This is a genomic window from Acinetobacter puyangensis, assembly GCF_900096995.1.
GTDB lineage: Bacteria > Pseudomonadota > Gammaproteobacteria > Pseudomonadales > Moraxellaceae > Acinetobacter > Acinetobacter puyangensis.
On the sequence record NZ_OANT01000014.1, the window covers coordinates 1 to 57,671 of the forward strand.

Sequence of the window (57,671 nt, forward strand, 5' to 3'; positions counted from 1 at the left end):
ACCCAATCGCAATGGACCCAGGTCTGCGTTTTGCGATTCGTGAAGGTGGTCGTACTGTAGGTGCTGGTGTTGTTGCGAAAGTAACTGCATAATCACTTTTACAGTTGTAAAGAAAGCACTCCTTTTAGGGGTGCTTTTTTTGTTAGACAAAATAATAAGTTGTCCTTATCTGATATTAAACTGTCCTGTTCATCACCTATAGTATTTTCAATAAATCAGTAATATAAAACGATCAAAGCTTAAGTGTTCCCTATCATTGTGATTAATGATAAATTGGAGATGAAATAAAATGAATGCGAAAGTAAACATTTCCAGTCGTGCCGGTGCCAGCTTCCCTGTACGTCGAATGAATTTTGATTTTGAGCAAGTTCCGCAATATTGGGCCAGTGAATCTGCCGGCATTACTCACTTTTTGACTGCGTTATCGGCATTATTTCCTGCGGGTGAAAAGTTTTTTATTGACTCTGTCCGTGCGGTACGCAAACACCCACTGATTAAAGATGATGAAAGATTACAAAAAGAAATTAGCGCATTTATTGGTCAAGAAGCCATGCATACTCAAGAACATGTGGGCTTTAATGCCTCGGCACAAAAATATGGTCATGATGTGGCGACGCTAGAAAAGAATACCGATACAGTGATACAAACCGCACGCAAGGTTTTTGCCAAAGTGGTAAAACCGTTTGGTATGACGCAAGAAATGGTGGATCTTACCGCAACAACAGCATTGGAGCACTTTACCGCAACGATTGCTTCACAGTTATTAACCAATTCGCATATTCAGGATTTGATGACTGATCAAACCATGGCAAATATGTGGTATTGGCATGCGATTGAAGAGAATGAGCATAAAGCGGTGGCTTATGATGTGTATGAAGGTGTGTTTGGGCAAGGTATAAAAGCATATACACTGCGTACCAGTGCTTTGGTTTTCGCCATGACACTGATTTTTCTAACCCAATCTTATTTTGTGTTGCGTTTATTAAAACAGGATCAAAAATTAAATTTAAAAGAACTGCGCATGATTTATACTTATGCTTATAGTCCGTCGAAAGGCATTATTACAGGTATGACACGAGAAATGCTGGCTTATTTTAGGCCCAGCTTTCACCCAAATGATCTGGATACCAATGCCTTATTGGCTAAATGGAAAGCAAAATTAGGCCTATAAAGTTTTAAGCCAAAAAGAGCAAATTCATTGCTCTTTTTTTTGCTTGGATTAAAATGCTTAAAATTTTTAGAATTAAAGCTATCATGATTCGTTTGATGCAAACACAGGATATTGATTACGTTGTCCGTATTGAGCAACAAGTCCAATTCCATCCATGGACCAAAACACAATTTGCCGACAGTATGTTGCACCATCAGGCGACTGTGCTTGAAAAAGATAAACAAGTAATAGGTTTTTGTATTATGCAACCTGTACTGGATGAGGCCAATTTACTGCTAATGGCTGTTGATCCGCAGCATCAAGGGCAGGGATATGGTTTGGCCATATTAGAAGATGCCATTGCGCGATTAGGGGAAAAATGCATACAGATTTTTCTTGAAGTGCGTGAGAGTAATTTGGCAGCAATCGCCTTATATGAAAAAGCTGGTTTTCATCAGATTGATCTGCGGAAAAATTATTATCCAGCCCCACAGGGTAAAAAAGAACACGCCATTATTATGGCCAATCTTCTCAATACTGACACTTTTAATTTTAAACTAGATTAACGACTTAATTGTGATGGTAGGGTGGTGAGCAGTGAATCACCCAGACGCTGTACCTCTTCATCGGAAAGATGATGTGTTAATCGATGCCATTGTCCATCTAGTAATACCTCCAGTGGACTATATTGGATTTTATAGTTCATTTTTGTAGCGTGCGGTACCCAATAACCTAAGTAAAGGTAATCGAGTCCCAGCGTTTTGACATATTCAATCTGTTGCAAAATGGAGAATACGCCCAGACTGCGTTTGCTTTCTTCCGGTTCAAAAAACGTATAGACCGCAGATAGACCATCATCTAGTTGATCACATGTGGCAACACTTAATAATTGCTGATCTTGCCATAATTCCAGAAAGAAACTATCGGTACAGCTATGTACTAAAAACTTTTCAAATTGTTCATGATTGGGCGGGAACATATCACCATCAAAATGACGTAAACGGATATATTTTTCATATAGTTCATAATGATGATATTGCGCTTCATGGGTTGGTGTAATTTTAAGGTTTAAATCCTGATTACGTTTCCATGCTTTTTTTTGACTGCTGTTTGCCACAAAGTCATTGATGGGAATACGCGCAGACAAACATTGCCGACACAAATGACATTCTGGGCGATAAATAAAGTCACCACTACGACGGAACCCGGAACGTGACAATTCTGATAACGTGACGGTATCAATTCTTTGAACCGGATCTAAAAAAACCATACGGGCAGAACGACGTGACAGATAACTACAATCATGTGGTGGTGTGATGTAGTACTGCAAATCATCAAGTGACGTCAAGGGAGTGTATGATTTCATAGCTTAACTCAGTGTATTGCGTGTAGTTTTTTATGCAATGCGACCTCATAAGAAGAAAATACACTGTTTTGGTAGACTTTCCAATCAATTTGTGGCTGATTTACCACATTTTGTAATGTGCTTAAAAAATCAAAGCGTGTAATTGTTGTAGCGCCCAGACTTATCAGGTGATCATTGGGTAATTGACAGTCAACCCAAGGCGATTGTTGTTCATGGCAAAGTAGCATTAAACAGTAAAAAGCCATTTTTGAGGTATCAGTTCGGGTATTGAACATGGATTCGCCGAAAAAGCCTTTGCCTAGATTGAGTCCGTATAGACCACCAATTAATTCATCTTGATCCCAGATTTCGATGCTGTGGGCAAAGCCAAGTTGATGCAACTGAATATAGCTCTTGATGATGTCGGAGCTAATCCATGTTTCCTGACTATAACTGCGTGGTGCAGCACAGCTTTTAATGACTTGTTCAAAGGCACAATCAATCCGGATTTGATAATCTAGCTTTTTCATCGTGCGGATCAGGGTTTTACTGGGCACAAATATTTCTGGATAGATAATGCAGCGTGGTTCCGGACACCACCAGCAAATTGGTTCATCCTGATTAAACCATGGAAATAAACCGCGATGATAGGCAGCCAGTAAAGTCGATGGTTGTAGATCACCGCCTATACAGATCAGTCCTTGGCCATCGGGATCGGCAACTTCGGGATCTGGAAAATCATATATGCAATTAAAATTCATTGTGAACGATCAATTAATCCAATGCTAAGCATAAATCTTGTGGGTGTAGATAAAAGAAAAGAGCGCTATCGCTCTTTTCTTTAGAATGCTCTATTTGACATTGTTGTCCAGATAGAGATCGGCATCGAGTGCCGCCATACAACCCGAACCCGCAGAGGTAATTGCCTGACGATAAATATGATCAGCGACATCACCTGCGGCAAATACGCCAGCTATACTGGTTGCAGTCGCATTACCATGTGTGCCACTGTTTACCACAATATAACCGTCTTTTAGCTCAAGCTGACCTTGGAATATTTCAGTATTCGGTTTGTGACCAATGGCAACAAATAAGCCTTGAACCTCAATATCTTGAGTAGAATGATCCTGAGTTGATTTGATACGAACACCAGTAACACCAGTTTGATCACCCAATACTTCATCAACCTGATGATTCCAGATAATGGAAATCTTGCCTTCTTTTTCTTTGGCAAATAAATGATCTTGTAAAATCTTTTCAGAACGTAAGCTGTCACGACGATGTACCAGCGTGACATGCGCAGCGATATTGGAGAGATATAAAGCTTCTTCTACCGCAGTATTACCACCACCCACAACCATTACTTTCTGGTTCTTATAGAAGAAACCATCACAGGTCGCACATGCACTGACACCTTGTCCCATAAATTTCTGTTCAGATTCTAGACCAAGATATTGTGCTGTCGCACCTGTTGCAATAATTAAAGCATCACAGGTGTATTCTTCCATATCACCTTTGAGGACAAAGGGACGGGTTTTTAAATCTACTTCATTGATGTGATCATATAAAATTTCTGTACCAAAGCGTTCTGCATGGGCTTGCATACGTTCCATGATTGCAGGACCAGTCAAACCTTCTTCACCACCCGGCCAGTTATCAATTTCCGTAGTCGTGGTTAATTGGCCGCCAAGTTGTAAACCAGCGATAAGAACTGGTTTAAGATTTGCACGTGCAGCATAGACTGCTGCGCTGTAGCCGGCAGGGCCAGAGCCTAAAATAATGAGTTGAGAGTGACGTGTACTCATATCAATTTTCCTGAAACTTATTCATGTGATTTATGTGGTTGTGAGAATTATACGTGAAATATGCTTGAAATTGGCGGTAGTTTGGTAGAGTAATGTTGATTAAAGATATAGGTAATCTCGATTTTAGTTGAAAAAGCCAATCGAAGCGAAGCACAATCATACAAACGGACAAGATTTTCTAATTGAAGCAGTGCATAATATACGCTAAATAATGATTTCAAGATTTAGGCATTTATAAATGTGCCAAAGCTAGAATAGGAAAATAGATGAGTGTAGTGAACGGTAACTATGCACAACGTGTTTTAAGTACCATTTTTTTGGTGTCTTTTGGGATTTACTTGTTTTTGGCGACAGTAACCTACACCCCATTTGATCCAGGATGGATGCATGTTTCAAGTGATACGCAACAGGTGAGTAATGCCAGTGGTGTAGCAGGGGCGTGGGTCGCCGATATGCTCTATGGCTTATTTGGCTGGGCAGTATTATTGTTACCATTGTTTTTATTTATCGAAGCAATTCAGGTCTGGTGGCCACGTAGTTATTTAACACGTCCATTCCGATATGCTGCGCAGTTTTTTATTTTGCTGACCACGGCGGCACTGTTGTATTTCCTCTGGCAGGTACCCAGTGATGCTTTAGTCAATGCATCTGGTGGAATCATTGGTTATGAGGTTGCACAAAGTCTGGCGAGTATCTTTAGCCAAATTGGCGCAATTATTTTTTTGATTGTGTTTTGCGTCATTTTATGGACTTTGGCATTTAAAATTGAGTGGCTCAATGCAGGTCAACTGGTTCGTTCCATTCCCGGTTATTTGCAGGATATTTTTTATAAAAATGTACCTGCTGAAGCAGAAGATTACGATTTGAGTCTGGGCCGTGAAGAAGCAAAAAAACATGGTGCGGTGGCAGCAAATCGTCAACAAAAAGTTGCCGAACATTCGGCAGTAGCCACTCAGGAAGCGACGCAAGCTGATGACTATGATTTTGTTGAAGAGCAACTTCAGAGTGATGCAGAAATTCGTCAATTAGAAGAGAAAATTATCACTAAACCCAAGATTACTGAAGCAGATAACGTGCCTGTTGCAAATGTTTCGCCTAAGCAGACGGTACAAAGCGGTGAAGTATGGCGAGCAGTTGCCGGGCAAACAGATACAGTTGACAGCCATACGGATTCAGAGCACGCATCTTTGTCCCTAACAGATAGGGCAGGGCAGGCTGAAAACGAAACAATTAGTGAAACAGTTGCATTGCACACGCTACAGCAGACCGATTCTCATGATGAAATGGTTCAGTTAATTGAGCAGGCGGATCGTCATTTACAGGAACTGCCAGAACGTAAAGCGACATCTTTACCTTTACCAAACGATCTGAATGACACCATTCTGGACTGGAGTGATGATGAAGTATTTGATGAGCTATTGGCAGCTGTACCGCAGGATCAACAGAAAAAAATAGAAACACCAGCAGCTTCTATAACGACTCAAAAAGATCTTAGGGTGGATGCCCCTCAATTTGGTCATCGCGAAGTATTGAGTGCGGGAAATACCACAGACATAAATTCTTCGATTTCTCCTGTGGCAACACAAGAGGCAGAAGAAAACAAGCCGTTGAGTAAACAAGAATTTATAGAAGCATGGCATGAAACGGCAGGTAAACCACAAGAAGAAGAGTTTGACTGGGACGATCTGGATGCACCTTTAACAGATGCTTCGGGACGTCCTGTATCACATGCTTTTCAAGTGCTGGAAAAACGCAAACATTTGTCGCCTTTGCCGGGTCTGGATTTACTGGATCCTGTTGATCCAAATAAGAAGGTGAATTTTACTGCCGAACAACTGAGTCGGTTATCTGAATTACTGGAAATTAAATTACAGGATTTCAATGTCAAGGCAACTGTGATCGAAGCGCATCCCGGCCCTGTGGTCACACGTTTTGAACTTGATCTTGCGCCTGGGGTAAAAGCCTCGAAAGTGACCAATATTTCCCGAGATTTGGCACGCTCCATGTCTATGGCATCTGTTCGTGTGGTGGAGGTGATTCCGGGTAAACCTTATATCGGTATTGAAGTGCCCAATAGTGCCCGTGAGATGGTGCGTTTGATCGAGTTATTGGAAACTCCTGCCTATCGTGATCCTAGTGGTTTGATCAGTATGGCCATGGGTAAAGATATCTCGGGTAATCCGGTGCTTGCCGATTTGGCCAAAGCACCACATATGCTGGTGGCAGGGACCACAGGTTCGGGTAAATCGGTTGCAGTTAATGCCATGATTTTATCTATGTTGTTAAAATATCCACCTAAAGAATTACGTTTAATTTTAATCGATCCAAAACAGCTTGAGTTGGCAAACTATAACGATATTCCGCATTTGCTTACACCCGTAGTTACCGATATGAAAGATGCGGTAAGTGCCTTGAATTGGTGTGTAAATGAAATGGAACGCCGTTATAAACTGATGTCATTTTTGAAAATTCGTAAAATCACCGATTACAATCGCAAGGTTGAAGAGGCCATTGCCCGCGGTGAGGACTTAATTGATCCAACCTGGAAACCAAGCGATTCGGCAACACAGGATCGGGCACCTCGTTTACAGCCTTTACCGATGATTGTGATTGTTGCCGATGAATTTGCAGATATGATCATGCAGGTAGGTAAAAAAGCCGAGGAAATGATTACGCGTCTCGCACAAAAGTCGCGTGCTGCCGGGATTCATTTATTGCTTGCGACACAACGTCCATCGGTGGATGTGATTACCGGTTTGATTAAAGCCAATATTCCTACTCGAGTGGCGTTACGGGTTAACTCTAAAATCGACTCGCGTACTATCTTGGACGCAGGTGGAGCAGAAGACTTGCTTGGTCATGGTGATATGTTATTCCTCGGACCGGGTAAAATTGAACCGGAACGTGTACATGGTGCCTTTATTTCCGATGACGAGGTAAACCGGATCTGTGACGCATGGCGAGAACGTGGTTCGCCGGATTATGTCGATGAGATTCTAACGCCATTTGATGAAGAAAGTGGCTCAAATGGTGGTTTTGATTCCGGTGATGGTGATCCAAATCGTGATGCGCTCTATGATCAATGTGTTTCTTTTGTTTTGGAAACCCGCAAAGTTTCGGTTTCTTCATTACAGCGTAAATTTAGCCTAGGTTATAACCGTGCAGCGCGTATTGTCGATCAGATGGAAGAAAATGGTATCGTCAGTCCAATGGGCCCCAATGGTAAACGGGATATTCTGGTATAATATTTTTCATTGTGTATTCAGCCTCAACAATGTTGGGGCTTTTTAATTAATTGGTACGGCCAAAAAGGTTGTGATCAAGATAAATAAACTAAGGAACTTCATATGTTCATGGCGTTAATGACATTGGTATTTATCCATTTGTGTGCCCTGATTACGCCTGGACCGGATTTTTTTCTGGTGTCGCAAACTGCCATTAGTCATTCTCGCAAGGACAGTTTTTATGTCGTATTGGGTATTAGCTGTAGTGTCATGGTTTGGGCATTATTGGCATTGCTGGGACTAAATATTATTTTTGAAAAAATGGCTTGGTTAAGGCATGTTTTATTTATCTTGGGTGGCATTTACCTGTGTTATTTAGGTATACAAATGCTGCGTGCTGCATTTGCTAAAAAGTCTGATCAAGCGCCAACCATGCTGATTTTACCGCAATCAGGTGTACTATTTTTCTTAAAAGGTTTTTTAACCAATTTATCCAATCCCAAGGCAGTGATTTATTTTGGTAGTGTATTCTCATTGTTTTTGGTTAATCCCAAACTTGAGGGTTTGCATACCTTATTGTTATTCATCGTTACCATTGAAACGGTGATCTGGTTTAGTCTGGTCATGTTGGTATTTTCCATGCCACGTTTTAAAGCAGCCTATGAAAATGCTGCGCGATGGATTGATGGGATTTCAGGTGGGATTTTTACCCTATTTGGGCTGTATTTAATCGGACATAAATAATGAAAATAAAAGAAGCCTGAACATGCAGGCTTCTGGATTAAAAAGGTAAAGTTTATTTATTTAAGCAAACTTTGCCAATACCTCTAAAAATGCTGTGCTTTGACTCGGGTAGTGTGCAATCACATCAGTAATGGTTTGTCCCTGAGGATTTTTAGCATTGACATCACGACCATCTGCAACAAATTTTGTTAATAGACGTTCAAAATCAAAAGGACGCATGTGTTTAAAGGCATTATAGAGCACATGATAATCTGCATTTACGCCTTGTGGTGGTAACTGATTTAAATAGGCAAATACACGATCATCAGACCATTCTTCATTAAAGGTTGCTGGCTGTGATACTGCCATGAGGTTCTCCTAAAATTTTAATCCAATAAAAAGGCAAAAAACAGATATATACTGAATTTTGCCTTTATTCAATCTACACCGTCAACAAAAAACTTTGCGAGATAGATCTCTCATGTCGCAAACATAGACGAAGTGTCAACAGACCCTATTTATCTTCGGGTAAATTGATATTCATTTCAAGCATTTCAATATTTGCTTCGGAACGAACTTGCATGTTGATATTGGTTTCATCAACCCCACGCACATATCGATTGACCACCTGTAAAATTTCTTTTTTCATCTGGTCAATTTTATCTTGGCTTAAACGACGACCCAAACCTTGTTCAGAAGCGACAATCACTTTTAAACGGTCTTTTGCAGTTTGTGCACTACTTGGTTTTTCGTCTCCGCTAAATAATTTACTCCAAAATCCTGCCATGTCTATGCTCCAAATAATCGAGCTAACCAACCTTTCGGTTGTGCTTTAATATGACGATAAGGACGATCCTCGCCGAGGAAGCGGGCTACAAAATCATCATAGGCCTGGCCACCTTTAGACTCTGTAAACAGAATCACAGGTTTACCTTCGTTGGATGCCTGTAAAACGCTTGGACATTCCGGAATTACACCCAGTGTAGGTACACGTAAGATGTCTTCGGAAATGTCTTCAATGGTCAGCATTTCCTGCTTATCAGCACGTTCTGGATTGAAACGTGTGATACACAGATGTTTGCGGATACGTCCTTCTTTTTGTTCTACTTTTTTGGTTTTGCTATCGAGCATGCCGATAATTCGGTCAGAATCTCGTACAGAGGAAATTTCTGGATTGGTCACGATAATAGCTTCGTCGGCATGGTACATGGCAAGGATAGCACCACGTTCAATACCTGCGGGAGAGTCACAAATAATATAGTCAAATTCTTCTGACAACTCATCCATTACCCGTTGTACACCTTCATCAGTTAACGCATCTTTATCACGGGTTTGTGAGGCGGGAAGGATATACAAGTTATCAATATCTTTATCACGGATTAAGGCTTGCTGTAATCTTGCTTCATTGTTGATGACATTAACAAAGTCATAAACAACTCGGCGCTCACAGCCCATGATCAAGTCCAGATTACGTAGTCCAACATCAAAATCGATGACAACGGTCTTATGGCCTCTAAGCGCAAGGCCAGTCGCAAATGAAGCACTGGTAGTGGTTTTACCAACTCCGCCTTTGCCGGAAGTTACGACAACAATTTTAGCCACCGAATATACTCCTGTTAGGTATTCCTGCCCTGGAAAAGGGCTTTATCGATATTTTAGCCTACCTTAAATGGATAAAGGCTCAAATTCAAGTTCTTGATTGTGATTTAAGTAAATTTGTACCGCTTTTTTAAAATATTCGCTTGGAATATCTTCTGCCACATAATAAGTTCCTGCAATTGAGATCAGCTCAGCTTCAAGACTATTGCAAAAAATGCGGGCATTCATATCACCGCTGGCGCCAGCAATGACACGACCACGTGCAGTGCCATAAATATAAATGTTCCCCGAAGCAATAATTTCGGAACCGCTATTCATGCTGGCAGTCAATACAATATCGCCATTTTCCTCAACCAGACTTTGACCTGTACGTAAAATTTCGTCGTGGTAGACCGTAGGAAGAGCAACAGGTTTGATCACCGCGACTTTTTCGAGTACAGCTTCTTCTGTATGAACAGTTTGAGATGTGGCAGTGATGCGTTGTACTGGCTGGTCAGGCGAGATCACAGGAAACTGGATGGCACGTGCATCATCGCCCAGAACACCATCAACGGCAGCCATCGGCTGGAGTTTGTATTCAATCAGTAATTGAATCAATTCGATCAATTCTTGTGGAACAGTACTGTCAATAATGACCAGTGTACCGCTGTAATCATCATCGGCAAGAATTGCTGAAAGTTGCTGGCGGATATGATCGAGGTCATTGGTTTCAAAAGTCAATCTGGAAAAATTGACCATGCGTCCTGTGATACGAATATCAGCCATATGTGTTCCTTATGTGCAAATAGTCTAAAATGCTAATTGCGAGATAATGTATGTAAATGCTGTAATCCTAGTGGAAATTACCAAAATGTTCTACCCCAAATCGCCAATTTCATCAGACTGTTGATGAATTCAGCGACTTTTTATTTGAATGATTTTTCATTTAAATTATTTTCATCCAAAAGTTGTTGCCAGTGTTTAATTTTGACCTGCTCGCGAATACCGTTTAAGCTTTCACGGACAACCGATTCAACTAGTGCATCGATTTTTTCAGACCTTAAGGGCACTTGACTGATCTGAGTCGAAATTTCACTTAACAATGGATTGGCATTTTGCTGGCTAAACTGCGTTTGTTGGCTAAAAGGCGCAATAATACCCTGTGTGATATTTTCTCCCAGACGTTGTCCAATTGACTGGATTTGCTGTTCGATACGACCACCGACAATTGGAATCAGTCTTAACAATTGTGTCAGTTCCGGTGTATCTTCTATGGCCTGATTAACGATCTGGCCAATATTTTTACTGATATTATCCTGTTGTGCGGCCAATGCCTGAGCCAGTGATTGTTGTAGGGTTTCGGCTAAGGTATCAGCAAAAAGGGCACGGTGATGATCAATAATATTATGGATAATTTTATTGTGTATGTTGCTGGTATCAAGTTCTTTTTCGATTTGATTGAGTGCAGTCAGCACGATACGATCAGTCAGTTCTTCCATGACCACTTCATAATAAAATTTGACCCGAACCAGAATCCAACGCGGTACCACTTTATAACCCAGCTCATGTAAGCGATAAGCAATCACGCCGGCACGTAACAGTCTTAAAAAACGCAACATTGGGATAATGGCGAGTACTTCATACCAATGAATAAAAGGAAAAAACCACCAGCGACGATGATGTTTTCCAATGATGGCAAACACCCAACGAATCACCAGCTCGGAAATCAGAAAACAGATAAAATAAAAATCAATACTGCGAACAATCGGACTAAGTTGCTCGATATAGAATAGTCTTTCGCTATTTATACGTAGAGATTGAGCGATCCATGCACCAAAATCACTTAGAATAAATGCCTGTAAACCTAAAATGATGAGGTTAATCACGATGAGTGCCATCATCAACACATCGTAGGCAAGAAATTGTTTCCATTGCCAAGTAGTGTGGTCAATTGGACGAAAACTACTTTTCGCCTTATTTGGGGTGGCCATATTCAATCTCTTTAGCGAGTTGGATTATTGTAAATTTGCTTTCATTTGTTCGATACGTAGATCTTTTTCTTGCCAAATTTGATCGACCCATTGCTGGAATTTTTCCCGATAGGCTGGGTCATCTTCATAATTCCCGCTATTGATCCATTCCGGCAAGTCAATTTTTCTTAAGTCAACTGCAATCCGCGGTACGTCACCGAGCCAGAACTCGCCATAACCCGGTACACCATCCGGGTAAACAATGGTCATATCGACAAAAGCGTCAATTTCATCGTTTAAAATATTGAGTGCCAATGCCAGACCGCCTGCTTTGGGTTTCAGCAGGTTTTTATAAGGCGAATGTTGTGCAGCATGTTTTTCTACGGTAAATCGTGTACCTTCCAGATAATTTAATAAAGTAAAAGGCTGACTTAATAGTTGTTGGCAAGATTTACGTGCTTCTTCCATATCCCGAGTTTTTAATTGTGGATTTTTGGCAATTTCGGCTTTACTGTGCCGCTTCATCATGGGAAAGCCCAAAATCTTAAATGCCTGACCAACAAACGGAATAAAAATAAGTTCCCATTTGGTAAAAAAACGGGTGAGCGGCATCCGCGATACACCAAAATATTGATTAACCGTTGTATCCACCCAACTTTGATGATTACAGATCATCAAATATCGTCCTTGCATACTCAGGTCGAGTTTTTCATCAACCGTGATGGTCCATTTGGTATTAGGCAATACATGGTCAATCAGCCAGTTGTTGATACTCAGCCAGCTATTGGTAATTTTAATATTGGTTTCATCCACCTTTTTTGAATTGGCAATGAGTTTGGTTAAGCCCAATGCCAGAACCGGTGGACCATGCAGGAATGTACTTGCGGTAATGGTAGAGGCAACAGAGACACCACGACTGATTTTTTTTAACAAAGTATTGGATTTGGCCATTATCTACTCACGATCATAAGGGCTTATTGATAATTTTTTTCACCAGATATCAATAGAGCTTAAATAATGAAATTGTTAAGTTGCAACCTTAGCAAAGATTTTTAAAGCTGTCATTCCTATCATTATGAAGTAAGATGGAATAGTTTTATAACTGCTTTACTTATAAATATTACAAAATGTAAAAATAAACCGCTTTTTTTACAATATAGCCATGGAATAGGATTTTTATTGATTGATAATAGCCATATAGCAAACATAACAGATGGAGATATACAATGCGTGCATTCGCTATTTCAGCGTTGATCGGGGCAGTTGCATTAACTGGTTGTACAACTGATCCTACAACTGGTCAAAGAGACTACAACAAAACTGCAATTGGTAGTGTTATTGGTGCTGCTGCTGGTTATGGCCTTTCTAAATCGAATGCCAATTCCAGTTCGCAAAATAACCGTGGTGCCTTGATTGGTGCTGTGGTTGGTGGTGCAGGCGGTTATATTCTGGATCAACGTGAGAAAAAATTAAAAGAGCAACTGGCAGGATCAGGTGTAAGTGTAGATCGTAATGAAGATGGTTCAATTGGCTTGGTTATGCCAGGTAACATTACTTTTGCGACCAATGATGCAACCATTAATCCACAATTCTATGCAACACTGAACAAAGTTGCACAACAATTGAATGATGGTAAAGTTGCTGTTGTGGTATCTGGTTATACCGATAGCACAGGTAATGATTCGATCAATATTCCATTATCTCAACGTCGTGCCCAATCAGTACAAAACTATTTAATTCAACAAGGCGTACCCTCTAACCGCATCAATGCACAAGGTTATGGCGCAAGCAATCCGATCGCAAGTAATGCGACTGCTGATGGTAAACAGCAAAACCGTCGTGTTGAGCTGAGCATTTACGCAGTATCTTAATATTTAAATCAATGTTAAAAAAACCACGCTTCAATAGCGTGGTTTTTTATTAGAGTGATAACAGTATGGGGTGTATCACCAGTAACCCAAGACTTTCCACCACAGCCCGCCAATAAAGATAAAAATGATAATTTCGACCACACTCATGACAAATCCGGCTTTCCACCATTCGCCTAGCGTAATATAGTTTGAACCAAAAATAACCGGTGAAGTGCCTGTTGCATAATGCGTCAGCGTCATCATGATGCTGGAGGCGGCAGCCATAATCAGGGCAAAAAACATTGGTGGCGCACCTAATGCCAGACCAGCAGTATAAAATGCTGCAAACATTGCTGTGATATGTGCAGTCGTGCTGGCAAACATATAATGTGCATATAAATAGGCCAACATTAATAATAAACAAGCCGGTATCCAACTCCATCCGAGTTGTGCAATGTTTGACTCCAGAATCCCGGAAAACCAGCCGATTAGTCCAAGTTTGTTGAGGTATGTTGCCATCATCACCAATGCCGCAAACCAGGTAATGGTATCCCATGCACTTTTTTGTGTCAGAATGTCATCCCAAGTCAGTACACCCGTAATTAATAATAAACATAAGCCCAAAAAGGCTGTGGTGGTTGCATCAACAGTCCAAGCCTCACCAAAAATCATGGCAGGAATACCGGCCCATAACAATAATAAAATCCCAAATACACCGAGCATGATCAGTTCATGACGACTAATACCGCCCATCTCTTTGAGTTTTTCTTTGGCAAACTGGGTGGCGTTTGGTGTTTGTTTAACTTCAGGTGGATACATCCAGTACAATACCAAGGGCATGATGATCAGACAAATCAAGCCGGGTAATAACATGGCAATTGCCCATGTGGTCCAGCTCAGGGAAATCTGACTATTGGTGGCTTTTGCGACCAGATCAACCACGAGAGGATTGGGGGCAGTTGCAGTAATAAACATGGCAGAGGTAATCGGATTGGCATGATAATTTACCAAGGATAAATATTTACCCATGCGATTTTCTGTGCCTTTTTCCGGATCTGAATCGTAACTGTCGGCAATCGCCCGTACAATCGGATGAATGATCCCACCGCCACGTGCGGTGTTACTTGGCGTTACCGGTGCAAGTAATAGTTCCGACAAAACCATACTGTATCCGATGCCAATGGTGCGTTTACCCCAAACAGCAATAAACATATAACCGAGTCGTGCACCCAAACCAGTTTTTTGTAACCCCTTTGAAATCATGATAGAAATACCAATTAACCAGATGAGGGGATTGGCAAAACTACTTAAAGCATCTTTCATCGCATCACTTGGGTTGGGATTGGTGACACCGGTAATGGCGACCAGCATGATGGCAATGATGGCGATGGCACCGATGGGCATGGCCTTACCAATAATGGCCGCAATCACACCGACAAACATGGCCAGTAAATGCCATGCTTGAGGTTCTACGCCTTGCGGTACAGGAATGACAAACCAGATCATCAGGGCAATGACCAGCGCAATGGCAGTTGGAATAGGTTTAAAACCGAACATGATGTCCTCTATTGTATTTAGGTCATAGGACCGAGTGTGAGGGATATAGATGACACTATTATAATCACGAACACTTAAAACAGCTTTGTTTTTTAAATATTTTTAATTTTTGCATAGAAAATAGACGGTGGTGTTTCTTTAAATTGGCAAGATAAAATGTGACGAACTCAGCTGCATTGATCAATAGCGGTTTTGCTTTAGGCTATTTAAAATAGTTAGAGATAAAATTGACTGAGCATGATCATTTTCTGTTGTATTAAAATAACAATGATTGCATGTGCAAGGTGAACCATTATAATCACAGTTCGTTTTTGCATAGTGGAACGATCATCATGTCGGCAGGTTCACATCTGAATGATAAACAACAAGAGGCAATGCGCTATACCAAAGGGCCATTGCTGGTACTTGCTGGGGCAGGTTCAGGTAAAACCTCGGTCATCACCCAAAAAATTGCCTATCTGATTGAACAATGTAATATTCCGGCACATCGGATTACCGCAGTGACCTTTACCAATAAAGCGGCACGGGAAATGAAAGAGCGTGTGCTAAAACTGTTGAGTAAAGAACAATCTAAAGGCTTGAATGTCTCGACATTCCATACCTTTGGTTTAAACCTGTTACGTCTGGAACTCAAGCATACACCGCTGAAAAATAATTTTTCTATCCTCGATGCCGATGACTGCAAACGAATTTTGATGGATTTAATGCATCGCGATAATTTGGCAGGCGCAGAAAGTAAAGAACTGATTGCCAAGGCGATGAAAAAAATCTCCGACTGGAAAAATGATCTGATTCCACCGGAACAGGCACATGTCACTTGCGAAACACCGGAAGATGTTCAGCTTGCACACTTATACCAACTGTATGAGCGTAATCTACGTGCTTATAATGCGGTTGATTTTGATGATCTGATTGTGATGCCAACCCGACTGTTACAGGACAATGCCGAAGTGCGGGATAAATGGCAAAATCGTGTGCGCTATCTACTGGTGGATGAATATCAAGATACCAATACCGCTCAATATATGATGGTAAAACTGTTGGTGGGTGTCATGGGGCAGTTTACCGCAGTGGGTGATGACGACCAGTCAATTTATGCCTGGCGTGGTGCCAAGCCGGAAAATATGGCATTGCTGGCACAAGATTTTCCAAATTTAAAAGTGGTTAAACTGGAACAGAATTATCGGTCGACCAGTATTATTTTAAAAGCTGCCAATGCTGTCATTACAAACAACCCACATATTTTTGAAAAAGAGTTGTGGAGTGATAAAGGTCGTGGTGATGCGATTCGAGTCATTACCTGTCGTAATGATGATGATGAAGCAGAACGTGTGGTCAAGGATTTGATTACACATAAATTGATGAATGGTAAAAACTGGAAGGATTATGCGGTGTTGTACCGTGGTAATTTCCAGTCACGTGTGCTTGAAACACAATTACGCCAAATGCAGATTCCTTATAAACTATCAGGTGGACAATCGTTCTTTGCCCGGGCAGAAATCAAGGACGTCATGAGCTATTTGCGTTTGATCATTAATCCGGAAGATGACAGTGCCTTTTTGCGGATTATTAATACACCAAAACGTGCGATTGGTCCTGTAACACTGGAAAAGCTGGGGTTATTTGCGCAAGATAATCATTTGTCTTTATTGGGTGCAGCATCTGATCAGCGTTTAGCCATGGTTCTGCCCAAAAAAGCCATGACACAATTGCATGAATTTGGTGAGTTTATTGAGAACTTTACCCGTGAGCTGCATGATCATGATGATCCTGTACCTTTGGTTCGTCAAATGATGAATGAAGCAGGTTATATTGATTATGTACGTGAACAGGCAGCCACACCAGCACAGGAAAAAACCAAGCTGGATAATATCGAAAGTCTATACACCAGTATCCAAAGTCTGATTAATAAGGCTGATGATGTTGATGATCGCAATATTGAAAGTGCGATTCGTAAACTGGTGTTGATCGATATGCTGGAACAACAACAAGAAGCCGAAGATATTGATAAGGTCAATTTGTTGACGTTACATGCGGCCAAAGGTCTGGAATTTCCTTATGTGTATATGATGGGACTGGAAGAAGAGTTATTGCCACATCGTAACTCGATTGCAGCCGATACCATTGAAGAAGAACGACGTTTGATGTATGTGGGAATCACCCGAGCCAAGCAAGGTTTGACACTGACGCTTGCTGAGCAGCGTAAAAATGGTGGGCAAATGAAACAGATGAACCCAAGTCGTTTTCTTGATGAACTACCCGCAGATGAAATCGAATGGCTGGGTCGTAAAAAACCGGCAAATGCAACGCAGGTTGATCCGGTGGAACAAGCAAGACGAGCATTGGAAAATCTTAAAGCTTTGCGTAAAAGATAAGATGCATTTTTTGAAAGGATATTGAAGAGAGATTTATGAAAGTACAAGTCAAAGTTTTGGATGAGCGTTTAGGTAAACTATGGGATATGCCCAACTATGCCACCACGGGTTCGGCCGGACTGGATTTACGCGCCTGTCTAGATGAGGCAGTGAGTATCGAACCGGGACAAACAGTATTGGTCAAAACTGGTTTGGCGATTTATATTCAGGATCCGAATTTTGCCGGTCTGGTTTTACCTCGTTCTGGTTTGGGACATAAACATGGTATCGTTCTGGGTAATCTAGTCGGTTTAATTGATTCCGATTATCAGGGTGAGTTAATGGTATCGGTATGGAATCGTGGCCAAAATACCTTTGTATTGGAACCGGGTGAGCGTTTGGCACAATATGTGGTCGTGCCAGTGCAACAGGTTCAGTTTGACCTTGTTAGTGAATTTGCGGCTTCAGAACGTGGTGCTGGCGGCTTTGGCCATACTGGTAAGCATTGATTATTCTAAAAGCACAGCAGTTCTGAAATCAAATCAATACTAAAATCGGGTATTGATTTGATAAATTTTTCAGTATGATCACAAGGATAACGGTTTAGAATGATATTCAGACAAAGCACGAGATGGCTTGTCTGTCCTTATGATTGAAGATTTTATTGTGAATCAACTTGCTATTACAACAAACATATCGCCCCAGTGGGCTGTACCTCGAAAAATTTTCCGTGCTTATGATATTCGTGGGCATGTCGATCTTTTAACCGCAGAATTGGTTTATGCCATTGCGTTGGCTTTGGCGACCAATTATCGGGAACAACAACAAAAACAGGTGGTTTTGGGCTATGATGCACGTTTAAGCAGTCCCAAAAATGCCGAAATGATGGCACAAGCTTTGATCGCTTCTGGTCTTGATGTCATAGAAATTGGCTGTGTTAGCTCGCCATTATTGTATTTTACCGCATTACAACATGGTGGTAATGGTATCATGATTACCGCAAGCCATAATCCCGCACATGATAATGGCATTAAATGGCTAATCAAGGGCTTACCACCATCTCCGGCACAAATACAGCAGGTTGCAGACCGAATTGAACAACAGGATTTTATTCAGGGTAACGGTTGCCTGACATACGACTCAGCATTACCGTACTATATTGACTTTCTACAGCATGATATTTGCTTGCCAAAAAATTTAGCCATTAGTCTGGAAGGATTGAATGGTTCGGCAGGTGCTATTGCATTGGCTGTTTTACAACAGTTTGGATGTAAGGTTGATGCTTTACATTGCCATGCAGATGGTCATTTCCCTTTAGGTGCACCGGATCCGAGTCATCCTGAACGCTTACAGGCATTGGCTCAATCGGTGATTACTCATCAATCGCTTATTGGGATTGCACTGGATGGTGATGGCGATCGGCTGGTGGTGGTTGATGAACAGGGTGATTATGTCAGCCCTGATCGTTTACTTTGCCTATTTGCCAAAATTTGTTTATTACAACATGCCGATGCAGAAATCGTCTGTGATGTAAAATGTTCCAGTAAGATTGGGCAAATAGTTCGGCAATATGCAGGACAATTAACCATGATTCGTACCGGCAGTAGTTTTTTACGCAATTATTTATATCATCATCAGGCGATTTTTGGCGGCGAGTTTGCAGGGCATTATGTGTTTAATGATGGACGGGGCAAAGGCTTTGATGATGGTTTATATGCAGCTTTGCGGTTACTGGAATATTTAAGCGCAACTGGCCAATGCCTGAGTCAGATACTGGCTGAATTTCCTGAACGGGTGGCAAGTAAGGACATTTACATTGCCTGTGAAGGTGTCGATTGTCAGCAAATTCTGGCACAAATTGAACAATCTATTGATTTAAATACACTACATTTATGCAAAGTTGATGGAATAAGACTTGATTTTCCATTTGGTTTTGGCATTATCCGTCCATCGAATACGGGTGAATACTTTACTGTGCGATTTGATGCCGATAGTCCGGCGCATTTTGATGAAATTCGTCAAATTTTTGTGACCGCTTTACAATACGAATTTCCAGCCATTGCACAGGCAATCACCCAGATCACTTATTGAGGAGATGTTCATGTCAGCAAATCAACCTGCAATTGACAAAGCGACGGTTCTTACGGAAGCTTTACCTTATATTCAACGCTTTGCAGGTAAAACCATTGTAGTGAAATACGGTGGTAATGCCATGACAGATCCGGAGCTTGAGCGTTCTTTTGCCCGTGATATCGTGTTGTTGAAAACTGTCGGCTTAAACCCTGTGGTGGTACATGGTGGTGGTCCTCAGGTTGATCATTTTCTTAAACAACTTGGGCGTGAGTCTGATCGTATTGACGGCATGCGAGTAACCGATGAAGCCACTATGGAAGTGGTGGAAATGGTGCTGGGCGGTAGTGTCAATAAATCAATTGTCAATCTGATTAATCAGCATGGCGGCCGTGCGATTGGTCTAACTGGTAAAGATGGCAATCTGATTCGTGCCCGTAAACTGCTGATGGAAAAACAAAATGAAGATGGTTCTATACAGAAAATCGATCTGGGTATGGTCGGTGAAGTGGTTGGGGTAAAAATTGATGTGATCAATATGTTCGTCAATAGTGATTTTATTCCGGTTATTGCACCGTTAGGCGTTGATGAAGAGGGCAATAGCTATAATATCAATGCCGATCTGGTGGCGGGTAAAGTGGCTGAAGCACTGGGCGCAGAAAAGTTGATTTTACTCACCAATATTCGTGGTGTATTGGGTGCAAATAAGGAATTATTGACAGGATTGAACACCCATGATGTGGATGCCTTGATTGCAGATGGTACCATTCATGGCGGTATGATTCCCAAAGTGACCTGCGCACTTGATGCAGTAAAAGGTGGCGTTGGTAGCTCGGTCATTGTCGACGGTCGTGTGCCACATGCGACTTTATTGGAAATCTTCACTGATCATGGTGTTGGGACTTTGATTTCCAATCGCTTACACCATAAAGCATAAGGGTTATTTGATAGAGCAAATTGTATTGTTACGATTTGCTCTATATTTATCGTATCGCTTGCTAAAATAACTAAAAATATTGACTAGAAAAATCAATGATACAAGTAGTAATCATTATCGTTTGTTGTTAGACTTGTTTTGCTTCATATGTTGCGTTGCTGTCTTTTAAATATAATCTTTTAGATGCAGATGAAATGGTGAAATCGTTAACAACCAATAAAACTGATCATAACCTGAAAATTAGCCAATTTTATGCTGAAAATTATCAATGGCTATATGGCTGGCTATGCAAAAATTTGCGATCTCATAATCATGTAGAAGATATTTTACAGGATACTTTTTTAAAAATTTTTGTATCTCCCGAGCGTTTGGAGAAAATCAAGGAACCTCGCGCTTATTTATCCGTGACTGCCAAAAGTATTATGATCAGTCAGGCTCGGCGCAAGAAAATTGAAAATGACTATTTAAAATATCTTGCAGAACAGCAGCAACTAGAGGTTGATTATTCTCCCGAAGACTTGGTGATAGTGACAGAAACCTTGCACCGTATCGTTTGTGCATTAAGTGGTCTGGAGCAACGGCCGCGACAAGTGATGATGCTGCATTACTTGCATGGGATGTCACAAATGACGATTGCTGAAAAGTTGGGTATTTCCAGAACCACAGTACAAACCGACTTAATTAAAGCTGTGATGTCTTGTCATCGTTTGATGCAACAGGATTAATGTATAAACAAAAATGATAGAACCTGATCAGCCCCAACCAGATGTGACAGACAGCAAGGGAGAAGATGAGCTTTTACAGCAGGTTGCCGAGTGGCTGGTGAAAATGAGTGATGAGGATTGCTCAGAGGAAGATCGGCAGGCTTTTCTGGCATGGCAGAATCAGAATCCACATCGACGGCAACTGGTTGAGCAGGTACAGGCAACATTACAACAATTTACCCAGATACAACATAGTAATTCGCAACAGCTTTCAACACAAATTATTGAAGATACCCTGAATGATGACAGCCTGAACCATCGTGGTTATTCGTCGGGAATGTTGCGTTCAGTGATGATATTTTTATGTAGTGGTCTCATCATCGCCCTGATGGCATGGCAAATGCTGCCAATGCACGACTGGCTGGCCGATCGTCGTAATGCATATAATCAATGGACAGTGCAGTCCTTGTCAGATCGTAGTGAAATCAACATTAGTGGCAAAACTGCATACGATATTGATTTTGACCAAGCGCAACGTCTGATTAAATTGTTTAATGGCAATATTCTGGTTGATGTGGCAAAGGACGCACAGCGTCCCTTTGTAATTGAAACCAAATATGCCCGTATCACTGCTCTGGGCACGCGTTTTATTGTTCAACATTATGAGCATGCGACAATATTGATGATGTTGGAGTCGAAAACCAGTGTTGAATTATCGGGTTCAATCGCTGGATCAACCGAAAATATTGTGGTAGAGGCAGGGCAGCAAGTGATCATTGATGCACAGGGGATACATCCAAGCCACCAAATCTCACCTGAATTACTAGAAAGTGCATGGCAAAAACGCATGCTCGTCATTCATCAAATGCCACTGGATCAGGTGCTGGGCATATTGCAAAGTTACCAAAATAAGCGCTTAAGTTATGATGACAAACAATTGCAACACATCATCGTCAATGCGACCTTGCCACTCGATGGCGATGCTTTGCAATTGTTGCAACAGAGTTTACCGATTGAGGTACAGCCAGATTTTTTAGGGCGAGTGAAAATTACCGAAAAAAAATAAAAAGATGATGGCATCTAATACAAATCTTTTTAATATTGATCATAAAAGCAAGATATCGCTTTAATTATGAAAAATTTTTAAAAATAAAAAATTATAAAAAACAGTTAATTATAAAAAACATAAAAATATTTTAAGTTTTGACCAATCAATTTCGATTTTCATGCGTCCTATCCAATGAAAAAGATAAATGCTTATCGTTTTACTTTGCGTAACGTTATACTATCTATATGGGGCAACCATGATGAAAAAGCCGAATCCGTGTAAGAATTTTATTTTAAAACCCGTTGTACTTTCTATCCATCTTGCTTTTGCCAGTAGCTTTGTATTTGCCACCTCTAGTGCAACCGCCGGCAGTACCGAAAATATCCAGCAATATGCGATTGCGGCAGGGGATTTATCGCAGGCATTGAACCAGTTTGCAGTACAGTCCGGTGTGGCAATCTCGACGGAAGGTAAGGCGTTGACTGGCTTAACCACCAAGGGTTTATATGGAAACTATCGGGTTGAGCAGGGTTTAACTATTTTATTGCAAGGTACACCTTTTACAGCCCAACCGACCCAAGTTGGTTATATCTTGATTGGAAAAAATGACAATGACAAAGTGCAAGCTCGGGATATGGGGCAGTTAAATCCGATTGATGTGACTGCCAGAGGAACAGCAAATGGAAACGTGACCCAATTACCTGTAATTACTGTAAATGCAGAAATTACGGATGCTTCGGCTGATCAAGGCTATGTTGCCAAAAAATTAAAACAGGTCGGACCCTGGGGCGAAAAATCGTTACAGGATACGCCTTATTCGATGAGTGTGATGTCTAGTGAGCTTATTGAAAATACTGTTTCTGGTGATCTGGACCAGATGTTTAAAATGAATCCTGTTACGCAAAGCTCTGCTTTAACCACGGTCTGGGGATACCCTGTTGCTAATATTCGTGGTTTTAGTACCAGTGCAGGTATAGTCGATGGTATGCGCCTTTCTTCTTATACGTATGGCTTAAGTACAGAAGAAATAGATCGTGTTGAAATCATGAACGGCTTAACAGGGTTTATGTATGGTGCAGGTAATGTTGGGGGAACAACAAACTATATTATCAAGCGTCCCACACAAGAAAAGCTAGCCAATCTCACCCTAGGTAATTATGGCAATCAACAATGGTTTGGTCATATTGATTTAGGCAATAAAATTGATGAGGAAGGCCGGTGGGCTTATCGATTTAATGCCGCTTATCAAAATGGTGAAACATCAAAAGATGATCAAAATGTAGAGAAGCGACTAGTAAGTGGTGCTTTAGACTGGCAAGCGACAGATGAATTATTATTACAAGTACAAGCAGCACACAAATTCTGGCGAGTTGACCGTCCTGATAATCGTTTCTATGCACAAGGTATAGATTACTGGCCCAAAGCATATGATAACAGTAAAACCTTTTCACCATCATGGACATACAATCAGACCGAAAGTGATCGCGCCGGTATAAATGCAACATGGCAAATCAATGATATTTTTAGCCTTAGATCAGCTTATCTATATAAAAAAGATACCCGGGAATTTGTAATTATTTACCCAATATTTACTCCTAATGGTTGGACTATGTACAAACCAGGAAAAACTACGCCATACGATACCATCTCTCAGGGAGTATATAGCTATCTCGATGCGAAATTTAATACCGGAACAATTCAACATAAACTCACAGTAGGATTTTCGGGAGATAATTATCAGGAGAAAAAATATACCAATAGTTATGTTCAAGATATTGATTCTGCTTATGTCACCCCAAGTCGTTTAACAGCTGATCAACTGATGAGTTTAAACTCACCAAACTTTTCAACGAATTATGGTACTCGCTATAAAGCGACAGATAATACCAATAAAAATATTATCATTGGCGATGAAGTGATCTTTAATGATCAGTGGAGTGCGTTATTAGGTATTAACTACACAAAACTGAATGTCAAAAGTTATAGTACATCTGGTGCAGTCGCTTCTGGATACAAAGATTCGGCGGTTACGCCTACATTTTCCTTGATTTTTAAACCATTTGAACAACTTACAACTTATGCTAGTTATATGGAAGGATTGGAGCAAGGGAGTTCTGTACCTACAACCAAAAATGAGAATGATGAATATCTATATAATGATCCAGGTAAAATTTTTGACCCTTATATTAGTAAACAATATGAATTGGGTGCCAAGTACGCCTTTGCAGATAATTTATTATTAAGTTCGGCATTGTTCCGAATTGAAAAGGCCAATTCTTACGAAGAGGCAGCTTCAAATGGTAAATTAACCTTGAATCAAGACGGTTTACAAATTCATCAAGGCATAGAGTTAACATTGACCGGTAAAGTAACTGATAATCTGACAGTAATGACAGGAGGAACTTTAATGGATCTAAGTGTAGATAAAGCGACAAATGCAAATCTTAAAGGCAAAAAACCAGTAGGTGCAGCTTCAACTTTGGCAAAGATATATGCAGAATACAATCTTCCTTTTATTGAAGGCCTATCGTTGACAGGTGGTGTATATTACACAGGTAGCAAATATAAAAATAATACGAATACCCAAAAAGTTGATGGCTACACTTTGCTTGATGCTGGAGTTCGCTATAAAACACAAATTGGACAATATCCTACAACATTAAACTTAAATGCGACCAATCTGACCAATAAAAACTATTGGTCGTCAGAATGGCAGCTGGGCGCACCCAGAAATATTGCTTTCTCAGTTAAAACCCAGTTTTAATTGTTAACATAAAATCCTTTCTTGAATTATGTCATGGTTCAAGAAAGGACCTATAGAATTGGATAATTTTTTGAAACGATGTGACTTATTTAAGCACGAAGAAATAATTAGTGTAAAAAAACAACAGACCAATGAATCTTAAAGTAAAAAATTCATTTTTCCCTTGACGATAGCGGTAAATATTCATAATATTCGCCACACGGAAAGCGGATGTGGCGGAATTGGTAGACGCACTAGTTTCAGGTATTAGCGAGTAAAATCGTGGGAGTTCGAGTCTCCCCATCCGCACCAATTAAATAATAAAATCAATAACTTAAATTTTTTGGCGTAAATTTAACGCAAATCTAAAGTTCTCTATCATTTAAAAGTAATCTCATCATTTGCATACTGTCATCAATTGCTCATCGAATCGTCATTGATTTGTCATCGCTTTTATCTAGTGTTGGATAAAAATGAGGAGTACAAATTATGTTGGAAAAATTCAATCAGTACCGTCAAACGCTTACTTCACCGCGACTAAAAAATAAAAATAACGCTACGCAATTTCGTTTTGAATGGGTCGATGACCTAAAACAGTTGCGTCAGGTTCAGCAATTCAGAGCCAAACAATTTGCCGATCAATTCGGAATTTCTTTTGAGCAGGGGCTGGATCAGGATGTTTATGATTTCGGCTGTGAACATGCCGTATTACGGGAAAAATGGTCTGGAGAGATTGTCGCATATACCCGGTTAAAACAATTTAAAGGACATGAACTGGCACAAAGTTATAGTGCGCAGGAATTTGATGTGGTATCCCGATTGTCACATTTACCCAATATTGTCGAAGTCGGCCGTACCTGTGTGCATCCACAATTTCGTTCCGGTAAGGCATTATCGATGTTATGGTTAAATCTTGCACCAAAAGTTTTATGGGGCATGCGGGCGAAATATCTGATGGGCTGTGTCAGTATCCGTTTGGAGGATAATCTGGCCCGTGCTTATCATACCCATCGTTATTTACAGCAATTAGATGCTTCACAAAGCATCAATATTCAGTCAAAACAGCAATTCGAGCCAAATATACCGAGCCATAGTTTTGCGCAGGATGAACGCATTCCAAAGTTATTCGATGCTTATTTGAGTATGCAGGCAAAACTCTCAAAGCAAGCCTATTATGATAAAGATTTCAATTGTTTGGATTATTTTGTGTTTTTAGAAGTGAATCAGGTTGCCAAGTCATTTGTTATGAATAAAATGATTAAAAAATAGGTTTTATATATCTTTTATAGATAAGTATATATGGATTGAAATTTGCATCCCTATTTTTGCTCATGCACAATATAAGCAGAAATAAGGGTTAAATGAAATCTATGTGTCAGTTATTGGGAATGAATTGTGCAACACCTACGGATATTAATTTTTCGTTCCGTGGGTTTTCTCAACGCGCAGGTATTACTTCAGACCATTCAGATGGTTTTGGTATTGCTTTCTTTGAGGATAAAGCATGTCGATTGTTTGTAGACAATCAATCGGCTGTGGATTCTCCTTTGGCTGAATTAATCCGTAATTATCCGATTAAATCCCGAAATGTGATTGCACATATTCGTAAAGCAACACAGGGTAAAATTAATCTTGAAAACTCGCATCCATTTATGCGGGAGTTGTGGGGCCGTCAATGGATTTTTGCCCATAATGGCGATTTAAAGGATTTTAATCCTGTATTAAGCGGGCGTTATCAGCCAATTGGTGATACAGATAGTGAAGTGGCGTTTTGCTATATTCTGGAGCAGCTTTCTTCCCGCTTTGGTGGTGTTCAACCAACGCTGGATGATATTTTTGCATGCTTGGCAGAAATTGCCCCTCAGATTGCAGAGTATGGGACCTTTAATTTCTTTTTATCCAATGGTCAGGCATTATTTAGCTATGCAACCACCAAGTTACACTGGATTATTCGTGAGTATCCATTTCAAAATGCACATCTGATAGATGTCGATATGGATATTGATTTTAGTACAGTGACTACGCCTGATGATCGGGTAGCAGTGATCACCACCGAACCGCTGACCAATAATGAAACATGGCAGGCTTATCAACCGGGTGAGATGATTTTGTTTAAAGATGGAAAAATAGAAAAGCAGGCATTGACCATAGTAAAACGTTTACAACGTGAACGGCAAGATCCAAGTCTAATTCGTAAAACCAAAGCAGATATTTATTAATAAAAAGTAGGGTGTTATTGGCAAGTTTATTGCTTAATTGTCAATATATCTTCCCTACTAACTTATTGAATTGGTTAAAAAATACTTTAGCCTTTTGCTCAAGATTTACTGTTAATTCCATAATTTAATTCAGGAATTTTTTAGGATCTGCCTTTTTGGGTAATTCTTAGTAATTTACTTGTTTTTATTTAAATTTATTTAACAGTACCATGGTGCTTAGTGAGGCAACATAGGTCTGATCTCCATGGCAATGAAATGGTTAAGTGAATACGATACTGGTATCGAAGTGATTGATGAACAACACAAACGTATTGTGGATTATATCAATGATCTTGAAGATGTATTATCAATGGGTAATTATCAACGCTTTCAGATTCAGGACGTTTTGAATAATATTATAGATTATACCCAATCGCATTTTACCTTTGAAGAAAGTTTGCAGGAAGAAGCGAACTATAAATATCGTGTGCCACACAAACGTGTTCATGACCTGTTTATTCGTAAAGTTGAAAGTTATCGTGAGCGTTTCAATGCGGGTGAGTCGATTGAACAGGAATTGCATCAATTATTATGTAGTTGGTTAATTAATCATATTAAACATGATGACCGTGACTACGTTGGCGCAGTAAAAGAAAATATGATTGGTATTATCAAACAACACGAGAAGAAAAAAGGGAAAAGCTGGTTTGCTCGTTTTTTTAGTTAAACCGAAAATAACGAAATGGACTTTGGCTTCGCGCGGCAAATCATTTAAATGATTTGCTTTTTTTATGTCTGAAAGTTTTGCTTTTATGAGGTTTGAAAGGCAAAATACGCTTAAGTTTTTTATTGCAATTGCAAAAGAGGCATCATGCAAGACCAGCGCACTTCTTTCTGGACAACTCCTATTTTAGCCTTTTGTTTATCTTTATTGTTAAGTGTATCGCTTGCCCCAGCGTTGGGGCTGGTTGATTATCAACAATATGATTTTTGGCTATTTTGGGTGTTTTCCATGTTGATTTTGGCTTTGCCATTTACAATTTTAGAAATAGCTTTGGCAAAACGCGCACAATCTACACCGCTTCAAGCTTTTGTCAAATTAACCCGCGAAGCGGATCGCAGTACCAGATGGCGCTTAATTGGCTGGGGTGCAGTGGTTTTTATTCCTTTTTTGGCTGGTGGAATTTTAGAGTTTGCAGCTCAGCATATTGATACGCAGTTCACGTTGCCATTTTCTCATAGCATTTTGCTATTAATTTGTGCCGTGGTTGCAGTAGCCTTATCATTGTTACCTCGCCTGATTTTATTCATTGCCTTGTTCGTTGCGACATTGGCTGTGATCATCATTGGCGTGCTGTCCAATACCGTACATACATGGCAATGGACAGCATTCGAATTAAAAGAATGGGCAAAAGTGGTGACGCTTACATTGGTAACCGGTGGTTTGGGACTGGGGCTTTATTGGCAAAATGCGGTCAATGCGGTCAAAACTGAGCAGAAAGCGCTGCCTGTGGTTTTACCAATATGGCTCGCGCAGGTCTTGGGACTCGGTGCATTTATATTTGTGAGTAAAGTTCATTCTAATCTGCATGCGGTGGTTTTGCTGATTGCTGCCGTGATTCTGGCCGGGATTTTTTTACAGTATGTCCGTGAGCAATTTTTAGAGCGTCAGGTCTCTATTGTGATTCAGGCAATCATACTGTTACTGCCAATTTTGGTTTGGGCAATTCCTCAAGCAAGTTCAGCTTTTTATGATGTGGTGATTTTTTTCGGATTAGCCCTTTGTTTTGCTCATGCAGTGTTTGCCGGTTGGTTAATGAAAATTAGTCATTTGCGTAAATCAATTAATTTTTCCAGTGAAGCGAGCTACAATGTCTGGCGAGTGCTGATTCGTATTATTGTTCCACTTTCCATTATTTTGGCATTGATTGGCTGGATTATGGCATTGACGGGAGTTTGATTTGAGCTTGGCAAAAGTATGGGTTGTCTATTGTGCTGAAGATCAGCAATATGCAATTCATCTTCCTTTTCTACAAGGAATGACGGCTGCACAGGCTTTGACACAAAGCCAGTTGGCGCAAAAAGTGATATTACCTGAACCTTTGCAGCTGGGTGTTTTCGGTTTAAAAATTAAGGATCCGGAACATTATCTGTTAAGTGCAGGAGATCGATTGGAGATTTATCGCCCATTAAAAATGAATCCTAAAGAGGTGAGACGAAAGCGCGCAGCACAACATCCTGTTGGACGTTTTAGTCGGGGTAATCAATGGCGTAAGCAGCAAAAAACCACTGAATAATTCAGTGGTTTTTTTATGGGAGAGGGTTTATTGACTTAATGGTATTTTATATCAATCAAGTTGAAACATTGCTTATTCTTCAGGATAAGCGGCTTTTTTCAAGGCCTTGATGTCTGTGGTCGGTGAGCACAAGGAAATGAAATCATAGCCGTAACCACGCAACAAATGACCTTTTCTAACGGCAATCCATGTGGTATTGACACCAAAGATATCGGTATTGATCTGCTTTAAGCGGTGGTCGCGTTCTGCATCATAGGCCAGACTGTTAACGATTCCGACACCCATGCCCAGTTCAACATAAGTTTTAATGACATCGGCATCCAGTGCTGCCATGACGATATCCGCTTCTAATCCGGCATCATCAAAAGCTTTATCAATTTTTGATCGTCCGGTAAAACCACCATGATAGGTAATGAGTGGATAAGCGGCTAAATCGACAAGAGAAATTTGACTATGCTGGGCAAGCGGATGATCCTTCGGCGTAATCACCGAATGTTCCCATTGATAGTAGGGTGTACTTGCCAGCATTTCTTCAGCAGTTAAGGATTCAGTTGCGATCCCGATATCAGCTTCGCCCTGTAATAACATTTCGGTAATTTCAGTCGGGCTAGCTTGTTGCAGGATCAGATGCACTTTTGGAAACAGTTTTTTAAACTGACTGACAATCGGGGGTAATACATATCTGGCTTGGGTATGCGTGGTCGCAATGGTTAAGGTTCCTTCATCTACACGATTAAAGTCGTCTGCCAGACGTTTGATATTATCCGCATCCACAAGCATGCGTTCAACAATATTTAATAACGCTTGGCCGGGTTCGGTTAAACCCAATAAGCGTTTGCCTTTACGGATAAAAAGCTGAACACCTAACTCATCTTCAAGGTCTTTAATATGTTTACTCACACCTGATTGTGAGGTGTAGAGTGCTGCGGAGGCTTCGGTCAAATTATAATTTTGACGCACTGTTTCCCGAATAATACGGAGTTGTTGGAAATTCACTTTAATCTCTCTCCCAAATGATGAGCGTTACACCATTTAAGTGTGTGGTTACGCATATTGCGCTGCATCAAATAAATGGAAATTTGTTGCAGTAATCCAGACAGTTTGTTGACTGCGTAATTTTAAAAGGTCTGATTGTTCAGGCGTTAAGGAAATTTCGATGAGACGCCCATCCTGATCCTGTAACTCGGCACGGATATCGCCAGCAATCCAGACTTCACGTAGGAAATTGGCTTCTATTGCATTGTCGTGCGGTGCAGTATGAATGTGCAATTCATTTGGACGGGCAAATGCAATGATATTGCCATCTTGCGTTTCTGAATGTTGCGGCAGAATAATCTGATTTTGACCAAGTTGTAAGGTATTGTGTTGTAAAGTACCATCAAAACGGTTGGCTTGTCCCAGAAAATCAAACACAAATGGACTTGCAGGATGATCATAAACTTGACGAGGCGTGCCAATTTGTTCAACCTGACCTTTGTTCATGACCACAATCTGATCGGCAACTTCCAGTGCTTCTTCTTGGTCATGTGTAACAAAAATAGAGGTAATATGTAGCTCATCATGTAGGGTACGTAACCAGCGACGAAGTTCTTTACGAACTTTGGCGTCCAATGCACCAAAGGGTTCATCCAGTAACAATACACGGGGTTCAACGGCTAATGCCCGTGCCAGTGCAATACGCTGACGTTGACCACCAGAAAGCTGGGCAGGGTAGCGATCAGCCAGAAAACCAAGTTGTACCAAATCCAACAGGCGTGTCACACGTTTTTTGATTTCGGCTTCATTGGGACGTGTAGCACGTGGACGCACCCGTAATCCAAATGCGACATTGTCAAACACGGTCATATGGCGAAACAGGGCATAGTGCTGGAACACGAAGCCAACTTGACGGTGTCGGACATGCAGGGTTGTGGCATCGTGACCTTCTAACAATACCTGACCTTGATCAGCTGATTCCAGACCTGCAATGATACGCAACAGGGAGGTTTTACCGCAGCCTGATGGGCCTAGTAATGCAACCAGTTCACCTTCCGGGAAATCCAGTGTAATGTCTTTTAACGCATGGAATGCACCAAAATGTTTATTAATACCTTTAACTTGAATACTCATTTTTTTATCCTAAACTGTTAAACCAAGGTTGATTTTTAGTCCTAATCTTTATTGCGAAGCTTGATCATCATGTTGTAATGACTGCTCTTGACGATATTCGATCCAAGATTTCACAATTAAGGTGACAATGGCCAATAATGCCAACAGGGTTGCTACTGCAAAAGCGGCACTAAAACTATATTCGTTATAGAGAATCTCTACATGCAGAGGTAATGTATTGGTTTCTCCACGAATATGGCCGGATACCACGGATACCGCACCAAACTCACCCATTGCCCGTGCATTACATAGAATTACGCCATATAACAAACCCCATTTGATATTGGGTAATGTCACATTCCAGAAGGTTTGCCAGCCTGAAGCACCGAGTACAATCGCTGCTTCTTCTTCTTCTGTACCTTGAGCTTCCATCAGTGGGATCAATTCACGTGCGACAAAAGGAACCGTAATAAAGACTGTGGCCAGCACAATGGCAGGAACCGCATACAGAATTTTGACATCGTGATCCTGTAACCACACGCCCCACCAGCCTTGTGTACCAAACATCAGGACCAGCATTAAACCGGCAATCACTGGTGATACAGAGAACGGGATATCGATTAACGTGGTTAATAATGATTTCCCTTTAAATTTGAATTTGGCCACAGACCATGCTGCTGCAATACCAAATACGACATTTAAAGGCACTGCAATGGCAGCAGTCAGTAAAGTTAGTTTCACCGCAGATAAAGTATCGGGTTCCACCAAGGCTCTAAAAAATACCTCTATCCCTTGTCGAAATGCTTCAACAAATACCAGAACCAGCGGTAACAACAGGCAACTGGCAAAGAAAATCAGTGCAATTGTCAGTAAAATATAACGGACAATGGTCGGTTCACGGGTTGCATCACGAGATTGTAATTTAGTGGCTAAAGAACTGTTAACTGAACTCATTGTGCTGTTCTCCCAGTACGACGGCTTGCCCAAGTTTGTAATAGGTTGATGACCAGTAAGAATAGAAAGGAAATCACCAGCATCACTGCCGCAATTGTCGTTGCACCGGCATAATCATATTCTTCTAGGCGAGAAATAATCAAAAGCGGTGCGATTTCTGTTTTGAATGGTTGGTTCCCTGCAATAAAGATGACAGAACCATATTCCCCAACACCACGGGCAAAAGCAAGGGCAAAACCAGTGAGTAGCGAGGGTAGTAAAATAGGCAGAATCACTTTGGTAATGGTTTGAAAGCGATTTGCGCCGAGTGCACTTGCTGCTTCTTCAAGTTCAGTTTCAATGTCTGCAAGAACAGGTTGTACGGTTCGAACCACAAATGGAATCCCGATAAAAATCAAGGCCAAGGTAATCCCAATTGGGGTGTACGCAATTTCAATTCCAATTTTTTCAAAGTATTGTCCAACCCAGCCATTTTTTGAATAGAGAGCTGTTAATGCAATACCTGCTACCGCAGTGGGTAGGGCAAATGGAAGATCAACCAATGCATCGATAATTTTTTTACCAGGAAAAGTGTAACGAACCAGACACCATGCCAATAACAAACCAAAAACAACATTCACCCCGGCCGCAATCAGCGCAGTTGAAAAACTGAGTTGTAATGATTTTATAATACGTTCCGAACTCAGAATTTCCCAAAAACCATCCCAGCCTATACCCAGTGATTTGATAAAAACCGCGGATAGCGGAATAATTACAATCAAAGATAAATAGGCAAGAGTAAAGCCTAGCGATAGTCCAAACCCAGGAATAACACGGGATTGACGAGACATGGTCGCTCCTTAATAACCTTAAATGTTATAAAAATTAATTTTGATAAGCTGTCAGACCCCAAATGGCTATACAGCAAAATTGAAATGTTGATGCGTGTTAAAATATTCAGTATCTATTTTATGACTACACATCGAAATATTGTCCATGTAGTGCAGGAGTTCTGGCCAGTTGCCATAACCTGATGCGACATTGATATGACCTGCCAAGCCTTGATTGATATATGGAATATTCCATAATTTAGAATAATCAACGGCTTCAGCATAACTTAACCATGGATCATTTTCACTGATAATCGTCAATGCGGGAACATTGATACTGAAATTTTGAAATAATGAACTTAATTGCTCATTCGGTGTTGCAAAACCGTGTTGGCTGAATCGTGCTGGATTTGCTGGGGCAACCAGCAAGATCTCATGTATCCAGCGACTCAGGTTCGGATATTGATTTAAGGCAGCAATTGTTGTTAGGCAACCAAAACTGTGCGCCACGATACGTACAGGACGAGTCAGTTGATGCACATGCTGATAAAATTGATCAACCCATTGATTGAGAATCGGTCGATTCCAGTCTTGTTGTTCAACACGGGAAGAGTCAGAAAGATGACGTTGCAACCATGATTGCCAATGGTCTTGATCACTACCGCCTACACCAGGAACGATGACAGTATGTAAATGATTCATCTTCAACTCCTCCCGCCACATATTTACAATGGCTTGGTTTGTATTACTTAGTATTGTTTGCTTTTACAATTTGATCAAAGACACCGCCATTGTCAAAGTGTAATTTTTGTGTTTTCGGCCAGCCACCAAATTCTTTATCGATTGTCACCAGTTTTAATGGTTTAAATACATTGCTGTATTTTTTCAGAATTTGCTGATTACGAGGACGATAATAATGTTTCGCTGCAATTTCCTGACCTGCTGGTGAATAGAGATAATTTAGATAACCTTTTGCCAGATTAACATTACCTTTTCGCTCAGCATTTTTCTGTACGATGGCAACAGGTGGCTCTGCCAGAATAGATAAAGTTGGGGTAATAATTTCAAATTTGCCCGGTTGCTCGCGAATGGCAAGATGTGCTTCATTTTCCCAAGCCAGCAATACATCACCAATACCACGTTCTGCAAATGTTGTGGTTGAACCACGTGCACCTGAATCTAGAACTTTGGTATTTTTATAAATTTGACGTACAAATTCCTGTGCTTTGGTATCATTACCACCTGCTTGATGTTTTGACCATGCCCATGCAGCAAGATAATTCCAGCGTGCGCCACCTGATGTTTTTGGATTTGGTGTAATGATTTCTACGCCTGGTTTAACGAGGTCACCCCAATCTTTGATTCCTTTTGGATTACCTTTACGTACCAAGAAAACAATCGTAGAGGTATAAGGCGTTGAGTTGTCAGGTAACAGTTTTTGCCAGTTTTCCGGCAATAATTTTGCCTGTTCTGCAATCACATCAATATCTGCTGCAAGTGCCAAGGTCACGACATCGGCATTTAATCCATCAATCACTGCACGGGCTTGTTTACCTGATCCACCATGCGATTGGCGGAAATTTACATCCTGCTTGGTTCTATCTTTCCACCATGCACCAAAAGATTTGTTAAAATCATCATAGAATTCACGGGTTGGATCATAAGATACATTTAGGAAATCTTTTGCAGCAAATGTGGTGCTGGATAACCCCAGTAAAGCAATTGCGATACCTGTTTTTAGTTTTGAAAAATTCATGTGCCACTTCTCCTGATTCTTTTGTAGCAAGCTTATTTGCAATAAATTGTTAAGCCTGTGATGTGAGTGCAGCATATGCAATTTTTTAATCCATAAAAAATAATAAAAAATGTATTTAATATGAAAAAAAGTGATTTGTAATTTTGGGTAATTTTGAAATCATGACAAAATTGAATAAGCTTGGAAGAAAAAGTGTTATATCAGAAAAATGGAAATATTGTAAATCAACATATTGTTTCTATTGAAGATAGAGCGTTTTTATATGGTGATGGTTGCTTTACAACAGCACGCTTGAAAGCAGGTGAAATTATGCTATGGGAAAGACATTTGCATCGCTTGCAGCAGGCAGTTACTGCATTAAGAATGAATTGTGATATAGATTGCATAAAAAAAGATAAAGATCGCTTTCTGAAACATTTAGCCAATAATGCAACCGGAACCATAAAAATTGTCGTTAGTAGAGGCGAATCACAGCGAGGTTATGCTTTGCCCAATCAAACTGCCGATATTTATTTTTATTATTATCCGGTGTCGAATCATCTGACTCATCCGGTCATACTGGAGAAGGTCGGGATCATTGCAGAAACACTGGCAAGTAGTTTTGCCCCATTAAAAGGGATTAAAACCTTAAATCGCCTTGAACAGATCATGTTAAAAAGTATGGCGATGCAGCAGCAATGGGATGAAGCGTTGTGTTTTGATGCAGAGCAAAATTTGGTGGAAGGGATTTCCAGTAATTGTTTTGTATTCATTGATGGCATATGGCACACCCCCGATTTACAATGTACAGGTATTGATGGCATTATGCGCCGGGAAATTTTGGCACGTATGCGATACTATCAAATTCCACATCAAGTCCGTATGATTGGCAAAAGCGAAATTCCGCAGATTGATGCTGGATTTTTGTGTAATGCGTTACATCCTATGCACATCATGGGACAGCTGATGCTTGATCAGGACATTGTGCAATCGTTGGATCGGCAAAAATGTCTGCAATTATTTGACTTGTTACAACTTAAAGAATTGGTTTAATGTTTTATGGCAAAATCTAAAAAGACAGGCGCAAAGCAATCAAAAGTATTTGCTCAAAAACGTCGATTTAAAAAACCAGTTATCATTTTTGTTCTTCTCTTTATTGTTGCGGCAATCTGGGTTTTGTCACAAAGTTTATTTAAGAATTATCCTGTAAATAACAAAGTGCAATTATTGGCGATTGATAAGGGAGAAACTTATTCTGCCTTCATTCAACAACTTGCTGATCAGGAAAAAGTTAAATTTCCGATAGTTTTAAAACTTTATCAGAAAATTTTTATTCATGATTCTTTAAAAGCCGGGGTTTATCAGGTTCATCAAGGCATGAGTATACGTCAGGTATTGGTGATGCTCAGTGATGCCAATAACGCACAAATGAATCGTATTGCAGTGATTGAAGGCACGACATTCAAACAATTAAAGAGCAAACTCAAAGCGGATGCCAATGTAAAGAATACTATTCTAGGTTTATCCGATGCCGAGATCATGAAAAGTATCGGGGCAGAATACAGCCATCCTGAAGGATTATTTTCACCGAATACTTATTTCTTTGCCAAAGGCGAAACAGATCTCAATATTTTAAAAGAACTCTATCAGCGTCAGATTAAGGCACTTGATCGGGCTTGGAGCAATCGTGCGCCAGATTTACCGTATAAGAATAAATATGAAGCTTTGATTATGGCATCTATTGTTGAGAAAGAAACAGCACTGGAAGAAGAGCGTAGGCAGGTTTCAGGCGTATTTGTGCGTCGTTTACAAACGGGTATGCGCTTACAAACCGACCCAACCGTTATCTATGGCATGGGGGATAAGTATCAGGGCAATATCCGTCGTGAAGATTTAAGAACGCCAACGTCTTATAATACTTACACTATGCATGGTTTACCACCAACGCCAATCGCTTTGCCAAGTGAACGATCTATTGAGGCAGCCTTGCATCCGGATCAGTCCAAAAATGTCTATTTCGTGGCAACAGGTAATGGCGGACATAAATTCAGTGAAACACTGGAACAGCACAATCAGGCGGTAAGAGAATATTTGGCTGTATTACAGCAAAAACGTCAAGCCAATTCAAATTAAACCAACTCAGGACAATACACATGTTTATCAGTTTTGAAGGTACAGAAGGTGTAGGTAAAAGCACTTTAATCGCTACATTACATCAAATCCTGTCACAACGTTATGCGGTGGTATTGACCCGTGAACCTGGCGGCACCCCGTTGGCCGAAAAAATAAGAGAAATCCTTTTACAGCCAGATCAGGAAAAAATGTCCGATTCAACCGAGTTATTATTGATTTATGCAGCTCGTGCACAGCATGTCGAACAGGTGATTTTACCGGCACTACAGCAAAATAAAATCGTGTTGTGTGATCGATTTGTGGATGCCAGTATTGCCTATCAATATGGTGGACGCGGTATGGATCGAGGGAAAATCGATATTCTCACCCAAAACTTTGTCAAACAATTACCTGCAATTACCTTTTGGTTGGATGCTCCTGTGGCACTAGGTTTGCAACGTGCGCAAAAGCGGGGAGAACTGGATCGTTTTGAGCAGGAAAAACTTGAGTTCTTTAATGGAGTGCGTGTGGCATATCAGGAACTGGCAGAACAAGAACCCGACCGTATTATCCGTATTGATGCAACACAGCAACCCGAAGATATCGCGGCTCAAGCATTAGCACAGATTGAACAGCGCTTAAAACATCCAGAAACATTTGGCTAAATATAAAAAATATGGCTAGTTATTATGGGGATAATAACTAGCCCTGCTCTGGAGAAGTATTTATTTTAATTCTCTATTTTAGTTATCTAGATCAACTCTTAATTACCCTATGAACCAATGAATTATTAAATATATCAATAAATTCTGAAAAATCTATAAGGTGATAAAGCGTTAATCCTTATCATCAGTATAATGAAGTTTGGCATTTGAACTATTGCATAAGATTTCAAATCAACTGAATTTTTATCTTGTAAAAAATTAAATAAAACGAGTATTTCTAATCATTAAATTTAGATTTTCTAATGAATGGTATATTTTATATACAACTATTATTGGTTTTGGTGTGTTCAGCAATTCTTCAAAATCTTGACAAAAATAGTCAAAATTAGCAAAAAGTGACAATTTTTTTAAATATAGTGAAATGATAAATAAATAGAAGTAAAAATTGGCGGTATAAGAAATTAAATAAAGAAATATTTAATCGATCATTGTATAACAATGATAAGGATGGTGCCCGGGGCCGGACTCGAACCGGCACGCTTTGTGGGCGGGGGATTTTAAATCCCCTGTGTCTACCTATTTCACCACCCGGGCGTGAGCGTGATAATAGAGGACAATGTTTATAATGACAAGATCTAAGTGGGTTTAATTGCATTAATTATGATCAAAGGTGATGATAATAAACAAAAAGGAGTAAATTGAGGCTGTTATATCGCGTATGAATGAATAAACTTGAATCATGATTTTGGATAGAAGCTAAATCAAAATATATTGCGCTATATTTCTATTGTGTCATGAGATGTTCATTAAAGTGATATCGGGCTTTCATATTGCGCCTGTAGGGTGCTGCTAATGTTATTTTATGAGCAAGATCATGACGAAACATCTCAGCCGTAGAGAATTATTGCAGCGTACCTTATTGGGCTTTGGCGCATTATCCTTGCCAGTTTCACTGACTGCATGTAATAACGATAACGACGATACAACAGAAAATGCGATTCAAGTTGAATTTTTACATGGTGTGGCAAGTGGTGATCCATTATATGATCAAGTCATTTTATGGACACGAGTTACCCCTAAAGATAATAGCAGTCGCTTAAATGTTATCTGGGAAATAGCAACAGATCAACAGTTTAAAAATCTTGTCAATTCTGGTGCAGTTCAAACATCAAGTGTGTCTGATTTTACGGTCAAGGTCGATGCAGATAAATTATCAGCAGGGCAGCGTTATTTTTATCGGTTTAAATGTGGAACAACGTATTCTCCGGTTGGGCAAACCAAAACATTACCCAAAACTGCCATAGAAGTGAAATTTGCCGTATGTTCTTGCTCGAATTATCCGGCAGGTTATTTTTATGTCTATCGTGAAATGGCAAAACAGGATGTTGATGTGGTACTTCATCTTGGTGATTATATTTATGAATATGGTCAAGATGGCTATGCGACTGAAGATGCTGTAAGCCTGGGACGTACACTGGCAGAAGATAATCATCAGGAAATTATTCAACTAGATGATTATCGCAAGCGTTATGCCTTATATCATACCGATCCGGATTTACAGGCTGTACATCAACGTCATCCCTTTATTGTGATCTGGGACGATCATGAGTTGGCCAATGATACTTGGCGTGAAGGTGCAGAAAATCATCAGGATAACGAAGGCAGTTTTCTGGATCGAAAACTGGCAGCATTACAGGCATATTTTGAATGGATGCCGATTCGACCTGTATCTGAGAATGATCATTTAAATATTTACCGTCAGTTTAAATTTGCTGATCTGGTTGATCTGACCATGCTGGATACCCGCATTCTGGCAAGAGATCAACAGCTTGAGTATGCTGATTATATTTCTGCTCAAGGTGTGGATTTTGAAAAATTTCAGCAGGATTTAACCAACCCAATTCGGACTTTATTAGGTTATCAACAGCGAGAATGGTTACAAACTCAATTGAGCCAATCCACTGCGGTATGGAATGTGTTGGGACAGCAAGTGTTGATGAGTAAGATGTTGATTCCAGCAGAATTGTTATTATCTCTTGGTGCGATTACCAGCGGTAATGCAACTGCCGATGCACTGGCTGCCATGAATGCGACAATCACCGAATTGGTGATGTTGAAAATGCGTATGTTACAGGGCGATCCAACATTAACCGTGGAGGAAAAAGCCAGATTACAAACGGTTGCACCGTATAATCTGGATGCATGGGACGGTTATTTTGCCGAACGGGAAATTCTTTATGCCACCTTAAAAGCACTGAATAAAAAGGTCGTAGTGTTGGCAGGTGATACGCACAATGCCTGGGCATCTTATCTGCATGGTTATGATCAAACATATGTTGGGGTAGAGCTGGCAACAAGTTCGGTATCTTCACCAGGTATGGAAAAGTATCTGAATATTCCTTTGGCACAGTTACAGCAGTTTGAACTGGCCTTTACCACATTGATTGATGAACTGGCCTATTGCAATCTAAATCAGCGCGGTTATTTATTGGTAAATTTTGATCAGTCTCAGGTTCAGGCACAGTGGATATTTGTAGATAGTATTAAAACAACCGAGTATCAAGTGGATGAATCTCGTAAGTATGAATTGGTGCTGGATGTAAATTTGCTGGAAGTTCAACAAACGCAAAAAAGTGCCTAAGTCGAACATTTGAATTTTAAAATGGATAGACCTGATGCAAATTAGGTTTATTGTCTTGTATTCAGAATTTTTAGACATAAAAAACCAGCTTACGCTGGATCTTTATTTGCACCATTTATTCTATGATTAAATAAATGGTGCCCGGGGCCGGACTCGAACCGGCACGCTTTGTGGGCGGGGGATTTTAAATCCCCTGTGTCTACCTATTTCACCACCCGGGCTTGACCAAATTGGAGGCGGAGGTCGGAATCGAACCGGCGTCCACGGAGTTGCAGTCCGCTGCATGACCACTCTGCCACCCCGCCACATTTGGTGAAGCACATATTAACAATGTTTTGAAAAAAAACAATACCGTGGCGTGTGAATGTGCACATAAAAGCAACATATAAAAGAAAATTAAAATTTCAGCAGTGATTCATCGCTATTTATCTTGAGCGAGAATTTAACTTATGCGCGATATGATGTAATCCATAGATGAATGTTTAATAAGCTTTGCTAATCATGTATGATTTGCAACATTGATTTTTCACCAGAATTGGAGTTGCGCTGTGGCATTGGTATTAGATGGTCGTGCATTGGCAAAGAAAATTGAAGCAGATTTATTGCAACGTGTTGAACAATTAAAACAAAAATCTGGTCGCACACCGATTCTGGCCACCATTTTGGTTGGCGATGATGGTGCATCTGCTACTTATGTGCGTATGAAGGGGAATGCCTGCCGTCGTGTCGGTATGGATTCCTTAAAAATTGAATTGCCAGAAGAAACCACGACAGAACAATTGTTGGCCGAAATTGAAAAGTTAAATGCAAATCCTGATGTGCACGGTATTTTATTGCAGCATCCGGTACCTGCACAAATTGATGAACGTCTTTGTTTTGATGCCATCGACTTAAATAAAGATGTTGATGGAGTGACATGCCTTGGCTTTGGTCGTATGGCGATGGGTGAAGCTGCATATGGTTCTGCTACGCCACAAGGTATCATGACCACATTACAACAATATGGGATTGAAATTGCCGGTAAACATGCAGTCGTGGTGGGTCGTTCTGCGATTTTGGGTAAACCCATGGCAATGATGTTATTGCAGGCCAATGCAACAGTGACAATTTGCCATTCACGTACGCAAAATCTGGCAGAGCTGGTCAAACAGGCGGATATTGTGGTTGGTGCAGTGGGTAAAGCAGAACTAATTCAAAAAGACTGGATCAAACAAGGTGCAGTTGTGGTCGATGCCGGATTCCATCCTCGTGATGGTGGTGGCGTGGGTGATATTCAATTACAAGGTATCGAAGACATTGCATCGGCATATACACCTGTGCCGGGTGGTGTAGGGCCAATGACCATTACTACACTGATTCGTCAGACTGTGGAAGCAGCCGAAAAAGCCTTGGCTTAGTTCAATATGATAGCATTGCGTCAAGTGCCTCAGCATTTGCTTCAGGCACTGCATAAAATTATTCCAGATTGTGAGTTAATGGCACAACAATTGCCTGAAACACCTATATCTTTATGGTTGATTCCACCGGTTTTCTCGCATGATCGGCTGGATGATGAGGTGATTCGCCGTATCTGGAATGATACACCGTACTGGATTTTTTGCTGGGCATCGGGTTTGGCAATGGCACAATGGTTATTGAATGAGCCACAGCATGTGCGAGATAAAGTGGTACTGGATTTTGGTGCCGGTTCTGGTGTGGTGGCGATTGCCGCAAAGCTGGCAGGTGCCAAACGGGTAATTTGCTGTGATATTGATCCTGTTAGTTTGGCAGCTTGTCGTGAGAATGCCAGATTGAATGGTGTTGAACTGGAATATCTGGACGATCTATATCAGGCGCAGCCCGTTGATGTATTGTTGGCGGCTGATGTGTTATATGACCAGTGTAATCGTTTTTTTCTTGATGATTTCCTGAAATTTGCCGATGAGGTTTGGGTTGCCGATAGTCGGGTTAAAAACTTTAGTCATCCCAACTATCAAAAGCTTGATGAAAGAAGTGCAACCACATGGCCCGATCTGGATGAAGCACACGAGTTTCGTAATGTCAGTTTTTATAAAACCTTATAATTCTTTTCATGGAATTGCTGAGGCAAGTGTTTAATTGCCTCTACTTCAAAAAATTATGTTGGTGAACAGGTATAGCGAATCACTTTTAATGTACTTGGGCGGGTTTCCAGTGCCTGACGTTTTGAATAGTCTTCACTATTGGTGCTACTCGGGGTATTGGATAAACCAAAAGAGGTTTGGCTTTGCCCGAGTTTAACCCCTGCCTGTGCAGATTGTGGTTGCTGGTTGTTTATTTCTGCGGTGCTGAGTATTGTAATTGCAAATGAAGTGTTTGCTCCCAATACTTGTTGGCAGGCACGATGTAGTTTTTTTTGTTCATTTTGGTCTTTACTATTCGCCGCAAGGGTATAACGCAGAGTCGCAGCATTATTGCTTACATTTTCGATTTCAAAGCCAGTTACACCGTTATAGGGTTGTGGTTTGGTTTGACAGGCTGTGAGCAGGAAAAGGCTGGAAAGGGTGCCCAGTAAAATGAGTGCTTTCATGATAGATTCCTCGGTGATTATAAATAGTATGGCATAAAGCAATCGTTTTGCGTATTGCAAATTATTTTTCTGTGCTAGCGCATTAAGGCGGCGTGTAAACACTGAGATTGTCTTTTTGCTGTCGGTCAGCGGTGATTTCTGTATGATGATCTAATGAGTTTTTAATGCAAGTAAAACGCTGATCAAACACAAATGTATATAGATGATTGAGTAAGTAAGGATAGTTAAAATTGCCAAAGACAAATAAAAAATATATCGTCGCTTTTGATCAGGGCACGACAAGTTCAAGGGCGATCGTGTTTGATCATGATGCCAATGTCGTCAGTATTGCACAAAAAGAATTTACCCAAATTTATCCAAAAACAGGTTGGGTCGAGCATGATCCGATGGAAATCTGGGCCACTCAAAATGCAGTCTGGGTTGAAGCACTGGCGCAAGCTAACATTTCCAGTGAGCAGATTGCAGCCATAGGCATTACCAATCAGAGAGAAACCACCATTATCTGGGATAAACTGACGGGCAAGCCGATTTATAATGCGATTGTCTGGCAAAGTCGTCAAAGTACCGCGATTTGTCAGCAACTTAAGCAGATGGGATTGGAGCAACATGTAAGGCAAGTTACGGGACTGGTGATTGACCCGTATTTTTCCGCAACCAAGATTAAATGGATTTTAGACCATGTTGAAGGGAGTCGGGAACGAGCCAGAAAGGGTGAGTTATTGTTTGGTACAGTAGATACCTGGTTGATCTGGAAACTGACACAGGGTGAGGTCCATGTTACCGATTATACCAATGCATCGCGTACCATGTTATTCGATATTGAAAAATTACAATGGGATGACACCTTATTGCAGGCACTGGATATTCCCAGAGAAATTCTGCCAGAGGTACGTTCATCATCGGAAGTATATGGCTATAGTCATACCGTAAGTGGACAAGAGATTCGTATTCCGATTGCAGGGATTGCAGGTGATCAACAAGCGGCTTTGTTCGGGCAAATGTGTGTGCATTCAGGTCAGGCAAAAAATACTTATGGCACTGGCTGCTTTCTGCTGATGAATACGGGGAAACGTATTGTACAGTCAGAGCATGGTTTAATTACGACGATTGCCTGTGATGCGCAAGGTGGCGTTAGTTATGCGCTGGAAGGGGCAATCTTTAATGCAGGGTCTAGTGTGCAATGGTTGCGTGATGAAATGAAAGTCATTCATGACTCGCATGATTCTGAATATTATGCAACCAAGGTCAATGATAATAACGGGGTCTATGTTGTGCCTGCATTTACTGGATTGGGTGCACCATACTGGGATCCGGATGCACGGGGGGCAATTTTTGGTTTAACCCGAGGAGCAGGTGTCGAACATATAATCCGTGCAACACTGGAATCGATTGCCTATCAAACCCGTGATGTACTTGATGCCATGCAACAGGATGCACAGCAAAAATTAAAAACCTTGCGCGTCGATGGTGGTGTTACCAGCAATAATTTTTTAATGCAATTTCAGGCAGATATTCTACAGGTAGAGGTTGAACGTCCGACCATGAAAGAAACGACGGCAATGGGCGCAGCATTTTTGGCAGGATTGGCGGTGGGATTCTGGTCAGATCTACAGGAATTAGAAAATAAAACCTCTATTGAACAGATATTTCAACCGCAACGCCAACCAGATGAAGTGTCTAAACTGTATCAAGGCTGGTTAAAAGCTGTTGCACGCACACGCGATTGGGCAAAAGATGAGGTTTAAAACTACTGACACCATTAAATTGCAAAAGTAAGGAGCACAATTTTAAGGTTATGAATTATATTGGTTAGCATATTATAAAGGTGGTGGATATGCCTCATAACAAGATTGCAAAAGAAAAAATATATGATATTGCCATCATTGGTGGAGGTATCAATGGTGTGGGAATTGCTGTCGATGCAGCAGGTCGAGGGCTATCGGTATTTTTATGTGAGCAGGATGATTTAGCCAGTCATACTTCTTCTGCCAGCAGTAAATTGATTCATGGCGGATTACGTTATTTAGAACATAAAGAATTTAGATTGGTCAAAGAAGCACTGGCAGAGCGTGAAGTGCTATTGAAGAAAGCGCCACATATTATCAAACCAATGCGTTTTATCATGCCGCATCGTCCACATTTGCGTCCAGCATGGTTAATTCGTACGGGTTTATTTTTTTATGATTATTTGGGTAAAAGAGAAAAATTACTCGGTTCGAATCATGTTTATTTTAAAGCGGATAGTCCTTTAAATGCTGCAATTACACGAGGTTTTGAATATTCAGACTGTCGTGTTGATGATGCCCGGCTGGTGGTGTTGAATGCCGTGCATGCCCGGGAAAAAGGCGCACAGATTGTAACCCGGACACGTTGTTTAACTGCACAGCAAAAACAGACATATTGGCAATTGATGTTGCAAGATCAACAGGGACAATATCAGATACGGGCAAAAGTGCTGGTAAATGCCGCAGGCCCATGGGTAGCACAATTTATTCAGGAAAAGTTAAAGCTGAAATCGCCGTATGGTATTCGTCTAATACAAGGCAGTCATATTATTGTGCCTAAACTTTATCCGCAAAAAAATGCATTTATTATGCAAAATGATGATCGGCGTATTGTTTTTGCGATTCCGTATTTGACGAAATACACCCTAATTGGAACAACTGATCGGGAATATCAGGGCGATCCGGCACAAGTGAAAATTACGCTACAGGAAATCGATTATCTATTGCAAGTCAGTAATGCCCATTTTAAAAAACAGCTGACTCGGCAAGAGATCGTACATACTTTTGCAGGTGTACGTCCTCTGTGTGATGATGAGTCGGATAATCCGTCTGTGATTACGCGTGACTATACGCTGGCTTTATCGAAAGTGGAGGCTGAGCAGGCACCATTATTGTCAGTATTTGGGGGGAAATTGACGACCTATCGTAAACTTGCAGAATCTGCCATGCAGCAGCTTAAACCTTTTTTCACCCATCTCCCCCTTAGCTGGACTGCCTATGAGGCTTTACCTGGGGGAGAGAATATTTCCTCAATTGAACAGCTTGTCATTGAAATTAAAAATCAAGTTGCTGATACACCAGAGGATCTGGCACATCGTTGGGCAGACAATTATGGTTCACGTATCTGGGCTATTTTGGGCACGATTAATTCAGTCGCACAGTTAGGACAGGATTTTGGTCATGGTTTATACGCATTAGAAGTTGATTATCTATGCCAACAGGAATGGGCTGTAACTAGTCAGGATATTTTATGGCGACGCAGCAAATTGGGTTTGAATTTTTCTGATGATGAAGTTGCCGTACTGGATCGGTATTTAAACTCATACCATAGAGGTGCAGCAAAAGAGGTAAATTAAATCATTTTCAGATAATAAAAGGTCGCCGTAGCGACCTGATTATGTATGATAAAAACCAAGAGAATTAATATTTAAACTTTAAGGCAACTGAGTAGTTTGCAGGTTCGCCATAAAAGGCCTGACCATCAGTAAAGCTATTTAAATACTTTTCATTGGTCAGGTTATTACCATTGGCTTGAATAGTAATATGTTCGTTAATCTCATAACTTGTCATTAAACTCAATAATGCGTAAGAATCTTGACGTATATATGCATCATAAGTTGAATCATAACGTTTGATATTACTTTGCCATTGTAGGCCGGCGCCTACTTTTAATTTTGGAATAGTAGGCGGGATATACGTCGTTAATAGATTAAATGTTTGATTAGGATTATAGGTTCGTGCAGTGCCGCCATTTTTTAGATCTTTTAGGCTAAACTGTGTATATCCTAATGATACATTAATATTGTCGGTCAGTTGCCCTGATAACCCGACTTCTACGCCTTGTGAGCGTAGGTTGCTGATACCAACTTTACGATTCAGTGGATTGCCATCTGAGGAGCGTAAAGGATAATTATTTTCTTCCGTTCTAAAAATTGCCACCGTACCAGTGAGCTTATTGTCTAACCAAGCACTTTTTACACCGAGTTCATAACTTTTGCCTTCAATCGGGTCAGCGACTTGACCGGTTGCTTCATCTACTGAAGTTTGCGGACGGAAAATGGAAGTATAGCTTAGATAACCGGTATATTCAGGGGTGAAGTTATAGGTGATCCCTGCATAAGGAGAAAATTTACTTTCGTTATAATCCATCGCTGAACCATAACTTACTCCTTTACTTTTAGCTTGAATATAATTACCTCCTAGGATAACTTTCAGTTCATCATTGAGATGGAGGCGGGTAGCTGCATAAAAAGATCTGTTGTGTTGAGTATATTTCGCAGCCTCAGAGTATGCAGACCATGTCACGTTGGTCGGTGTCCAGCTTGCCCAACTCGTCGTGCATTGGGTTGTATAAGCCTGCTCACCAGATCCACGTTCGCAAAGCCCTACATTGCTATCTAAGATTATTCCGCTTTGTTGATCATCGTTCTGTTCATTTTTGGAGTAGGTATAACCTAGAATGGCTTCATGCTCACGATTAAACAGATCAAACTTTCCTTGTAGATTAAAATCGGCAATTTGTAATTTATTGAGTTCTCGTCCACCCCAGGCTGTAAAGTCTACGTTTGAGCCGTCTGAAGTTGGATAACCATAATAATATAAAAGCTGACTTTCACGGTCTTTTTTGTTTAAGTTATAGCTTAGATTGGCAGACCAGGTATTTAAAAACTGTTGTTTAAGTTCGATAAATGTATTTTTTGATGTGTTATCCCAGTATGTCCAGTCTGGATTAGGATTATAAGAGCGGTCATAACTGATTTGTTTGCCTGATGAATCTAGCAAGGGTAATGCACCCCAATTTACTGCATTGGGTTTTCTATTATCTTGACTATGACCAATCGTTAGAAGTGTGCGATCAGTAATATCCGCTTCTATACTTGCAGCGAAACCATTTTTTTCTACAGAATAATGATTTAAATATGAGTCACCAGTTTGTTCATAACCCAGTAGTCGCGCACGAATACGGTTATCATTGGTTAATGATCCTGAAACATCCGCTTCATAACGTTGTGTATTCCATGAACCATAACTGATAGCAGCATTCGCTTGAAATTCTTTGCTTGGTCGCTTACGGATATAATTAATTGTTGCACTTGGGTCACCAAAAGCATTCATTAATGCATTGGCACCTTTAACAACTTCAATGCGGTCATAAAAATAGCTGTCTGGATCTGTGTCATTATAATTCCAGTTACTGGCTGGAAAACCCACACCATCAACTAAAATATTTGAAATTTCAAAACCGCGTGAGGTATAGACTGAACGTTCTGTTTCTGAGGCTAACACAGTTACCCCAGGGGTATTATTTAATACATCTCTGGAACTGGTTAAGCCGAAATCATCAATTTGTTGTCTAGTTACCACATTAATAGTTTGAGGGGTTTGTTTTGCTTCAATATTAAGTTTGGTCGCACTTGAGCTATTTTTGATGGTGTAGGCTTTACTTGCCTCGGAGCTGGTATCATCTGTTGCTTTAACTTCAATGGTGGCCAGTTGCTGTACATCATCATTTGCAAGGCTGGTCATACTGATGATGGAGGTACTACAACATAATGCAATGTAGAGGCTGTGATAAGGGAACAGACGAGTGGAAGGCATGATATAACACCAGTTAATAGTAATGTTTATAATTATCATTTATGACTAGGATTATTGCAATAATGTGTAAAATTTATTTCAATAAAAAAGGCCGCCACAGCGACCTTTTATTTACTTACAGGGATATTTATGCAGATTTAACAGCGTTTAACAATTCAGCCTGACGCACTTTTAATGCTTGCGGTAAACGCTCGCCCAGTTTGTTAAATAATTCTGTGTGGCTTTCAATCTCTTTTAACCACAGATCTTTATCCTGAGAGGTCACTTTATCAAAATCTTCTGATGAGAAATCAGTACCTGTCCAGTTAAGATCTTGGTAGGTTGGAACAAAACCAATGGGTGTTTCAACCGCATTGGCACGACCTTCTACACGGTTAATGATCCATTCCAATACACGGGTATTTTGTCCAAAACCTGGCCATACAAAGTTGCCATCTTCATCACGACGGAACCAGTTGACATTGAAGATTTTTGGTAATTTATTGCCAGCAGATTCTGCTTTTTCAGCAACTTTTTCACCCATTTCCAACCAGTGATTGAAATAGTCTGCCATGTTGTAACCCGTAAATGGCAACATTGCAAACGGATCACGACGTACAATACCTTGTTGTCCAACCGCAGCCGCAGTTGTTTCAGATCCCATGGTTGCAGCTTTATATACGCCATCTACCCAGTCAAAGGCTTCGGTAATTAATGGCACGGTGTCGGCACGTCGACCGCCAAAGATAAATGCAGAAATCGGTACGCCCGCTGGATTTTCCCAATCGGCATCGATAGAAGGGCATTGTGCCGCAGATACGGTAAAACGTGAGTTTGGATGTGCAGCTTTTTCACCGGCGACATGAGGCTGACCTTTCCAGGTAATTAGGTCGGCTGGGGCTTCTTTGGTTAAACCTTCCCACCAAACTTCACCATTTTTAGTCACTGCAACATTGGTATAGATCACGTCTTTATGCATTGTTGCAATACAGTTTGGGTTGGTTTTGGTATTGGTACCTGGTGCAACACCGAAAAAACCTGCTTCTGGGTTAATGGCGTATAAGCGACCATCTTCACCTGGTTTGATCCAAGCAATATCATCACCGACTGTTTCAATTTTCCAGCCTTCGTAACCTTCCGGTGGAATCAGCATGGCAAAGTTGGTTTTACCGCACGCCGATGGGAATGCAGCAGCGATATAATGTTTTTCGCCTTGAGGATTGGTAACACCTAAAATTAGCATATGTTCCGCTAACCAGCCTTGTTCACGACCCATTGCAGACGCAATACGCAGTGCCAGACATTTTTTACCTAGTAGTGCATTACCACCATAACCAGAACCGTAAGACCAGATTTCACGGGTTTCTGGATAATGCACAATATATTTTTCGCTGTTGCAAGGCCATGCAACATCTTTTTGACCTTCTTCCAGAGGTGCTGCAACAGTATGTACACACGGCACGAATTCGCCATCAGTACCGAGCACATCGTACACTGCTTTACCCATACGTGCCATTTTGGTCATACTGACTGCAACATAAGGAGAATCGGTTAATTCAATCCCGATCTGTGCAATATGACTGCCCAATGGACCCATTGAGAATGGCACCACATACATGGTACGACCTTTCATTGAACCATCAAACAAACCATTGAGTTTGGCACGCATTTCATTTGGTGCCTCCCAGTTATTGGTTGCACCAGCATCTTCTTGTTTTTCAGAACAAATAAAGGTGCGATCTTCTACACGGGCAACATCAGATGGATCAGAATTTGCAAGATAAGACCCGGGATGCTTTTCTTCATTTAATTTTTGCATGGTGCCGTTTGCAATCATCAGGTCGATTAGACGTTGATACTCTTCTTCGCTGCCGTCACACCATTCAATTTTGGCTGGTTTGGTTAACTTGGCAATTTCTTCAACCCATGCGATAAGCTTGGGATGACGAACGAATTCTGGTGCGTTCACTTGGGTCATGTTGAGGCCTATAAGTAAAAATGTACAAAGTACAAATCATCACCGCGATACAGTGACATAAATGACTAAAAAATTGTGGGCGTATTAAAACATAGTTCAAGTTAAATGATAAGCAATTGAATTTGGCTTGTGAAAAAATGGAGTGATATTTTGATTTAAAAATCTTTTTAATCTAATGTGTTACAAGTCAACATTTATTTTTTTGATAAAAAAATGTCATATATTTCCATGGGAAATACCAGGAGATTTACTTGTCATCGTATCGTTATTGCAAATGCCTTATCGTTTTCTTAAGCAATCGTCTATGATAACTGATATGCAATAAACAAATAATGCTTTTAAGAGAAAAATCATGCATATAGCCCAGCCATTATCTATCGTTATGAATGTTCGTTCTGGACATCATGGACAGGGGCATGAAGTGGAAATGCAACTGATAGCCCAAACCCTTGAAAAAACTGGTTTTGCAGTGGAGATTTTTTTTACGACTGAAGATTTTCCTTTGCAGCAATGTATTCGAACTGCGATTGCCAGACATCAATCTTTTGAAATGGGTAAACAGGGATTGATTGTTGCAGCAGGGGGCGATGGTACGATTAATGCGGTGGCTCAGGCATTGGTTCATACCCAAATTGAGCTGGGCATATTGCCACTGGGCACGTTTAATTATGTCGCACGGGCACTATTTATTCCAATTGATTTGCCTGATGCTGTACAAAACTTAATTGATGGCGAACCCCGTGCGATCCATGTGGGGCAAGTGAATCAGATGATTTATCTGAATAATGCCAGTATCGGTCTTTATCCTGTGATCATTGAAAATCGTGAATATTATAATAAAAAGTTTGGGCGTTTTCCTTTGATCGCTTACCTGTCCGGACTAGATGTGCTGGTGAAATCACATAAGCACTATAATCTACAGCTTAAAATTGACGGACAACAGTATCCTTTGGATACCCCGATGGTGTTTTTTGGCAATAATCAATTGCAATTACAAGACTTGCGTTTAAAGCTGGCAGCATGTGCTGCACAGGGCAAATTGGCTGGTGTTGCGATTGGCAAAGTGAGCCGGTGGCAATTATTTCGGTTGATGATTAAGTTATTAAAAGGGGAGTTGGAACAAGCCGAAGATGTTTACAGTTTTTGTGCGGATCATGTGGAAATTTCCGCCACACGACCACTGATGAAAGTTGCATTGGATGGTGAAATATTAAAATTGCGTACCCCTTTAAAATTTTCTGTTTTGCATGATGCAATTCAAGTGAGAGTGCCACGTGTTGTTACATCTGTCTGATTTGCATTTTGGTACAGAACAGCCTGATCGAGTACAAGCGATTAGGCAATTTTGTCTTGATCACCCACCGGAATTGATTGTGGTCAGTGGTGATCTCACGCAGCGGGCACGGCTCCATCAATTTTATTTATGCAAACAATTTTTGGAAAGTTTGCACTGTCCTTATCTGGTGGTGCCAGGCAATCATGACATTCCGCTTTATCATGTTTGGCGACGTTTTTTTTCACCCTTCAATCGTTATCAATTATTTTTTGGTTCTCCCGAAAATGTGATGCAGACAGAACATTTTTATGTGATTGGCGTGAATAGTATTCGACCTAATTATCATACCAAAGGCTATGTTTCAACCGAACAAATATTGCGGGCGACGCAATTATTACAGCAGGCACCTGAACACTTATTGAAGTTTATCGTTGTTCATCAGCCATTTTATACCGAACCTGATGATAAACATGGCAGTAAAGATTGCCCCGTACTGGGTGAAATTGCCTTACAGCACTGGACTAAAGTCGGACTAAATGGATTGTTACATGGTCATTTACATCATTCTGCGGTGTATGATTTAAATCAGCTTTATCAATTGCCGGGTACTCAGGCGGTGTTGGATATTCATGCCGGTACTGCGTTGTCATTTCGGTTGCATCATGGACAGCAAAATGGCTTTAATCTGATTTATCCTGATGGAAAAATTGATGGATTTTTATTTAATCCTGCCACACAAATATTTGAAAAAGATCAGACATTATGGAAGTGTTGAGTTAATGGATTAAAAAATATACAAATCATACAAAAAAATTAAAAATTCCCCTTGAAGCTAAAATTTGTAACCCCACTACAGAAGCAACAATTTTTTATATCAAACATAAAAGTTGTGCAAAGGGTATTTCATAATTTTTATGTTGTTAATCTAGACTAAGTCTGATGGAGTTAAAACATGAGCAACATTCGTCCGTTACATGATCGCGTTGTGGTAAGACGTGTAGAAGAAGAAACTAAAACTGCGGGTGGTATCCTTTTACCTGGTTCTGCGGCAGAAAAACCATCACAAGGTGAAGTGATTGCTGTAGGTAATGGTCAAATTACGGATAACGGTGTACGTGCACTGGATGTAAAAGTTGGCGATAAAGTATTGTTTGCCACTTACTCGGGTACAACAGTAAAAGTAAATGGTGAAGAATTATTGATTCTTAAAGAATCAGATATTTTAGCTGTATTGGAAGACTAAATATCTCGATTAATATCTAAAACGATTTTAGATAAATAAATAGTCAGATTAAATAGATAAATGATACTTGGAGTTTAACATGTCAGCAAAAGACGTAAAATTTGGTGATTCAGCTCGTTCAAAAATGATTGCAGGCGTAAATGTGCTTGCCGATGCAGTAAAAGTGACTTTAGGCCCTAAAGGTCGTAACGTGGTGATTGACCGTTCATTTGGTTCACCCCACATCACCAAAGATGGTGTAACGGTTGCTAAAGAAATCACATTAAAAGATAAATTTGAAAACATGGGTGCACAATTGGTGCGTGAAGTGTCTTCAAAAACCAATGATGTTGCAGGTGATGGTACAACCACTGCAACTGTACTGGCACAAGCTATTTTAAATGAAGGGATCAAATCAGTTACTGCTGGTATGAACCCAATGGATTTAAAACGTGGTATTGATCTGGCTGTAAAAGTAGTCGTTGAAAATATTCGTACTACAGCAAAAGCAGCTGACGACTTTAAAGCAATTGAACAAGTGGGTTCAATTTCTGCAAACTCTGACCATACGGTTGGTAAATTGATTGCACAAGCCATGGAAAGAGTGGGCAAAGAAGGTGTAATCACTGTAGAAGAAGGATCTGGCTTTGAAGATGCGCTGGATGTTGTAGAAGGTATGCAGTTTGATCGTGGTTATATCAGCCCATACTTCGCCAACAAACAGGATACTTTGACTGCGGAACTGGAAACACCATTTATCCTGTTGGTAGATAAAAAAATCAGCAATATCCGTGAATTAATCACAGTATTAGAAGCAGTTGCCAAAACTGGCAAACCACTTTTGATCATTGCTGAAGATGTTGAAGGTGAAGCACTGGCAACATTGGTTGTGAACAACATGCGTGGCATTATCAAAGTCTGTGCGGTTAAAGCACCTGGTTTCGGTGATCGTCGTAAAGCAATGTTGCAAGATATTGCAATTTTAACGGGCGCAACAGTTATTTCTGAAGAAGTTGGTTTGTCTTTAGAACAAGCGACACTGCAAGATTTGGGTACTGCGCATAAAGTGACTGTATCTAAAGAAAATACAGTGATTGTTGATGGTGCAGGTGATGCCAATGCAATTGCTGAGCGCGTTCAACAAATTCGTGCACAAATCGAAGAAGCTACTTCTGAATACGACAAAGAAAAACTTCAGGAACGTGTGGCTAAACTTGCCGGCGGTGTTGCAGTGATTAAAATCGGTGCAGCAACAGAAGTTGCAATGAAAGAGAAAAAAGATCGTGTAGATGATGCGCTTCATGCAACACGTGCTGCGGTTGAAGAAGGTGTGGTCGCTGGTGGTGGTGTTGCTCTGGTTCGTGCCATTGCTGCGCTTGACGGCTTAACAGGTGCTAATGATGACCAAACTGTTGGTATCAACATTTTACGTCGTGCCATTGAAGCACCTTTACGTCAAATCGTTTCCAACTCTGGTGATGAGCCATCCGTTGTAATCAATGCAGTGAAAAGTGGTGAAGGTAACTATGGTTACAATGCTGCAACTGGCGAATATGGCGATATGTTGGAAATGGGTATCCTTGATCCTGCAAAAGTAACGCGTTCTGCACTTGAGCATGCTGCATCTGTGGCTGGCTTGATGTTAACCACAGAAGCCATGATCACTGACATTCCAGAAGATAAACCTGCTGCACCAGATATGGGCGGTATGGGTGGCATGGGCGGTATGATGTAAGCTGCTCAGCTATGGTTTAAATTATTGTAATTCAAAATAATTTAAACTTAATGTTTTAAGCTTACTCATCGTGTTACTCACATTTGGGTAGGCTACAAGAAAGGTCGCAAATAAAAGTTTGCGGCCTTTTAATTTTTCATTGATCGGTTATTTTAATTATAATTACTCCTTCTAATTGGTAGACCCATTATTTTAAGGTAGTATTGTTATATCGTACGATATAATTTTTACTGGTGAGCGAAATGTCTAAAACAATCCGGGCAAGAACAATAGATAAAACAACACCATTTACCATGGTTTTAGATGTAGACGTCATTTTTGATTCAGAAGCAAATGTATGGGTAGCAGATTGTGAGCCTTTATGTATTGTTACAGAAGCGAGTAGTTATGAACAAGTGATCCAACAGGTACGAGAATTAGTACCTGAAATGCTACAAGAAAATAATATTGATTTAGGTAACCAGAAAATTTATCTTAATTTTCAGCATTTAGATGAGTCAGCGATTGCCTAATGGGTGCTGGTTTTTATGCTATTGTGCTGGAAATAATCAAAAGGCATGGTTGTGTCTTTATAAGACAAGCGAAAGGCAGTCATGAAATATGGTTTAGCCCCATAAGCAATAGAAAATTTACAGTACATTGCACAGTTGCTTCCAGACATTCTGCAAATAAAATATTAAGAGATGCTGGTATAAATGAAAAATTATAAATAGATTTTGATCTGATTGACCAAATTATAGTAAACAAAAATCCCTGTATTTAATATGATTTAAAAAACAAATATTAGATCAAGAGTAAGTGCATTTAAGCCAAGATACGGAAATTTTTAAATAATTATCAAAATTCAAAAACACAAATAAATCCATGAATTTTATTGATTTAATTATTTAAAAAAAATTCTAGTATGGGACATCACCTGTCCATCCTATTGATTATTATGGTTGAATTAACATTGTATTTAAGAAAATAGATGATCATAGTCATTAATATAGAATTAGTCTTAAAATTGTTGATATAGAGATTACATATCGTGTATAAAAACATTGATCAAGTGTGATCTACCTTAAGAAAATCGTTGTTACATGAATCAAGTAAGAAAACTTTTGAATTGTTAAGCTGTTTGTGAAAATTAGAGTATTGTGGGAAATAGACAAAAATGTCGAGTAAAAATCAGTTAAATGTTGAGCAGCAAAAAGAGTATGCGATGTATCCTGTGCAAGAAATCCAGCGGTTGTACGAAATCCATCAACACTATCAAATGCTACTTATACAAATAGACCAGCTTAAAGTGGAAAATTATTCGCTTAGGCAGGAAATATTGGAATTAAATAAAAATGCTGCAAATAACAAAGCAGACTAAATTGATTCATAGGTATACAATTTAAAACGATTGCTATTTAAAAAATTCTGATTTAACAACATGATAAATTTTGGTGATAGGAAATATTTTTATCTCGATGAGGGGGGAATTTTTATCAAAATTATTCCCAAATGAGGATATTGATAAAAAAGTTTTAGGATTATCCTAGGGAAATATAAAGATGAGTGGGGAGTCTTATAATGAATGAAGTGATAGCGTTAAAGCGAAGTATGCCGAATAAAGAAGCAATATATGCACAATATCCTATAGGTGAAATTAAAAGATTATATGATTATCGGTTGAAATATCAGGTGCTAAGTGAGGAAATTGGGACGTTAGTAAAAGAGAATCAACAGCTTAGAGAAAAAAATATTACAATTGAAATCTATGCTGTCTGACCTGAATGATGAGTAAGATGCTCACGGAGCATCTTGCTGTATAAGCATTTCATCAATCAAATGATAAATAAGAAATTTTTGCTTATTATTAAGTTTTTCAAACTTATTGGCTAGGTCACCAAGCTGGATGGGGTGATTATATATTAATCCTTGATCTGGTTTGGATTCACTCGGTTGTTCTTCACCAAAACGTAGCCATTGGCTTGAGGTATCTAACCATGTTGCGAGGATCTGTAATTTATCCTGATTGGGAATAGCGTTACCTGACAGCCAATTACTGGCTGTTTGTACGCTAATGGATTGCCCGCTATAGCGTAAATTAAACTCCCGAGCCAACCAAGTGGGACTATTGACTGGCCAGCTGTATTTGGCCAGTTGTTGTTTAAGCCGTTGACTAAAGGCCTCTTTTGCATTTTTTTCCTGCATAAAACTACAATCGATGTTCAAGTAACTTTGGATAAGTTAACATGTTCTAAATCAAGTTTTGATTGATAAAGTGTTGTAAAAATAATTCTTATCATTTCATTTTTACTAATATTTATATAGATAAAAGATAAATGTAGATGGGGTTGTATTTTATATAACTTAATGTTTTTAAATATTAAATTTTGGTTTTCTTACTATTTTATTTAATGTTTTTATCTCTTTGCATGATTGAGTGTAAATTATTTTTAAAATTTAAATCAAATATTGATTGATAAAAATTTAAAGTAAAACTAGAATTGTATGTAAGGTATTAAAAGATGTATTTCTTGTGTAACGCAAGCCAAGAAATAAGATCTGAACCATTCATTTGATTTGTTCAAATGGAACCAGTTTGAGACTTACATGAAGAGAAGAACTGGCACTTTTGAGTAATGATAAATCTAAACTTCTTATAGGATGTTTTTAAAGATGAGAAATAATTTTAAACTTTCGGCGGTAGCAGTTGCATTGGCAACAATAACAACTGGGGCAGTAGCAGATACATTTACCGTGGATCAAACGCCTGGTTATGGGTATACAACAACGATCA

The 57,671-nt window shown here is 40.1% G+C and carries 55 protein-coding genes and 4 tRNA genes (1 of these 59 running past the window's edge); 36 read left to right on the forward strand and 23 right to left on the reverse strand.

All coding sequences use genetic code 11. The features are described 5' to 3' along the window. The 3 genes from CRO21_RS16075 to rimI form a co-directional block, all read left to right on the forward strand. A partial coding sequence (locus tag CRO21_RS16075; RefSeq protein WP_019509660.1) for an EF-Tu C-terminal domain-related protein occupies positions 1 to 92 on the forward strand: 92 nt, incomplete at its 5' end. Positions 93 to 289: 197 nt separating this feature from the next. Continuing rightward, positions 290 to 1,171 (forward strand): metal-dependent hydrolase, encoded by an 882-nt coding sequence (locus tag CRO21_RS16080; RefSeq protein WP_097080332.1) that lies wholly within the window; start codon positions 290 to 292, stop codon positions 1,169 to 1,171. An 83-nt stretch (positions 1,172 to 1,254) separates the two neighbouring features. Next, positions 1,255 to 1,716, forward strand: coding sequence for a ribosomal protein S18-alanine N-acetyltransferase (gene rimI / locus CRO21_RS16085; RefSeq protein ID WP_097080398.1), 462 nt, complete (start codon positions 1,255 to 1,257; stop codon positions 1,714 to 1,716). Here rimI and CRO21_RS16090 read toward each other — a convergent pair. The 3 genes from CRO21_RS16090 to trxB all read right to left on the reverse strand — a co-directional run bounded on the left by CRO21_RS16090 (position 1,713) and on the right by trxB (position 4,300). Next, the gene (locus tag CRO21_RS16090) at positions 1,713 to 2,516 is read right to left on the reverse strand and encodes an arginyltransferase (RefSeq protein ID WP_097080333.1); all 804 of its coding nucleotides are present in this window, start codon (positions 2,514 to 2,516) and stop codon (positions 1,713 to 1,715) included. The two genes, rimI and CRO21_RS16090, sit on opposite strands and share 4 nt — an antisense overlap. An 8-nt stretch (positions 2,517 to 2,524) precedes the next feature. Next, positions 2,525 to 3,256, reverse strand: a complete 732-nt coding sequence (aat, locus tag CRO21_RS16095; RefSeq protein ID WP_097080334.1) for a leucyl/phenylalanyl-tRNA--protein transferase — start codon at positions 3,254 to 3,256, stop codon at positions 2,525 to 2,527. A gap of 90 nt (positions 3,257 to 3,346) precedes the next feature. Beyond that, entirely contained in the window at positions 3,347 to 4,300 is a 954-nt protein-coding gene (trxB, locus tag CRO21_RS16100; RefSeq protein WP_097080335.1) for a thioredoxin-disulfide reductase, read from the reverse strand. Between the two features lie 266 nt (positions 4,301 to 4,566). On the opposite strand from trxB, the gene CRO21_RS16105 reads away from it, so the two are divergent. Further along, positions 4,567 to 7,545, forward strand: coding sequence for a DNA translocase FtsK (locus tag CRO21_RS16105; RefSeq protein WP_097080336.1), 2,979 nt, complete (start codon positions 4,567 to 4,569; stop codon positions 7,543 to 7,545). A gap of 102 nt (positions 7,546 to 7,647) precedes the next feature. Beyond that, a complete protein-coding gene (locus tag CRO21_RS16110; RefSeq protein WP_097080337.1) occupies positions 7,648 to 8,268 on the forward strand; it encodes a LysE family transporter in 621 nt (206 codons plus the stop codon). A 60-nt stretch (positions 8,269 to 8,328) separates the two neighbouring features. Here the strand turns inward: CRO21_RS16110 and CRO21_RS16115 are convergent, their stop codons facing one another. The 6 genes from CRO21_RS16115 to CRO21_RS16140 form a co-directional block, all read right to left on the reverse strand. Continuing rightward, positions 8,329 to 8,616 carry a PA4642 family protein gene (locus CRO21_RS16115; RefSeq protein WP_097080338.1) on the reverse strand — a complete coding sequence of 96 codons (288 nt, stop codon included), beginning with the start codon at positions 8,614 to 8,616 and terminating at the stop codon, positions 8,329 to 8,331. Positions 8,617 to 8,761: 145 nt separating this feature from the next. Then, the gene (gene minE, locus CRO21_RS16120) at positions 8,762 to 9,034 is read right to left on the reverse strand and encodes a cell division topological specificity factor MinE (protein ID WP_087620272.1); all 273 of its coding nucleotides are present in this window, start codon (positions 9,032 to 9,034) and stop codon (positions 8,762 to 8,764) included. A gap of 2 nt (positions 9,035 to 9,036) precedes the next feature. Continuing rightward, complete coding sequence (gene minD / locus CRO21_RS16125) at positions 9,037 to 9,849, reverse strand: septum site-determining protein MinD (protein ID WP_097080339.1); 813 nt, start codon at positions 9,847 to 9,849, stop codon at positions 9,037 to 9,039. Positions 9,850 to 9,912: 63 nt separating this feature from the next. After that, positions 9,913 to 10,611 carry a septum site-determining protein MinC gene (minC, locus tag CRO21_RS16130; RefSeq protein ID WP_097080340.1) on the reverse strand — a complete coding sequence of 233 codons (699 nt, stop codon included), beginning with the start codon at positions 10,609 to 10,611 and terminating at the stop codon, positions 9,913 to 9,915. Between the two features lie 140 nt (positions 10,612 to 10,751). Next, positions 10,752 to 11,816, reverse strand: coding sequence for a hypothetical protein (locus CRO21_RS16135; protein WP_097080341.1), 1,065 nt, complete (start codon positions 11,814 to 11,816; stop codon positions 10,752 to 10,754). 24 nt (positions 11,817 to 11,840) lie between these two features. Further along, positions 11,841 to 12,746, reverse strand: a complete 906-nt coding sequence (locus CRO21_RS16140; RefSeq protein WP_097080342.1) for an acyltransferase — start codon at positions 12,744 to 12,746, stop codon at positions 11,841 to 11,843. A gap of 275 nt (positions 12,747 to 13,021) precedes the next feature. On the opposite strand from CRO21_RS16140, the gene CRO21_RS16145 reads away from it, so the two are divergent. Next, positions 13,022 to 13,666: an OmpA family protein gene (locus tag CRO21_RS16145; protein ID WP_097080343.1), complete on the forward strand. Its 645-nt coding sequence runs from the start codon at positions 13,022 to 13,024 to the stop codon at positions 13,664 to 13,666. 75 nt (positions 13,667 to 13,741) lie between these two features. On the opposite strand, the gene CRO21_RS16150 is transcribed toward CRO21_RS16145, so the two are convergent. Next, on the reverse strand, positions 13,742 to 15,202 hold the full coding sequence (locus tag CRO21_RS16150) for a DASS family sodium-coupled anion symporter (protein WP_097080344.1): 1,461 nt from the start codon (positions 15,200 to 15,202) through the stop codon (positions 13,742 to 13,744). A 332-nt stretch (positions 15,203 to 15,534) separates the two neighbouring features. On the opposite strand from CRO21_RS16150, the gene CRO21_RS16155 reads away from it, so the two are divergent. The 13 genes from CRO21_RS16155 (at position 15,535) to CRO21_RS16215 (ending at position 29,553) form a co-directional block, all read left to right on the forward strand. Beyond that, a complete protein-coding gene (locus CRO21_RS16155) occupies positions 15,535 to 17,577 on the forward strand; it encodes a UvrD-helicase domain-containing protein (protein ID WP_097080345.1) in 2,043 nt (680 codons plus the stop codon). Between the two features lie 35 nt (positions 17,578 to 17,612). Next, a complete protein-coding gene (gene dut / locus CRO21_RS16160) occupies positions 17,613 to 18,065 on the forward strand; it encodes a dUTP diphosphatase (protein WP_097080346.1) in 453 nt (150 codons plus the stop codon). A gap of 184 nt (positions 18,066 to 18,249) precedes the next feature. Then, the gene (locus CRO21_RS16165; RefSeq protein ID WP_378235027.1) at positions 18,250 to 19,647 is read left to right on the forward strand and encodes a phosphomannomutase/phosphoglucomutase; all 1,398 of its coding nucleotides are present in this window, start codon (positions 18,250 to 18,252) and stop codon (positions 19,645 to 19,647) included. Between the two features lie 10 nt (positions 19,648 to 19,657). Then, a complete protein-coding gene (gene argB, locus CRO21_RS16170; RefSeq protein ID WP_097080348.1) occupies positions 19,658 to 20,563 on the forward strand; it encodes an acetylglutamate kinase in 906 nt (301 codons plus the stop codon). Positions 20,564 to 20,757: 194 nt separating this feature from the next. After that, a complete protein-coding gene (locus CRO21_RS16175) occupies positions 20,758 to 21,288 on the forward strand; it encodes a sigma-70 family RNA polymerase sigma factor (RefSeq protein WP_097080349.1) in 531 nt (176 codons plus the stop codon). Between the two features lie 13 nt (positions 21,289 to 21,301). Next, complete coding sequence (locus tag CRO21_RS16180; RefSeq protein ID WP_097080350.1) at positions 21,302 to 22,333, forward strand: FecR family protein; 1,032 nt, start codon at positions 21,302 to 21,304, stop codon at positions 22,331 to 22,333. A gap of 238 nt (positions 22,334 to 22,571) precedes the next feature. Further along, entirely contained in the window at positions 22,572 to 25,079 is a 2,508-nt protein-coding gene (locus tag CRO21_RS16185; RefSeq protein WP_213064433.1) for a TonB-dependent siderophore receptor, read from the forward strand. Positions 25,080 to 25,285: 206 nt separating this feature from the next. Next, a tRNA-Leu gene (locus CRO21_RS16190) sits at positions 25,286 to 25,370 on the forward strand. Positions 25,371 to 25,547: 177 nt separating this feature from the next. Beyond that, positions 25,548 to 26,327: a GNAT family N-acetyltransferase gene (locus CRO21_RS16195; RefSeq protein ID WP_097080352.1), complete on the forward strand. Its 780-nt coding sequence runs from the start codon at positions 25,548 to 25,550 to the stop codon at positions 26,325 to 26,327. A gap of 101 nt (positions 26,328 to 26,428) precedes the next feature. Beyond that, positions 26,429 to 27,277, forward strand: coding sequence for a class II glutamine amidotransferase (locus CRO21_RS16200; RefSeq protein WP_097080353.1), 849 nt, complete (start codon positions 26,429 to 26,431; stop codon positions 27,275 to 27,277). Positions 27,278 to 27,521: 244 nt separating this feature from the next. Beyond that, positions 27,522 to 27,983 (forward strand): bacteriohemerythrin, encoded by a 462-nt coding sequence (locus CRO21_RS16205; RefSeq protein ID WP_097080354.1) that lies wholly within the window; start codon positions 27,522 to 27,524, stop codon positions 27,981 to 27,983. Between the two features lie 144 nt (positions 27,984 to 28,127). Further along, positions 28,128 to 29,216, forward strand: coding sequence for a hypothetical protein (locus tag CRO21_RS16210; protein WP_097080355.1), 1,089 nt, complete (start codon positions 28,128 to 28,130; stop codon positions 29,214 to 29,216). 1 nt (position 29,217) lies between these two features. Further along, positions 29,218 to 29,553, forward strand: a complete 336-nt coding sequence (locus CRO21_RS16215; protein ID WP_213064434.1) for an RnfH family protein — start codon at positions 29,218 to 29,220, stop codon at positions 29,551 to 29,553. A gap of 72 nt (positions 29,554 to 29,625) precedes the next feature. Here CRO21_RS16215 and CRO21_RS16220 read toward each other — a convergent pair whose 3' ends face one another. From CRO21_RS16220 to CRO21_RS16245, 6 genes are all read right to left on the reverse strand, one after another. Next, a complete protein-coding gene (locus CRO21_RS16220; RefSeq protein WP_097080356.1) occupies positions 29,626 to 30,549 on the reverse strand; it encodes a CysB family HTH-type transcriptional regulator in 924 nt (307 codons plus the stop codon). A 48-nt stretch (positions 30,550 to 30,597) separates the two neighbouring features. Further along, positions 30,598 to 31,662, reverse strand: coding sequence for a sulfate/molybdate ABC transporter ATP-binding protein (locus CRO21_RS16225; protein WP_097080357.1), 1,065 nt, complete (start codon positions 31,660 to 31,662; stop codon positions 30,598 to 30,600). A gap of 48 nt (positions 31,663 to 31,710) precedes the next feature. Then, positions 31,711 to 32,595 (reverse strand): sulfate ABC transporter permease subunit CysW, encoded by an 885-nt coding sequence (gene cysW, locus CRO21_RS16230; RefSeq protein ID WP_097080358.1) that lies wholly within the window; start codon positions 32,593 to 32,595, stop codon positions 31,711 to 31,713. Next, positions 32,592 to 33,425, reverse strand: a complete 834-nt coding sequence (gene cysT, locus CRO21_RS16235; RefSeq protein ID WP_097080359.1) for a sulfate ABC transporter permease subunit CysT — start codon at positions 33,423 to 33,425, stop codon at positions 32,592 to 32,594. Before cysT ends, cysW begins: the two co-directional genes overlap by 4 nt. Before the next feature lie 66 nt (positions 33,426 to 33,491). Continuing rightward, positions 33,492 to 34,106, reverse strand: coding sequence for an RBBP9/YdeN family alpha/beta hydrolase (locus tag CRO21_RS16240; RefSeq protein ID WP_097080360.1), 615 nt, complete (start codon positions 34,104 to 34,106; stop codon positions 33,492 to 33,494). 43 nt (positions 34,107 to 34,149) lie between these two features. Continuing rightward, on the reverse strand, positions 34,150 to 35,160 hold the full coding sequence (locus CRO21_RS16245) for a sulfate ABC transporter substrate-binding protein (RefSeq protein WP_097080361.1): 1,011 nt from the start codon (positions 35,158 to 35,160) through the stop codon (positions 34,150 to 34,152). Positions 35,161 to 35,352: 192 nt separating this feature from the next. On the opposite strand from CRO21_RS16245, the gene pabC reads away from it, so the two are divergent. From pabC to tmk, 3 genes are read left to right on the forward strand one after another with little or no spacing between them, the layout of a single operon-like run. After that, the gene (gene pabC, locus CRO21_RS16250; protein ID WP_171294078.1) at positions 35,353 to 36,192 is read left to right on the forward strand and encodes an aminodeoxychorismate lyase; all 840 of its coding nucleotides are present in this window, start codon (positions 35,353 to 35,355) and stop codon (positions 36,190 to 36,192) included. A gap of 6 nt (positions 36,193 to 36,198) precedes the next feature. After that, positions 36,199 to 37,272, forward strand: a complete 1,074-nt coding sequence (gene mltG, locus CRO21_RS16255) for an endolytic transglycosylase MltG (protein ID WP_097080363.1) — start codon at positions 36,199 to 36,201, stop codon at positions 37,270 to 37,272. Between the two features lie 20 nt (positions 37,273 to 37,292). Continuing rightward, entirely contained in the window at positions 37,293 to 37,916 is a 624-nt protein-coding gene (gene tmk, locus CRO21_RS16260) for a dTMP kinase (RefSeq protein ID WP_097080364.1), read from the forward strand. Positions 37,917 to 38,424: 508 nt separating this feature from the next. Here tmk and CRO21_RS16265 read toward each other — a convergent pair. Next, positions 38,425 to 38,510: transfer RNA gene (locus tag CRO21_RS16265), tRNA-Leu, on the reverse strand. Positions 38,511 to 38,790: 280 nt separating this feature from the next. On the opposite strand from CRO21_RS16265, the gene CRO21_RS16270 reads away from it, so the two are divergent. Beyond that, a complete protein-coding gene (locus tag CRO21_RS16270) occupies positions 38,791 to 40,557 on the forward strand; it encodes an alkaline phosphatase D family protein (RefSeq protein ID WP_097080365.1) in 1,767 nt (588 codons plus the stop codon). A gap of 135 nt (positions 40,558 to 40,692) precedes the next feature. On the opposite strand, the gene CRO21_RS16275 is transcribed toward CRO21_RS16270, so the two are convergent. Together CRO21_RS16275 and CRO21_RS16280 are read right to left on the reverse strand one after the other, a co-directional pair. After that, positions 40,693 to 40,778 (reverse strand) — tRNA-Leu (locus CRO21_RS16275). 10 nt (positions 40,779 to 40,788) lie between these two features. Further along, positions 40,789 to 40,862, reverse strand: a tRNA-Cys gene (locus CRO21_RS16280). A 243-nt stretch (positions 40,863 to 41,105) separates the two neighbouring features. Between CRO21_RS16280 and folD the strand changes: the two genes are divergently transcribed. Together folD and CRO21_RS16290 are read left to right on the forward strand one after the other, a co-directional pair. Then, the gene (gene folD, locus CRO21_RS16285; protein ID WP_097080366.1) at positions 41,106 to 41,954 is read left to right on the forward strand and encodes a bifunctional methylenetetrahydrofolate dehydrogenase/methenyltetrahydrofolate cyclohydrolase FolD; all 849 of its coding nucleotides are present in this window, start codon (positions 41,106 to 41,108) and stop codon (positions 41,952 to 41,954) included. Positions 41,955 to 41,960: 6 nt separating this feature from the next. Further along, positions 41,961 to 42,620: a class I SAM-dependent methyltransferase gene (locus tag CRO21_RS16290; protein WP_097080367.1), complete on the forward strand. Its 660-nt coding sequence runs from the start codon at positions 41,961 to 41,963 to the stop codon at positions 42,618 to 42,620. A gap of 53 nt (positions 42,621 to 42,673) precedes the next feature. Here the strand turns inward: CRO21_RS16290 and CRO21_RS16295 are convergent, their stop codons facing one another. Continuing rightward, positions 42,674 to 43,105: a hypothetical protein gene (locus CRO21_RS16295; protein WP_097080368.1), complete on the reverse strand. Its 432-nt coding sequence runs from the start codon at positions 43,103 to 43,105 to the stop codon at positions 42,674 to 42,676. Between the two features lie 230 nt (positions 43,106 to 43,335). Between CRO21_RS16295 and glpK the strand changes: the two genes are divergently transcribed. Together glpK and glpD are read left to right on the forward strand one after the other, a co-directional pair. Continuing rightward, the gene (gene glpK, locus CRO21_RS16300; RefSeq protein WP_097080369.1) at positions 43,336 to 44,850 is read left to right on the forward strand and encodes a glycerol kinase GlpK; all 1,515 of its coding nucleotides are present in this window, start codon (positions 43,336 to 43,338) and stop codon (positions 44,848 to 44,850) included. Positions 44,851 to 44,939: 89 nt separating this feature from the next. Beyond that, positions 44,940 to 46,466 (forward strand): glycerol-3-phosphate dehydrogenase, encoded by a 1,527-nt coding sequence (glpD, locus tag CRO21_RS16305; RefSeq protein WP_097080370.1) that lies wholly within the window; start codon positions 44,940 to 44,942, stop codon positions 46,464 to 46,466. A gap of 64 nt (positions 46,467 to 46,530) precedes the next feature. Here glpD and CRO21_RS16310 read toward each other — a convergent pair whose 3' ends face one another. Both CRO21_RS16310 and CRO21_RS16315 read right to left on the reverse strand, forming a co-directional pair. Next, entirely contained in the window at positions 46,531 to 48,708 is a 2,178-nt protein-coding gene (locus CRO21_RS16310) for a TonB-dependent siderophore receptor (protein WP_097080371.1), read from the reverse strand. A gap of 127 nt (positions 48,709 to 48,835) precedes the next feature. Continuing rightward, a complete protein-coding gene (locus CRO21_RS16315) occupies positions 48,836 to 50,665 on the reverse strand; it encodes a phosphoenolpyruvate carboxykinase (GTP) (protein ID WP_097080372.1) in 1,830 nt (609 codons plus the stop codon). 352 nt (positions 50,666 to 51,017) lie between these two features. Here CRO21_RS16315 and CRO21_RS16320 point away from each other — a divergent pair, with 352 nt between their 5' ends. From CRO21_RS16320 to CRO21_RS16355, 8 genes are all read left to right on the forward strand, one after another. After that, a complete protein-coding gene (locus CRO21_RS16320; RefSeq protein WP_097080373.1) occupies positions 51,018 to 51,959 on the forward strand; it encodes a diacylglycerol/lipid kinase family protein in 942 nt (313 codons plus the stop codon). Then, on the forward strand, positions 51,940 to 52,716 hold the full coding sequence (locus tag CRO21_RS16325) for a metallophosphoesterase family protein (RefSeq protein ID WP_097080374.1): 777 nt from the start codon (positions 51,940 to 51,942) through the stop codon (positions 52,714 to 52,716). Before CRO21_RS16320 ends, CRO21_RS16325 begins: the two co-directional genes overlap by 20 nt. Positions 52,717 to 52,893: 177 nt before the next feature. After that, a complete protein-coding gene (gene groES / locus CRO21_RS16330) occupies positions 52,894 to 53,184 on the forward strand; it encodes a co-chaperone GroES (RefSeq protein WP_097080375.1) in 291 nt (96 codons plus the stop codon). Positions 53,185 to 53,263: 79 nt separating this feature from the next. Then, on the forward strand, positions 53,264 to 54,898 hold the full coding sequence (gene groL, locus CRO21_RS16335; RefSeq protein ID WP_097080376.1) for a chaperonin GroEL: 1,635 nt from the start codon (positions 53,264 to 53,266) through the stop codon (positions 54,896 to 54,898). Between the two features lie 242 nt (positions 54,899 to 55,140). Continuing rightward, positions 55,141 to 55,410 (forward strand): DUF1902 domain-containing protein, encoded by a 270-nt coding sequence (locus tag CRO21_RS16340; protein WP_097080377.1) that lies wholly within the window; start codon positions 55,141 to 55,143, stop codon positions 55,408 to 55,410. Beyond that, entirely contained in the window at positions 55,410 to 55,607 is a 198-nt protein-coding gene (locus tag CRO21_RS16345; protein ID WP_097080378.1) for a type II toxin-antitoxin system HicA family toxin, read from the forward strand. The genes CRO21_RS16340 and CRO21_RS16345 overlap by 1 nt, the downstream gene beginning before the upstream one ends. Positions 55,608 to 56,054: 447 nt before the next feature. Then, positions 56,055 to 56,258, forward strand: a complete 204-nt coding sequence (locus tag CRO21_RS16350) for a hypothetical protein (protein WP_097080379.1) — start codon at positions 56,055 to 56,057, stop codon at positions 56,256 to 56,258. 200 nt (positions 56,259 to 56,458) lie between these two features. Then, positions 56,459 to 56,656 carry a hypothetical protein gene (locus CRO21_RS16355; RefSeq protein ID WP_097080380.1) on the forward strand — a complete coding sequence of 66 codons (198 nt, stop codon included), beginning with the start codon at positions 56,459 to 56,461 and terminating at the stop codon, positions 56,654 to 56,656. 21 nt (positions 56,657 to 56,677) lie between these two features. On the opposite strand, the gene CRO21_RS16360 is transcribed toward CRO21_RS16355, so the two are convergent. Beyond that, positions 56,678 to 57,082 carry a hypothetical protein gene (locus CRO21_RS16360; protein WP_097080381.1) on the reverse strand — a complete coding sequence of 135 codons (405 nt, stop codon included), beginning with the start codon at positions 57,080 to 57,082 and terminating at the stop codon, positions 56,678 to 56,680. A 468-nt stretch (positions 57,083 to 57,550) separates the two neighbouring features. On the opposite strand from CRO21_RS16360, the gene CRO21_RS16365 reads away from it, so the two are divergent. Beyond that, positions 57,551 to 57,671, forward strand: the beginning of a protein-coding gene (locus CRO21_RS16365) for a YadA-like family protein (RefSeq protein ID WP_141398141.1). It continues 2,573 nt past the right edge of the window; 121 of the gene's 2,694 nt are visible here — the first part of the coding sequence; its start codon is at positions 57,551 to 57,553; its stop codon lies off the right edge, out of view.

What these genes read in the sequence shown, in the direction of transcription:
- dut (WP_097080346.1), top strand. Translation starts at nt 17,613, where the DNA reads ATGAAAGTACAAGTCAAAGTTTTGGATGAGCGTTTAGGTAAACTATGG.
- CRO21_RS16150 (WP_097080344.1), bottom strand. Translation starts at nt 15,202, where the DNA reads ATGTTCGGTTTTAAACCTATTCCAACTGCCATTGCGCTGGTCATTGCC.
- groES (WP_097080375.1), top strand. Translation starts at nt 52,894, where the DNA reads ATGAGCAACATTCGTCCGTTACATGATCGCGTTGTGGTAAGACGTGTA.
- CRO21_RS16245 (WP_097080361.1), bottom strand. Translation starts at nt 35,160, where the DNA reads ATGAATTTTTCAAAACTAAAAACAGGTATCGCAATTGCTTTACTGGGG.
- CRO21_RS16340 (WP_097080377.1), top strand. Translation starts at nt 55,141, where the DNA reads ATGTCTAAAACAATCCGGGCAAGAACAATAGATAAAACAACACCATTT.
- CRO21_RS16090 (WP_097080333.1), bottom strand. Translation starts at nt 2,516, where the DNA reads ATGAAATCATACACTCCCTTGACGTCACTTGATGATTTGCAGTACTAC.
- CRO21_RS16345 (WP_097080378.1), top strand. Translation starts at nt 55,410, where the DNA reads ATGGGTGCTGGTTTTTATGCTATTGTGCTGGAAATAATCAAAAGGCAT.
- CRO21_RS16180 (WP_097080350.1), top strand. Translation starts at nt 21,302, where the DNA reads ATGATAGAACCTGATCAGCCCCAACCAGATGTGACAGACAGCAAGGGA.
- rimI (WP_097080398.1), top strand. Translation starts at nt 1,255, where the DNA reads ATGATTCGTTTGATGCAAACACAGGATATTGATTACGTTGTCCGTATT.
- cysT (WP_097080359.1), bottom strand. Translation starts at nt 33,425, where the DNA reads ATGTCTCGTCAATCCCGTGTTATTCCTGGGTTTGGACTATCGCTAGGC.
- CRO21_RS16360 (WP_097080381.1), bottom strand. Translation starts at nt 57,082, where the DNA reads ATGCAGGAAAAAAATGCAAAAGAGGCCTTTAGTCAACGGCTTAAACAA.
- mltG (WP_097080363.1), top strand. Translation starts at nt 36,199, where the DNA reads ATGGCAAAATCTAAAAAGACAGGCGCAAAGCAATCAAAAGTATTTGCT.
- aat (WP_097080334.1), bottom strand. Translation starts at nt 3,256, where the DNA reads ATGAATTTTAATTGCATATATGATTTTCCAGATCCCGAAGTTGCCGAT.
- trxB (WP_097080335.1), bottom strand. Translation starts at nt 4,300, where the DNA reads ATGAGTACACGTCACTCTCAACTCATTATTTTAGGCTCTGGCCCTGCC.
- CRO21_RS16110 (WP_097080337.1), top strand. Translation starts at nt 7,648, where the DNA reads ATGTTCATGGCGTTAATGACATTGGTATTTATCCATTTGTGTGCCCTG.
- CRO21_RS16185 (WP_213064433.1), top strand. Translation starts at nt 22,572, where the DNA reads ATGATGAAAAAGCCGAATCCGTGTAAGAATTTTATTTTAAAACCCGTT.
- CRO21_RS16080 (WP_097080332.1), top strand. Translation starts at nt 290, where the DNA reads ATGAATGCGAAAGTAAACATTTCCAGTCGTGCCGGTGCCAGCTTCCCT.
- CRO21_RS16355 (WP_097080380.1), top strand. Translation starts at nt 56,459, where the DNA reads ATGAATGAAGTGATAGCGTTAAAGCGAAGTATGCCGAATAAAGAAGCA.
- groL (WP_097080376.1), top strand. Translation starts at nt 53,264, where the DNA reads ATGTCAGCAAAAGACGTAAAATTTGGTGATTCAGCTCGTTCAAAAATG.
- CRO21_RS16315 (WP_097080372.1), bottom strand. Translation starts at nt 50,665, where the DNA reads ATGACCCAAGTGAACGCACCAGAATTCGTTCGTCATCCCAAGCTTATC.
- CRO21_RS16320 (WP_097080373.1), top strand. Translation starts at nt 51,018, where the DNA reads ATGCATATAGCCCAGCCATTATCTATCGTTATGAATGTTCGTTCTGGA.
- CRO21_RS16350 (WP_097080379.1), top strand. Translation starts at nt 56,055, where the DNA reads ATGTCGAGTAAAAATCAGTTAAATGTTGAGCAGCAAAAAGAGTATGCG.
- minE (WP_087620272.1), bottom strand. Translation starts at nt 9,034, where the DNA reads ATGGCAGGATTTTGGAGTAAATTATTTAGCGGAGACGAAAAACCAAGT.
- tmk (WP_097080364.1), top strand. Translation starts at nt 37,293, where the DNA reads ATGTTTATCAGTTTTGAAGGTACAGAAGGTGTAGGTAAAAGCACTTTA.
- CRO21_RS16175 (WP_097080349.1), top strand. Translation starts at nt 20,758, where the DNA reads ATGGTGAAATCGTTAACAACCAATAAAACTGATCATAACCTGAAAATT.
- argB (WP_097080348.1), top strand. Translation starts at nt 19,658, where the DNA reads ATGTCAGCAAATCAACCTGCAATTGACAAAGCGACGGTTCTTACGGAA.
- CRO21_RS16205 (WP_097080354.1), top strand. Translation starts at nt 27,522, where the DNA reads ATGGCAATGAAATGGTTAAGTGAATACGATACTGGTATCGAAGTGATT.
- CRO21_RS16290 (WP_097080367.1), top strand. Translation starts at nt 41,961, where the DNA reads ATGATAGCATTGCGTCAAGTGCCTCAGCATTTGCTTCAGGCACTGCAT.
- CRO21_RS16105 (WP_097080336.1), top strand. Translation starts at nt 4,567, where the DNA reads ATGAGTGTAGTGAACGGTAACTATGCACAACGTGTTTTAAGTACCATT.
- cysW (WP_097080358.1), bottom strand. Translation starts at nt 32,595, where the DNA reads ATGAGTTCAGTTAACAGTTCTTTAGCCACTAAATTACAATCTCGTGAT.
- CRO21_RS16135 (WP_097080341.1), bottom strand. Translation starts at nt 11,816, where the DNA reads ATGGCCACCCCAAATAAGGCGAAAAGTAGTTTTCGTCCAATTGACCAC.
- CRO21_RS16270 (WP_097080365.1), top strand. Translation starts at nt 38,791, where the DNA reads ATGACGAAACATCTCAGCCGTAGAGAATTATTGCAGCGTACCTTATTG.
- CRO21_RS16310 (WP_097080371.1), bottom strand. Translation starts at nt 48,708, where the DNA reads ATGCCTTCCACTCGTCTGTTCCCTTATCACAGCCTCTACATTGCATTA.
- CRO21_RS16200 (WP_097080353.1), top strand. Translation starts at nt 26,429, where the DNA reads ATGTGTCAGTTATTGGGAATGAATTGTGCAACACCTACGGATATTAAT.
- CRO21_RS16140 (WP_097080342.1), bottom strand. Translation starts at nt 12,746, where the DNA reads ATGGCCAAATCCAATACTTTGTTAAAAAAAATCAGTCGTGGTGTCTCT.
- CRO21_RS16210 (WP_097080355.1), top strand. Translation starts at nt 28,128, where the DNA reads ATGCAAGACCAGCGCACTTCTTTCTGGACAACTCCTATTTTAGCCTTT.
- CRO21_RS16145 (WP_097080343.1), top strand. Translation starts at nt 13,022, where the DNA reads ATGCGTGCATTCGCTATTTCAGCGTTGATCGGGGCAGTTGCATTAACT.
- CRO21_RS16115 (WP_097080338.1), bottom strand. Translation starts at nt 8,616, where the DNA reads ATGGCAGTATCACAGCCAGCAACCTTTAATGAAGAATGGTCTGATGAT.
- CRO21_RS16155 (WP_097080345.1), top strand. Translation starts at nt 15,535, where the DNA reads ATGTCGGCAGGTTCACATCTGAATGATAAACAACAAGAGGCAATGCGC.
- CRO21_RS16295 (WP_097080368.1), bottom strand. Translation starts at nt 43,105, where the DNA reads ATGAAAGCACTCATTTTACTGGGCACCCTTTCCAGCCTTTTCCTGCTC.
- CRO21_RS16195 (WP_097080352.1), top strand. Translation starts at nt 25,548, where the DNA reads ATGTTGGAAAAATTCAATCAGTACCGTCAAACGCTTACTTCACCGCGA.
- CRO21_RS16225 (WP_097080357.1), bottom strand. Translation starts at nt 31,662, where the DNA reads ATGAGTATTCAAGTTAAAGGTATTAATAAACATTTTGGTGCATTCCAT.
- minC (WP_097080340.1), bottom strand. Translation starts at nt 10,611, where the DNA reads ATGGCTGATATTCGTATCACAGGACGCATGGTCAATTTTTCCAGATTG.
- glpD (WP_097080370.1), top strand. Translation starts at nt 44,940, where the DNA reads ATGCCTCATAACAAGATTGCAAAAGAAAAAATATATGATATTGCCATC.
- CRO21_RS16240 (WP_097080360.1), bottom strand. Translation starts at nt 34,106, where the DNA reads ATGAATCATTTACATACTGTCATCGTTCCTGGTGTAGGCGGTAGTGAT.